Consider the following 56,337-nt stretch of genomic DNA (forward strand, 5'->3'; position numbering starts at 1 on the left):
AGAACAGCGCCATGCGCGTCAGGATTTCGCCCTTGCCGGGAATCGGCTCGCCCATGATCACGTCGAAGGCCGAGAGGCGGTCGCTCGCCACCATCAGGATGCGGTCGCTGCCGACCGCATAGTTGTCGCGCACCTTGCCGCGCGCCAGCAGGGGCAGCGAGGTGATGTTGGAGGTGTGGAGGGCGGTGGCCACTCAGTGCACGACCTGCGCCAGCTCGCCCTGGGCGTACTTCTTCGCCACGACCTGCAGGCTCTCGCCCTTGATCTTGCCGGCCTGGCCTTCGCAGCCGAACTCGATGTAGCGCTGCTTGCAGATCTGCTTCGCGGCCTCGCGCGCGGGCTTCATCCACTCGCGCATGTCGAACTTCTCGGGGTTCTCGGCCAGGAACTTGCGCACCGCGCCCGTCATCGCCAGGCGGATGTCGGTGTCGATGTTGATCTTGCGCACGCCGTGCTTGATCGCCTCCTGGATCTCCTCCACCGGCACGCCGTAGGTTTCCTTCATGTTGCCGCCGTACTGGCGGATCACGGCGAGCAGTTCCTGCGGCACCGAGGAGGAGCCGTGCATCACCAGGTGCGTGTTGGGGATGCGGCGGTGGATTTCCTTGATGCGGTCGATCGCCAGGATGTCGCCCGTGGGCTTGCGGGTGAACTTGTAGGCGCCGTGGCTGGTGCCGATGGCGATGGCCAGCGCGTCCAGCTGCGTCTTCTTGACGAAGTCCGCGGCCTGCTCCGGGTCGGTCAGCAGCTGGTCGCGCGTCATCGTCGCTTCCGTGCCGTGGCCGTCTTCCTTGTCGCCGCGCATGGTCTCCAGCGAGCCGAGGCAGCCCAGTTCGCCTTCGACGGTGACGCCCAGCTTGTGCGCCATGTCGACCACCTTGCGGGTGACGTCCACGTTGTAGTCGTAGCTGGCGATGGTCTTGCCGTCCGCTTCCAGCGAGCCGTCCATCATCACGGAGGAGAAGCCCAGGTCGATGGCGCCCTTGCAGACGTCGGGGCTCTGGCCGTGGTCCTGGTGCATCACCAGCGGAATCGACGGATAGGCCTCGATCGCGGCCTGGATCAGGTGCTTGATGAAGGACTCGCCGGCGTACTTGCGCGCCCCGGCGCTCGCCTGCAGGATCACCGGCGCGCCGGTCTCCCTGGCGGCCTCCATCACGGCCTGGACCTGTTCGAGGTTGTTGACGTTGAAGGCCGGGATGCCGTAGCCATTGGCGGCGGCATGGTCCAGCAGTTCGCGCATGGAAACGAGGGGCATGGCAGTTCCTCAGAAAGACAGAACAGCGGTCGACGTAACCGCGTGGTAACTGCGGGGGATTCTAGCGGCTGGGGCTGGGGAAAACGAAAGCGGGCTGCAGGACGCAAAGGTCGCGAAGGTTTCGCAAAAGTCGCAAAAGGAACCACCAACAAGGAAAAGGGATTTCTCCTCTTTTCAAGGCTGTTCTTTTGCGACTTTTGCGTACCCTCTGCGACCTTTGCGTCCGGCAGTCCGAATTCGACCCTACGCCGCCCGCACGACCTTCAGCATGTTCGTGCCGCCGGGCGCGCCCATCGGTTCGCCGCAGGTGATCGCGTAGATGTCGCCCGAGCTCACGATGCCCCGCTTCTTCAGGTGCGCTTCCGCCTCGGCCAGCGCCGTGTCGCGGTCGGCGCTCTGGTCCATCAGCAGCGGGCGCACGTTGCGGTACAGCGCCATGCGCCGCTGCGTCGCCAGGCGCGGCGTCAGGGCGTAGATCGGGATGTGGATGCGGTGCCGGCTCATCCACAGCGCCGTGGAACCGGAATCCGTGAGCGCCACGATGGCCTTGCAGCCGAGGTGGAAGGCCGTGAACAGCGCGCCCATGGCGATCGACTGGTCGATGCGCGAGAAGGCCTGGCCCGAGAAGTCGGCGTCCAGCCGCACGTCCTCGGCCATCTCGGCCTCGGCGCAGATCGCGGCCATCTGCTGCACCACTTCCACCGGGTACTTGCCGGTCGCGGTCTCGGCGCTGGTCATCACCGCATCCGTGCCGTCGAGCACGGCGTTGGCGACGTCGCTCACCTCGGCGCGCGTGGGCACCGGGTTGGCGATCATCGACTCCATCATCTGCGTGGCCGTGATCACCACCTTGTCGTGCTCGCGCGCGAGCCGGATCATGCGCTTCTGCAGCGCCGGCACGGCCGCGTTCCCGACTTCCACCGCGAGGTCGCCGCGCGCCACCATGATGGCGTCGCTCGCCTTGAGGATCTGCTCCAGGTTCGGGATCGCCTCGGCGCGCTCGATCTTGGCGATCAGCGCCGGCTTGTGGCGGAACTCCGCGGCCGCCACGTTGCACAACTGGCGCGCCATCTCCATGTCGGTGGCGTTCTTGGGGAAGCTCACGGCCACGTAGTCGGCCTGGAAGCTCATCGCCGTGCGGATGTCCTCCATGTCCTTGGCCGTCAGCGCCGGCGCCGTCAGGCCGCCGCCGTGCTTGTTGATGCCCTTGTTGTTGGACAGCACGCCGCCCAGGCGCACCGTGGTGCGGATCTGGTCGCCCTTCACGGAATCGACCGTCAGCACGATCAGGCCGTCGTTCAGCAGCAGCGAGTCGCCGGGGCGCACGTCGCGCGGCAGCTCCTTGTAGTCCAGGCCCACGCCGTTGATGTCGCCCGGCTCGGTGCGCGCCGCATCGAGCACGAACTTGGCGCCGACTTCCAGGTGCACCTTGCCCTCGGCGAACTTGCCCACGCGGATCTTGGGGCCCTGCAGGTCCGCCATGATCGCGACCTCGCGGCCGGCGGCCTGGCCGGCCTGGCGCACGAGGTTCGCCAGCGCGATGTGGTCCTCCGCCTTGCCGTGGCTGAAATTCAGCCGCACCACGTTGACTCCGGCCCGGATCATCTTCTCCAGGACCGCGGGGTCGCTGGACGCGGGGCCCAGGGTGACGACGATCTTCGTGGCGCGACGAGCCATGGACAGGTCTTTCAGCATGTAACTTAGTTTCGCATTCTCACACGCGAAGCGTGCGGGGGAGTTACCAAAGCGGTACGGTGTGGTCAGCCGGCCGCACGCTGCTCGAGGATCTCGAAGGCCGGCAGCTTCTTCCCCTCCAGCACCTCGAGGAAGGCGCCGCCGCCGGTGGAGATGTAGCCGATGTCCTGCTCGATGCCGTACTTGGCGATGGCGGCCAGCGTGTCGCCGCCGCCGGCGATGCTGAAGGCATCGGAAGCGGCGATCGCGCGGGCGACGGTTTCCGTGCCGTGGGCGAAGGCGTCGAACTCGAACACGCCCACGGGGCCGTTCCACACGATGGTGCCGGCCGCCTCGAGCTGCTGGGCCAGCTTCTTCGCCGTCTGCGGGCCGATGTCCAGGATCAGGTCGTCCACCGCCACGTCGCGCGCGGCCTTGACGGTGGCCGGCGCGTCGGCGGCGAAGGTCTTCGCGACCACCACGTCGGTCGGGATCGGCACTTCGGCGCCGCGCGCCTTCATCGCGTCCAGCACGGCACGCGCCTCGCCCACCAGGTCGGGCTCGGCCAGCGACTTGCCGATCGGCAGCCCCGCGGCCAGCATGAAGGTGTTGGCGATGCCGCCGCCCACGATCAGCTGGTCGACGTTCCTCGCGAGCGACTGCAGGATGGTCAGCTTGGTGGAGACCTTGGAGCCGGCGACGATCGCCACCAGCGGGCGCTTCGGGTTGGCGAGCGCGCGGGTGATCGCATCGATCTCGGCGGCCAGCAGCGGCCCGGCGCAGGCGACCTGGGCGTACTGCGCGATGCCGTAGGTGGTGGCCTCGGCGCGGTGCGCGGTGCCGAAGGCGTCGTTCACGTAGATGTCGCACAGCGCCGCCATCTTCCGCGCCAGCTCGGGGTTGTTCTTCTTCTCGCCCTTGTTCAGGCGGCAGTTCTCCAGCAGCACGACCTCGCCGGGCTGCACGTCGACGCCGTCGACCCAGTCGCGCTTCAGCGCCACGGGACGCCCGAGCAGCTCGGACAGGCGCTGCGCCACTGGCGCCAGCGAATCCTCGGGCTTGAACTCGCCCTCGGTCGGCCGGCCCAGGTGCGAGGTGACCATCACCGCGGCGCCGCCGGCCAGCGCCATCTGGATGCAGGGGACGGACGCGCGGATGCGCGTGTCCTCGGTGATGTGGCCGGCGTCGTCCTGCGGCACGTTCAGGTCGGCCCGGATGAAGACGCGGCGGCCGCGGGCGCGGCCCTCGTCGCACAGATCGGAAAAGCGCAGGACGTTCATGGTTCTTCTCGGGGTGATGCCAGACCCCCCGATTCTAGGAAGGCCTGCTGCTGCCGCGCTTACCAGCCCAGGATCAGGTGCAGTGGAAGGTACACCACCATGCCCGCCACCAGCGTCAGCAGCACGCTGCGGCTCGCGAAATACGCGAGCATCCCCGCGGCCGCGCCGAACAGGCGCGCGTCCTGCCAGGTGGCCACGAGCTGCCCGTGGCTCATCACCACCTCGGGCGCGATGACGCCCGCCATCGCGGCGATCGGCGCGTAGTGCAGCGCGCGCTGCGCCCAGGCGGGGAGCGTCCAGGGCCGGTCCAGGATGAAGAAGAAGCAGCGCGTGAGCAGCGTGACGCCGCCCAGCCCCACGATCACGAACAGCGTCCAGGCGTCCGTCGTCCCCGTCATGCGGTCCGCTCCTCGGGCGGCGCGGGCCGCCGCCCTTCGAGCCAGAAGCCCACCAGCACGGCCACGGCGATCGCCGCGACGATGTTCAGCTTGAGCGGCAGCGCGTAGGCGGCGACCGCCGCCACGGCCGCCACGGCGCCGGCGAGCACGCGCAGCCGCGTGGTCGCGAGCGTGCCCAGGATGCCGATCAGGCACAGCACGCCGGCGAAGCCGAGGCCCCAGGCATCGGGGATCAGGTTCGCGAGCACCACGCCGGCCAGGCTGGGGACGACCCAGGACAGCCAGGTGATGAAGTAGTTGCCGGCCAGGAAGGCCTCCTGCCCGAGCCGCCCTGCGTCGTCCTGCGCCGGATGCGGGAAGCGCGCGGTGAACACGGCGTAGCTCAGGTCCGCCGACAGGAAGCCGTTGACCAGCCGGCGCCAGCGCGGCAGGTGCATCAGGTAGCCGCGCAGGTGCAGGCTGAACACCACGAAGCGCAGGTTGACGCAGAACGCGGTGGCCCAGATCACCCAGGCCGGCGCGCCGGCGACGATCAGCGGGATGGCCGCGAGCTGCGCGCTGCCCGCGTACACCAGCAGCGTCATGGCGACGGCCTCGAACACGCTCATGCCCGACTGCACCATGGCCACGCCGGTCATCAGGGCCCAGGCGCCGAGGCCCGGCATGACCGACGCCGTCGCGAGCATGCCGTTCCGGAACTCCGCGTGCTCGCGGATGCTGCGCAGGAAGAACATCAGGAAGCGAAGCGCTGGCCGGCTTCGAGCGGGAAGCCGCGCAGGAACTCGGCGGCCGGCAGGCGCTTGCCGCCGGCGCGCTGCAGCTCGGTGATCTCCAGGCGCCCCTCGCCGCAGGCGACGCCGATGCCGTGCTGGTCGATCGCGACGATGGTGCCGGGCGCCGCGCTGCCGCGCCCCTGCATCACTGCGGCGGCGCGCCAGACCTTCACGGTCTCGCCGCCGACCTGCGCGGTCGCGCCGGGGAAGGGATCGAAGGCGCGGATGCGCCGCTCGATCGCGTCGGCCGGCTGCGCCCAGGCGATCGCCGCCTCGGCCTTCTCGATCTTGTGCGCGTAGCTCACGCCCTCGGCGGGCTGCGGCACCGGGCGCAGGCCACCGCAGGCGGCGAGCTCCAGGGCCTCGACGATCAGGCGGCCGCCCAGCGCCGCGAGCTTGTCGTGCAGCGCGGCGGTGGTGTCGTCGGGCGCGATCGGAATCCGCTCGGCCAGCAGCATCGCGCCGGTGTCCAGGCCCGCGTCCATCTGCATGATGGTGACGCCGGTCTCGCGGTCGCCGGCCTCGATGGCGCGGTGGATGGGCGCGGCGCCGCGCCAGCGTGGCAGGAGGGACGCGTGGATGTTCAGGCAGCCCAGGCGCGGCAGGTCCAGCACCCATTGCGGCAGGATCAGGCCATAGGCGGCCACCACCATCGCGTCGGGCCGCGCCTCCTGCAGCGCCGCGCGGGCGGCCCGCGCGTCCTCGGGGAACTTGCCATCCAGCCGCAGGCTGCGCGGCTGCGCCACGGGGATGCCGTGCTGCTGCGCGAACTGCTTCACCGGCGAGGGCTGCAGCTTCATGCCGCGGCCGGCCGGCCGGTCCGGCTGCGTCAGCACCAGGGGGATGGCGAAGCCGGCGGCGTGAAGGCGTTCCAGGGCGGTGCGGGCGAAGTCGGGCGTGCCGGCGAAGACGAGGCGCATCACTTGCGGTCGTTGGGCGCGTTCACGTGCTCGATGCCCGGATGCGCGCGCCGCACGACGCCCTGCGCGTCGAAGTAGACCCAGTAGAACATGTTGCCCTGGCCGGGCTTGTACCAGCGGTAGGTGTAGATCGGGCCGGGCCAGCTGGCCACGCCGTCGACCATGGCGGGCGGGCCGAATTCGCGTTCGACGTCGGCGCGGGTCCAGCGGTCCACCTCGATGCGGTTGAACTCCCGCGGCGTCAGCACCTGGCGCGCGCGCACCAGCCGGCCACTCGCGTCGAGGTCCGCCATGAAGGCGTACTGGCCGAAGGGCTGCAGCGTGTACTGCAGCCGCTGGCCGCCATCAGGCAACGGCAGCACGCGCACGGGCTGGCCGGCGCGGGCGATGACCTCGTCGCGCGGGGTGCCCGGCGCGAGGTCGACGACGTTCCAGGGGTGGGCACAGCCGGCCAGCAAGCCGGCGGCGAGCAGCAAGGCGCTCAGGCGCATGGTGGCTCCTTCAGACCCGCTCGGTGTCGCGGCGGGCCTTCAGCATCTTGGTCTTGATCCGGTTGCGCTTCAAGGGCGAGAGGTACTCGACGAAGACCTTGCCCATCAGGTGGTCCATCTCGTGCTGGATGCAGACCGCGAGGATGCCTTCAGCGCTGATCTCGCGCGATTGGCCCTCGCCGTCGAGCGCCCGCACCTTCACGGCGCTGGCGCGCTCCACGCCGTCGTAGATGCCGGGGACCGACAGGCAGCCTTCGTCGCCGACCTGCGTCTCCTCGCTGGCCCAGGTGATCTCGGGGTTGATCAGCACCAGGGGCTGGTTGCGCTCCTCCGAAGTGTCGATGACGATGAGCCGCTCGTGCACGTCGACCTGCGTGGCCGCCAGGCCGATGCCGTTGGCGTCGTACATGGTTTCCAGCATGTCTTTGACCAGCGCGCGGATGCGCGCGTCCACCGCCTGCACGGGCTTGGCGACCGTGTGCAGGCGCGGATCGGGATAGGTGAGGATCGAAAGGAGGGCCATGGACGACAGATGGAGGCGTTGTCGCTATTTTCGCCACTTTTGCCGTTGCGAGGCGCCTACATCGGCAATAAACATTGCCCAATCAATGACTTGACGCCAGAATCGCCAGCAACTTGTCAAGAGCGGACGAAAACGAGATGGCTCCAACCAAGGCAGCTTTTGGCCTGGCAACCCGCACGATGGCGGCCTGTGCCGTGCTCATCGTGGGAGGCGGGTTGGCGACGTCTGCGGCAGCGCAGGCCTTCCCCAACTATCCGATCACGCCTTCGCAGCGCGCCACGGCCGAACAGGTGGCCAGCGCCGGCGTCCCGCTCTCCGAACTGGCGCCCGACGCGCCCGACAGCTACACGGTCGTCCGTGGCGACACCCTCTGGGGCATTTCCGGCAAGTTCCTCAAGAGCCCGTGGCGCTGGCCCGAGCTGTGGGGAATGAACATGGACCAGATCCACAACCCCCACCTGATCTATCCCGGGCAGACGTTGTACCTGGAGAAGGTGGACGGCCTGGCGCGGCTGCGCCTCGGCCGGCCCGGCAGCGACGAGGGGGGCCTGCCCACGGTGCGCGTTTCGCCGCGCACGCGCATCTCGGGCGTGGACGACACCTCCATCCCGGTGCTGCCGCCGCACGTGATCGAGCCCTTCCTGAACGAGGCCATCATCCTCAACGAGGGTGAGATGGACGCGGCCCCGCGCATCGTCGGGGTGCCGGAAGACAAGGTGCTCCTGACCCGCGGCGACCGCGCCTATGCGCGCGGCCGCGAGGGCACGCCGCTGGTGGAGACCGACCCGCGCGGGCCGGTGAACCTGTTCCGCATCTACCGCAACCCGCGGCCACTGAAGCACCCGGTGACGGGCGCCGTGCTGGGCTACGAGGCGAGCTACCTCGGCAGCGCCGAGCTGGTGCGCAGCGAATCGATCCAGCCGGTGCTGGCCTCCAACGGCAGCATGCGCGACACCATCGTGCCGGCGAGCATCGACATCACCCGCGCCAAGGAGGAGATCCGCGTGGGTGACCGGCTGATGCCCGAGCCGCCGCGCGTCTTCACCAGCTACATCCCGCACGCGCCGGCGACGGCGGTGGACGGCAACATCGTGTCGGTCTACGGCGACGCGGTCTCGCTGGTGGGCCAGAACCAGGTGGTGGCGCTGAGCCTGGGCCGGGCCGACGGCATCGAGCCGGGCCACGTGCTGACGATCCTGCGGGCCGGGCGGCGCGTGGACGACCGCACCATCCCCGGCGAGCGCGCGCAGCTGAAGCTGCCCGACGAGCCGAGCGGCATGCTGATGGTGTTCCGCACCTTCGACCGCCTGTCCTATGCGCTGGTGCTCGAGATCACCGACACCGTGATGGTCGGCGACCGCGTGACCAACCCGCGCTAGGTTCCCCCATGGAGCGCGACGAGCTGGCCGGCTGGCTGCGCCTCGCGCTCACCCCCTCCCTGGGCTCCGGCGGCGCGCGCAAGCTGCTCGCCGCCTTCGGCCTGCCGTCCTCCATCCTCGCGCAGGATCTCGCCACGCTGGCGCAGGTGGTCGAACGCGGGCAGGCCGAGGCGCTCCAGCGCGAGCCGGAAGGCCTGGCGCCGCTGCTCGATGCGACGCTCGCCTGGCTGGCGCAGGACCCCGCGCGCCGGGAAGTGCTCACGCTGGGCGACCCGGGCTATCCCGAGGCGCTGCTCGCCATCGAGGACCCGCCCCTGATGCTGTATCGCATGGGGCGGCTGGAGCAGCCCCCGCAGCGCGCCGTCGCCATCGTCGGCAGCCGCAACCCCACGCCGCAAGGCCTGCTGAACGCGCGGGCCTTCGCGCGGGCGCTGGCCGAGGCCGGGGTCACCGTCGTCTCGGGCATGGCGTTGGGCATCGACGGCGCCGCCCACCAGGGCGCGCTGGAAGGCGCGCCCGCCGATGCGCTCGCGACGATCGCGGTGGTCGGCACCGGCCTCGATCGCGTCTACCCGAAGCGGCACCTGGAACTGGCGCACCGCATCGCCGAGCGCGGCATGGTGCTGAGCGAATATCCGCTCGGCACGCCGCCGCTGGCCGGCAACTTCCCGCGCCGCAACCGCCTGATCGCGGCGCTGGGCCAGGGCACGCTGGTGGTGGAGGCGGCGCTGGAATCGGGCTCGCTGATCACCGCGCGCCTGGCCGCGGAACAGGGGAAGGAAGTGTTCGCGATCCCGGGCTCCATCCACGCGCCGCAATCGCGCGGCTGCCACGCGCTGCTGCGCCAGGGCGCCAAGCTGGTGGAAAGCGCGCAGGACGTGCTGGAGGACCTGCGGTTCGTGCTGCCGGCGACGCCTTCGCCCGCGCCCGCGGAGGAAGCCGAAGGCGAGGATCCGCTGCTGCACGCGCTGGGATTCGACCCGGTCGGACTCGATGCCCTGATCGCGCGCACCGGCATCCCGGCGCCGCTGCTGCAGGCGCAACTGCTCGAACTCGAACTCGCGGGGCGGGTGGCGCGGCTGCCTGGGGGGCTCTTCCAGCGGATTGCGTCGGGGTGAGAGGAAGAACGCAGAGGACGCAAAGGTTACGCAGAGGACGCAGAGAATTCAAATGATCCGGGGGTCTTTTTTTTGACGGCTGTTCTTTTGCGTTCTCTGCGTGACCTCTGCGTCCTCTGCGTTCCATGTCCTGGATTCACAACAGCCTAAGCAGGAACCCTTGCGCGCCCGCCGTCCTTCCGGGCTATATTGGGGTTCATGTTTGAAGTGCTGGTGTTCGTCTACGAAAACTACTGGCGCGGCGACGCCTGCCCCGAGCCCCACCAGCTCGAACGCAAGCTGAGCGCCCACGGCTTCGAACCGGAGGAGATCCACCAGGCCCTGGCCTGGCTGGACGGCCTGAACGTCGCGGCGCAGAACATCTGCGTGCCGGCGGAATCCCAGCTGGAATGGACGCCCGAGCCGAGCGCGACGAGCATGCGCGTGTTCTCGGTCGCGGAGCAGGACCACCTGGGCGCCGAGTGCCTCGGCTTCCTCAGCTTCCTCGAAGGCGCGGGCGTGCTGCCCCCGGCCCTGCGCGAGATCGTCGTGGACCGCGCGATGGCCGTGCCCGGCGACCCGGTGCCGCTGGACGCGCTGAAGATCATCGTGCTGATGGTGTACTGGCGCTTCAGCATCGAGCCGGATGCGCTGGTGCTCGACGAGCTTTGCGACGACAGCGAGGATCGCGTCGCGCATTGAAGGTCATGGGGGATCGGTGGGGTTCGCTGCGCTCACCTTCCGCGGCCGCAGCCGCGCCACCCTACGGGGACCGATCTGCCTTGTATTCGTAGGGTGGCGGTGAGCGAAGCGAACCCCACCGCACCTGCCCTCAGGACAGCAGCCGCTCCGGATTCGCATCCAGCTTCGCCAGCGCGTCGCGCGTGGCGCGCACGGTGAGCGCTTCCTCTTCCGTCGGCACCAGCAGCGCCGCCTGCAGGTAGGAGGCCAGCCGGCGCAGCGGCAGCAGGTAGCAGTAGCCGTCGGCCGCCGCGAAGAGGTGCAGCTGGCGGCGGTCGCTGCACCAGGCGTACTGCACCTGCGCGACGCGGCCGTTGTGGTCCAGCGTGAACCAGTTGCCGATCTGCAGCTCGCGCGCCCAGGACATCATCGCGCCATTGGGCTGCGAGCCGCCGGCGCTGATCACCTCGATCATCGACGCGTCGATGCCCAGCATCATCTCGATGCTCTCCTGGTCCAGCGGCAGTTCGCCGGTGTCGTCGTCGGAGACGAAGTCTTCCAGGTTGGCCAGGCGGCGCGTCATCTCCTCGATGCGCGCATGCGGGATCGCCTCGGTCTTGGACAGGAAGGCGTCGGCCAGCGTGTCGCCGATCACCTTGATGTGGTTCTCCTGCTCGGCGCCCTCCAGGCCCAGCAGCGACATGCCGCGGCGCAGGCGCGCCAGCAGGTCGGGCAGGTCCTGGATCACCTTGGCGCGGTCGTGGCGGTTCGGCTTGGCGCTGGCGGCCCAGACCAGGTCGCTCGCGGACTTCTTCAGCGCCAGCGTCTCCTCGTGCTGCGGGCCGTTCTTCACGGCGGCCACGGCCAGCACCTCGGCCCAGACCTTGAACAGGAATTCGCGGATCTCCTCGCGCACCGGCACGTCGCTGAGCATCTTGCGCAGCTCGATGGTGTACTGGATCGCCATCGTCTCCTTCTGCTCCACCTGCTGCGCGACGCTCACCAGCTTCTGCGTCGGGCCCTTCTCGGTGAGGAAGCGCGAGAGGAAGCGCTGGAACTCGTCGTACACCAGCTGGAACACGCGCCGGCCGGTTTCCGGGTACTGCTCGATCACCTGCACGACGCGGCGAATCTCGGTCTCCAGCGCGCTACCGGAGATGGCCGTGGAATCGAAGCCGAGCACGCAGGAACCCATGCGGTCGATCAGCTGGCGCGCCGGGTGCTCCAGCGAGCCGAAGAACTCGGGCTCGGCCAGCGCGACGCGCAGCACCGGCATCTGCAGGCGCGCGAACCACACGCGCACGGCCGGCGGGATGCGCTCCTCGGCCAGGATGCTCTGGAACATCAGGGCCACGATCTCGATGGTGGCCTTCTCGCTGGAGGAGGAGGCCTTCTGCTTCAGCTCCTGCGAGCGGTGCCGCAGGTCCAGCGCCACCTGCTCCACGGCGTCGTCGTCGAAGATGACGATGTCGCCGACGGTCATGGCGTCGTTCACCCGCGTCTGCACCTGGGTCTGCACCTGCGTGGCGTGGTGCGTCACCGCGGCCACCAGCGAGGGCGAGGGCGGCGTCGGCGCGCCGCCTTCCTGCCCCTCGGGGCCGCCGACCTTGTCGCGCAGCAGGCGCTTCAGCTGGCCGATCACGCCCGTGGCCCGCGCTTTCGCGCGCGCGAGCGGCGTGCTGCCCGTGGCCTCGCCGCCCTGGCCGTTCATCACGGCGGCCGGCGAGAAGAAGGAGTCGCCCATGTCGGCGGCACCGCCGCCGCCAGCGGCACCCGCGGCACCTTGGGCCGCGCCACCGCCGCCTGCCGCCCCGGATCCGCCCCCGCCGCCGCCACCAGCGGAGCCGCCGCCTTCCGCCGTCGCGCGGCCGCCGCCCGCTGCGCCACCGCTGCCGCCGGAGCCACCCCCGCCAGGACCGCCGCCACCGGGTGCGCCCTGGCCGGCGCTTCCTGCGCCACCCCCGCCGGACGCGGGAGCGCCCGCGGGTCCGCCGGCGGCCGGCTCGCGTGCGGCCGGCGCCACGCCCGCCGGACGCTTGACGCGCGAGCGCAGGTCGATGTGCGGCAGCACGCCGCTCTCGACCAGGAATTCGTTGGCGGCCCGGTAGCCGTCGAGCGCGCGCGGCACGATGAACTGCTGGATCACGTCCTTGACCACCACCCAGCTCTCGCGCGGCAGCTTCACGGCCGTCCACTGCTCCACCAGCACCTGGGCCAGCGCCTCGGGCCGCAGCACGTCCTCGCTGGCGAGCTCCTCGCCGCCTTCCAGGTGCGTGATGCGCAGCTTCAGGTCGTTCAGGTCCCAGACCGCCTTTTCCTGCACCGCCATCGCCAGGCGGGAGGACAGGATCTTGTTCTCGACGACGTCGTCGCCGATCAGCTCCAGGCTGGCGAGCTCCATGCGCACGCGGGAGGTGGCCGTGGCCGGCACGATCGCGCGGCGCCAGCCGCGCGCCACCGCGTCCACCCACTTCGACGCCGCCTGCTCGAATTCCACCAGTGCATCGCGCCGCTGCTGCATGTCGCGGCTGCTCTGCGACTGGTTCATCTGCTCGGTGAACACGTTGCGGACCGCCTCGGCCAGCTCCGGCAGCACGCCGTTCATGTGCGCCACGAAACGCTCACGCGCCTGGCGCGCCAGGGGCGCGGTGGCGGGAGCGAGCGTGGAAGACATCGCGCCGCCCTTCTTCGTCAGACGGTGGCGCCCGCGTTGGGATCGTTCGGGTCGCTTTCCCGCTTGCCCCCGCCCTTGACCAGGTCCTCGCGCTTGACGCCCAGCCACATCGCGATGGCCGCGGCCACGAAGACCGAGGAATAGATGCCGAACAGGATGCCGATGGTCAGCGCCATCGCGAAGTAGTGCAGCGTCGGGCCGCCGAACAGCAGCATCGACAGCACCATCACCTGGGTGGAACCGTGGGTGATGATGGTGCGGCTGATGGTGGAGGTGATCGCGTGGTCGATCGTCTGCACCGTCGACATCTTGCGGTAGCGCCGGAACGCCTCGCGGATCCGGTCGAAGATGATCACCGACTCGTTGACCGAGTAGCCCAGCACCGCCAGCACGGCGGCCAGCACCGCCAGCGAGAACTCCCACTGGAAGAAGGCGAAGAAGCCCAGGATGATGATCACGTCGTGCAGGTTGGCGATGATCGCCGCCACGGCGAACTTCCACTCGAAGCGGATCGCCAGGTAGATCATGATGCCGGCCACGACCATGCCCAGGGCCTTCAGGCCGTTGGAGACCAGCTCTTCGCCGACCTGCGGCCCCACGAATTCGACGCGCCGCAGCGACACGCCCGGGTCGGCCGCCTTGAGGGCGGTGAGCGTGCGCTCGCTTTGTTGCGCGGAACTGACGCCCTTCTGCGCCGGCAGGCGGATCAGGACGTCGCGCGAGGTGCCGAAGTTCTGCACCTGCACGTCCTGGTAGCCGAGGTCGGCGACGGCGCGCCGCACCTGCTCGATGTCCGCCGGCTGCGAATAGGCGACCTCCATCACCGTGCCGCCGGTGAATTCCACCGAGAGGTGCAGCCCCCGGTGGAAGAGGAAGAACACCGCGGCGACGAACGTGACCACCGAGATCACGTTGAACACCAGCGCGTTCTCCATGAAGGGGATGTCCCGCCGGATCTTGAAAAACTCCACTGCGCTTCCTTTGGGGGCGCCGCCGGCGCCCAGAACTCTTTTTCTACTCGGCCTTGGTTATAGCGCCATCGGCGTCCGGCCGCCATACCGTCCCGATGGATACCGACTTCAGCTTCTTCTTGCGGCCGTACCACGCGTTCACCAGGCCGCGCGAGAAGAACACGGCGGAGAACATGGACGTCAGGATGCCGATGCAGTGCACCACGGCGAAGCCGCGCACCGGCCCCGAGCCGAAGGCCAGCAGCGCCAGGCCCGCCAGCAGCGAGGTGACGTTGGAGTCCAGGATGGTGGCCCAGGCCCTGTCGTAGCCGGCATGGATGGCCGCCTGCGGCGAGGCGCCGGCGCGCAGTTCCTCCCGCACCCGCTCGTTGATCAGCACGTTCGAGTCGATCGCCATGCCCAGCGTCAGGGCCATGGCGGCCATGCCCGGCAGCGTCAGCGTCGCCTGCAGCATCGACAGCACGGCCACCAGCAGCAGCAGGTTGACCGCCAGCGAGATGCCGGAGATCACGCCGAACATCATGTAGTAGATGCCCATGAACGCGACGATGGCGACGAAGCCCCAGGTCACGCTGTGGAAGCCCTTGGTGATGTTCTCGGCGCCCAGGCTCGGGCCGATGGTCATTTCCTCGACGATCTCCATCGGCGCGGCCAGCGAGCCGGCGCGCAGCAGCAGGGCCGTGTCGTTCGCCTCGACCGTCGTCATGCGGCCGGAGATCTGCACCCGGCCGCCGCCGATCTCACTGCGGATCACCGGGGCCGTCACGACCTCGCCCTTGCCCTTCTCGAACAGCAGGATGGCCATGCGCTTGCCGACGTTCTCGCGCGTCACGTCGCGGAAGATGCGGGCGCCCTTGGCGTCCAGCGTCAGGTGCACGGCCGGTTCCTGCGTCTGGCCGTCGAAGCCGGCCTGCGCGTCCGTGAGGTTCTCGCCGGTCAGGATGACCTGCTTCTTCACGATCACCGGGCGGCCTTCGCGGTCCAGGTAGCGCTCGTCGCCGAAGGGCACCGGGCCGCTGCCCGCCTCGGCGGCGCGGCCTTCGGCGCTCTCGTCCACCATGCGCACCTCCAGCGTCGCCGTGCGGCCCAGGATGTCCTTGGCGCGCGAGGTGTCCTGCACGCCGGGCAGCTGCACGATGATGCGGTCGGCGCCCTGCTGCTGGATCACCGGCTCGGCCACGCCCAGCTCGTTGATCCGGTTGTGCAGCGTGACCATGTTCTGCTTGAGCGCCTGGTCCTGCACCCTGCGCGCGGCCTCGGGCTTGAGCGTGGCCACCAGCCGGGTCGTGTCGCCCTGCGCCGATTCGGCGACCTGCAGGTCGGGGAACTGGTCGGCGATCAGGTTGCGCGCGGCCTGCAGCGCCGCCGCGTCGCGGAAGTTGATCTCGACCGCCTGGCCGTTGCGGCTGATGCCGGCGTGGCGGATGTTCTTCTCGCGCAGCGTGCTGCGCAGGTCGCCGGCGTACGACTCGGCCTTCTTGGTGAGCGCCGCCTGCATGTCGACCTGCAGCATGAAGTGCACGCCGCCGCGCAGGTCCAGGCCCAGGTACATCGGCCGCGCGTTGATCGCGGTCATCCAGTCGGGCGTCTTGGACAGCAGGTTCAGCGCCACCACGTAGCCGGAGTCGTCCGGGTTCGGCGCCAGCGCGTGCTGGATGACGTCGCGCGCCTTCAGCTGGACGTCGGTGCTGTCGAAGCGGACCTTGATCGAGGTGGCGTCACGGCTGATGGCGAGCGGCTTGATCCCCGCCTGGGCCAGCGCCTGCTCGATGCGCGCCTGCGCCGCGGCGTCCACCTGCACGCTGCTGCGCGCGGCGGACACCTGGACGGCCGGATCCTCGCCGAAGAAATTCGGCAGGGTGTAGAGCACCCCGACGACCAGCGCGACCAGGATGATCGCGTACTTCCACAGGGGGTAGCGGTTCACGGCTTACTTGATCGAGCCCTTCGGCAGCACCTGGACGACGGCCGAGCGCTGCACCTGCACTTCCACGCCGGGGGCGATCTCCACGCCCAGGTAGGCGTCGCCCAGCTTCGTGACCTTGCCGAGCAGGCCGCCGGCGGTGGCGACCTCGTCGCCCTTGGCCAGGGCCTCGACCATGGCGCGATGTTCCTTCTGCCGTTTCATCTGCGGGCGGATCATCACGAAGTAGAGGACCACGAACATGAGCACCAGCGGCAGCAGGCTCATGAACGAGGACTGCATGTCGCCGCCGGCGGCGGCCGGCGCCGTCTGGGCGTAGGCGGAAGAAATCAACACGGTGTCTCCAGGAGCGAAAACCGGCAAGGGAAAGGCGCGGCCGCACGGGCCGCGCAAGGAGACACGATTGTATGCGGGGCGGCTTTCAGGCCACGCGGCGCTCGGCCGGGTCCCCGCGCCACTGCTGCAGCAGGCGCTGCCATTCGGGCCGCACGGCCGCCAGGTTGCGCTCCTTCACGTGGCCGTAGCCGCGGATCTTCTCGGGCAGGGCGGCGATCTCCACGGCCAGGGCATGGTTGCCCGGCTGCAGGCCGGCCACGAGCTCCTGCACGGTCTGGCGGTACTCCTCGATGAGCGCGCGCTCGGTGCGGCGCTCCTCGGTGCGGCCGAAGACGTCCAGGGCCGTGCCGCGCAGGCCGCGCAGCTTCGCCAGCACCCGGAACAGCTGGTAGGTGGCCGGGCCGAACTTGCGCTTGACCAGCTCGCCCTTCTCGTTGCGCTTCGCCAGCAGCGGCGGGGCGAGGTGGTAGTTCACCTTGTAGTCGCCCTCGAACTGCTCGGCGATCTTCTCGCGGAAACCGGTCTCGGTGTGCAGGCGCGCGACCTCGTATTCGTCCTTGTAGGCCATCAGCTTGAACAGCCCCTTGGCCACCGTCTCGGCCAGCAGGGACTTGCCCAGCGGCGCCTCGGCGGCGCGCACCTGTTCCACCACTTCGCGGTAGCGCGCGGCATAGGCGGCGTCCTGGTAGGCCGTGAGGAACTCCACGCGGCGCGCGACGAGGGTGTCCAGGCTCTCGCGCTTCTTGAACTCGATCACCTGGGCGCTCGGCGCCAGCAGCGCCGCGACCGCCGCCGGGTCGTGGGCGGCACGGCGGCCCCACTCGAAGGCGGCCTTGTTGTTCTCCACCGCCACGCCATTGAGCTCGATCGCGCGCAGCAGCGCCTCGCGGCCCAGCGGCACCCAGCCCTTCTGCCAGGCGTAGCCGAGCATCAGCGGGTTGGTGTAGATGCTGTCGCCCAGCACGCGCGACGCCAGCGCCTCGGCGTTGAACGCGGACAGGTTGTCGGCGCCCACGGCCTTGGCGATCTCGTCGGCGCAGGCGTCGGAGGGGTTCTGCCAGGCGGCGTTCTTCACGAAGGCGGCCGTCGGCGTGCCGTGGCCGTTGAGCGCCACGCGGGTGCGGCCGGGGCGCATGCGCAGCACCGTTTCCTTGCCGCCGGTGACGATCGGGTCGCAGCCGATCACGAGGTCGGCCGCGGCCATGCTCACGCGCGTGGTGCGGATCGCTTCCTGGCGGTCGGCGATCAGCACGTGGCTCCAGGTGGCGCCGCCCTTCTGCGCAAGGCCGGCGGCGTCCTGCGTGACGATGCCCTTGCCTTCGATGTGGGCGGCCATGCCCAGCAGCTGGCCGATGGTGATGACGCCCGTGCCGCCGACGCCGGCGACGACGATGCCGTAGGTCTCCGCGGTCGCGGGCAGGGCCGGCTCGGGCAGCTCGGGACCTTCGTAGGGCGAGGGGAGGGCGTCGGCCGCTTTCGCCTTGCGCTTCAACTGGCCGCCTTCCACGGTGACGAAGCTGGGGCAGAAACCCTTGAGGCAGCTGGTGTCCTTGTTGCAGGTGCTCTGGTTGATCGTGCGCTTGCGGCCGAACTCCGTCTCCAGCGGCTCGACCGACAGGCAGTTGGACTGCACGCTGCAGTCGCCGCAGCCCTCGCAGACCAGGTCGTTGATCATCACGCGCACGGCCGGGTCCACCATGGTCCCGCGCTTGCGGCGGCGGCGCTTCTCGGTGGCGCAGGTCTGGTCGTACAGCAGCGCCGTGGTGCCCGGGATCGCGCGCAGCTCGCGCTGGATCCTGTCGAGTTCGTCGCGGTGGTGCACGGTGACGCCCGGGGGCAGGCCCGCGCCCTCGTATTTCTCGGGCTGGTCGGTCACCACCACAGTCTTCACCACGCCTTCGGCCGCCAGGCTGTGGGCGATCTGCAGCGGCGTGTGGCCCTCGGGGCGCTCGCCCACGGGCTGGCCGCCGGTCATGGCGACCGCGTCGTTGTAGAGGACCTTGTAGGTGATGTTGACGCCGGCGGCGATCGCCTGGCGGATCGCCAGCAGGCCGCTGTGGAAGTAGGTGCCGTCGCCCAGGTTGGCGAAGATGTGCTGGTCGTGGCTGAAAGGCTGCTGGCCCACCCACGGCACGCCCTCGCCGCCCATCTGCGTGAAGCCCACGGTGGCGCGGTCCATCCAGGTCGCCATGAAGTGGCAGCCGATGCCGGCCATGGCGCGCGAGCCTTCCGGCACGACGGTGGAGGTGTTGTGCGGGCAGCCGGAGCAGAACCAGGGCAGGCGGTCGCCCTTGACCTCCACCACCTGCATCGAACGTTCCTTGGCCTCCAGGATCGCGAGCTGCGCGTCGATGCGCGCCTGCACGTCGGCGTCCAGCCCCAGCTTGGCGAGGCGGCGGGCGATCGCGCGCGCGATCAGCGCCGGCGACAGGTCCGCGTTGGCGCGCAGCAGCGTGTGCGCCGTGGGGTTGGGCTGCGACCATTCGCCGCCGGAGTAGTCGCCGTCGCCCTCGAACTTGCCCAGCACGTGCGGCCGCACGTCGGGCCGCCAGTTGTAGAGCTCTTCCTTGATCTGGTATTCGATGACCTGGCGCTTCTCCTCCACGACCAGGATCTCGCGCAGGCCTTCGGCGAATTCGCGCGTGCCCTGCGCCTCCAGCGGCCAGACCACGGCGACCTTGTGCACGCGGATGCCCAGCCGGCGGCAGGTGTCGTCGTCCAGGCCCAGGTCCAGCAGGGCCTGGCGCATGTCGTTGTAGGCCTTGCCGCTGGCGATGATGCCGAAGCGGTCGTTGGGGCCCGACACGACGTTGTGGTTCAGGCGGTTGGCGCGGATGTACGCCAGCGCCGCATACCACTTGTAGTCGAACAGGCGCGCTTCCTGGTCCAGCGCCGCGTCGGGCCAGCGGATGTGGACGCCGCCGGGCGGCATCTGGAAGTCGGTGGGCAGCTGGATCCGCACGCGCTCGGGGTCGATGACCGCGGTGGCGCTGGATTCCACGATCTCCTGGATGGTCTTCATGCCGGCCCAGACGCCCGAATAGCGGCTCATGGCGAAGGCGTGCAGGCCCAGGTCCAGGATCTCCTGCACCGTCGCCGGGAAGAACACCGGCAGGCCGCAGGCCTTGAAGATGTGGTCGCTCTGGTGCGCCGCCGTGGAGCTCTTGGCCACGTGGTCGTCGCCGGCCACGGCGATCACGCCGCCCCAGGGCGTGGTGCCGGCCATGTTGGCGTGCTTGAACACGTCGGAGCAGCGGTCCACGCCGGGGCCCTTGCCGTACCAGATGCCGAAGACGCCGTCGAACTTGTTGCTGCCCGGGGGCGCGAAGCCCAGTTGCTGCGTGCCCCACAGCGCGGTGGCGGCGAGTTCCTCGTTCACGCCCGGCTGGAACACGATGTTCTGCGCCGCGAGGTACTTCTTGGCCTTCCACAGCGCCTGGTCGTAGCCGCCCAGGGGCGAGCCGCGATAGCCGCTGATGAAGCCGGCAGTGTTCTTGCCGGCCAGCGCATCGCGCTGGCGCTGCAGCATCGGCAGCTTCACGAGCGCCTGCACGCCGCTCATGAAGGCGCGGCCGGTGTCGAGCGAATACTTGTCGTCGAGCGTGACCGTCTCGAGCGCCTTGCGGATGTGTTCGGGCAGCGGTGCGTTCATGGCGCCGAGTGTAGGGCTGCACGCCCGATAAGTCTTTGCTTTCTGTGCCCGCGATCCCTTAGGATGAGAAAGAATCTTGCTGACAAGGGCGCGAAATGGAAAGACTCGACAAATACGACATCCAAATCCTTAACGAGCTCCAGGCCGACGCGCGCCTGACCAACGCGGAGCTCGCCCAGCGCGTGGGCCTGTCGGCCGCGCCCTGCTGGCGGCGGGTGCGGGCGCTGGAGGAGGCCGGGTACATCAAGGGCTACCACGCCGAGATCGACCGCCACCGCATCGGCCTGGGCGTGCTGGCCTTCGTGCGCCTGGACGCGGACCGCAACACCGGCGAGCGCACGCGCGAGATGGAGGACGCGATCCGCAAGATCCCGGAGATCGTCTCCTGCCACTACATCAGCGGCGCGGGGACCTTCGAGCTGCAGGTGGTGTCGCGCGACCTGGACACCTTCTCGCAGTTCGCGCGCAAGGTCCTGATCAACCTGCCGAACGTGAAGGACATCCACACCAGCTTCTCGCTGGGGGAGGTGAAGGCGAGTTCGAGCTGGCCGTTGGCGCATCTGAAAGCTGGGGGGTGAGCCTGGCAGTTAGAACGCAGAGTGCGCAGAGGTCACGCAGAGGACGCAGAGAAAATCCATGAAGTTTTCTGCGTTCTCTGCGAAACCTCTGCGTCCTCTGCGTTCCTATCTTGGCCAGAGCACCCACAAAGCCAGCGGCTGCTTCAAGCGTCCCGCGATCTCGCCCGCCTCCGGCCCCCAGCCGACGAAGTAGTCCGCCCGCACCGCGCCGACGATCGCGCTGCCCGTGTCCTGCGCGAATACGAGGCGGTCGAGCGCCAGCAAGGGGCCGGGCGAGGACAGCCAGACCGGCGTGCCGTAGGGGATGCTGTCCTTGTCCACCGCGATCGAGCGGCCCGGCGTCAGCGGAACGCCCTGCGCGCCGCGCGGGCCGAAGGCGGCGTCGAGGTCCGAGAGCGGCTCCTCGCGGAAGAACACCACCCGCGGATTGCTCCACAGCATCTCCTGCACGCGCTGGGGATGGGCGCGCGCCCAGGCCTTGATGCCGGGCCACGAGGCGTCGCGGATCGCGCCCTGCTGCAGCAACCAGCTGCCGACGCTGCGATAGGGCTGCTCGTTGCTGCCGGCGAACGCCAGCCGCACGGTGCTCACGCGGCCGTCGGGCTCCGTGATGCGCACGCGCCCCGAGCCCTGGATCTGCAGCGCCAGCGCGTCCAGCGGATCGGCCACGTAGGCGATCTCGCGCCCGCGCAGCGCGGCGCGCGCCGCCGGCAAGGTGTCGATCTCCTCGCGCGTGTACCAGGGGCGGCGACTCGCGAGGCCCTCGGGCGGGCGGTACAGCGGCACCTGCTGCGTCGCGCTGGGCAGGCGCGAGGCGTCCAGCAGGGGCTCGTAGTAGCCGGTCAGCAGCGGCTCGGGCCCGGGCTGCAGCGGCTCCACGCGGTACGGCTGCAGGCGCTGCCGCATCCAGGCGCGCTGCTCCTCGCCGCTCGCGATCGACAGGCGCCGCACCTCCGGGCAGAGCGCCGCGAAGGGCGGCTGCGGCCGCTCGCAGCTGCGGATCCAGGCGTTCCACGCCTCGTGCAGGGCGTCGTCGGCGAAACCCGGCAGCTGCTCCCAGCGCACCGGCTGCCAGCGCGCCTTGCCGTGCACCAGCGCGCCGGGCACGGGCGCCACCTCGTCCGGCGGGGGCAGCGCGGGCGCGGGCGCGATCACCGCCGGCGCCGGCGCGGGCGGCTCCAGCGGCGGCAGCGGGACGGAAGCGCAGGCGGCCAGCATTCCTACAATGGCGGCACAAGTCAGGACCCGGAACATGTGGATCATTCTCGCGGAAGCGCTGCTGGCGCTGGTGCTGCTCGTGGGCATCGTCTGGTGGACGATGTTCTCCGGCCGCAAGGGCGGCGAGCCGCCGGACGACGAGGCAAGGGACGACTGAACACGGGGTCGGGATCGGGTACCGGACGCAAAAGTCGCCAAGGTTTCGCAAAAGTCGCGAAAGAAAATCCGTATTGGATGTTCATCCTTCAAAGGCTGTTCTTTTGCCGACCTTTGCGTAACCTTTGCGACCTCTGCGTCCGGATGTCCGCTTCCCCTCACGCATCCCGCAGCAGGTTCGCCAGCTCCACCGCCGACTTCACGTCCATCTTGTCGAACACCCGCGCGCGGTGCACTTCCACCGTGCGCACGCTGATCGCGAGCTGGTCGGCGATCAGCTTGTTCGGCAGCCCCTTGGCCACCAGGCGCATGACGTCGCGCTCGCGCTCGGTCAGCTCGTGCAGCCGGCTCTGCAGCGCGCCCTTCTCCCGCTGCGCCGCGAGCACCTCGGCCGAGCGGCGCAGCGCCTCCTCGATGCGGTCGACCAGCGCGTTGTCGGAAAAGGGCTTCTCGCAGAAGTCGAAGGCGCCGCGCTTGACCATGTCCACCGCCGTCGGCACGTCCGCATGGCCGGTGAGGAAGATCACGGGCATCGCCTGCGCCAGGCCGCGCGCGACGATCTGCTCGAACAGCGCCAGCCCGCTCATGCCGGGCATGCGCACGTCCAGCAGCAGGCAGCAGGCCTGCGCCGGGCGGAAGTCCTCCCGCAGCATGGCCTCGAACGCCTCGGCGCTCGCGTAGGCGGCCGACACCAGGCCGCGCGTGCGCAGCAGCCAGGCGAGCGCGTCGCGCACGCCCGCATCGTCGTCGACGATGTACACGGTGGCGTCGGTGGCGGGCTGCATGGCTTCAGGCTTGGGCGGGCAGGGTGAAGCGGAAGATCGTACCCTGCGGCCGGTTGGCGTCGAACACGAGCTGGCCCCCGTGCTGCTCCACGACGGTGCGGCACAGGCTCAGGCCCAGGCCCATGCCCTCGGCCTTGGTGGTGAAGAAGGGCGTGAACAGCTGCTGGCGCACCACGTCGGGAATCCCGGGGCCGCAGTCCGCGACCGAGAACTCGAGCCAGCGCTTGGCGCCGTCCGGGCCGGGCACCAGCCGCACCTGCAACACCAGCGAGGGCTGCGCGACGTGCGCCTCGTCCATCGCCTGCATGGCGTTGCGCGCGAGGTTCAGCAGCACCTGTTCCACCATGGTGCGGTCGCACAGCACCCGCGGCAGGCCTTCGGGGATGCGGCTGTCGACGCGCACGCCCAGCTTGCGCGCCTGCAGGTTCACCAGCGGGAGCACGGCCTCCACGAGCTCCTGCGGCGCGACCGGCTCGCGCGTCTGGGTGCGCCGCCGCACGAAGTCGTGCACGCTCTTGATCACGCGGCCGGCGCGGTCCGCCTGCTCCGCGATGCGCTGCATGGCCGTGTGCAGGTCGGCGGCCGCCGCCGTCGCGGCGGGCTGCTGCAGCAGGTTGATCGAGCCGTTGGCGTAGCTGGCGATCGCCGCCAGCGGCTGGTTGAGTTCGTGGCTCAGGAGGGAGGCCATCTCGCCGACGGTGGCGAGGCGCGCGGTGGCCTGCAGCCGTTCCTGGCTGGCGCGCGAGAGCTCCTCCACGCGCCGCTGTTCGCTGATGTCCAGCACCGCGCTCATCCAGCCGGTCTGCAGGCCCTGCGCGTTGATCAGGGGCGCCTCGATGATCAGCACGGGAAAGCGCGTGCCGTCCTTGCGCATGAACACCGACTCGAAGCCCTCGCGCGGCGGCTGGTGGCCGCCGGTGAGGCGCACCGCCTGCCGCGCGCCGTATTCCTCGGCGCGTTCGGGCGGCCAGTAGGGCGCCGGCGCGCCGCGCCCCAGCAGATCCTCCTGCGTGAAGCCGACCATCTCGCAGAACGCCGGGTTCACGTAGGTCGTGCGGCCCTGCAGGTCGCGCGCCCGCAGCCCCGTCACCAGCGAATCCTCCATCGCCTTGCGGAAGGCGAGCGCGTCGGCGAGGTCCTCCTCCGCCCGCAGGCGGCGCCGGGTGTCGTGGCCCAGCATGATCAGCACGGTCACGAGCGCGATCGACATCACCGTGACGAGCGCCGTCAGCACGTTGGGGAACAGGTCCGGCTCCGAGCGCCGCCAGCTGTCCATGCGCAGCACCATGGTGTTGCCCGGCAGGTCCAGCAGCTGGTGCGCCGTGAAGACGCGCGTGCCGCGGCGCGCGAGACCGTGCATTGCCAGGCGCGTGCCGTCGGCCTCGGTGAAGGAGATCTCCTGGCTGCGGCCCATCTGCGGGCCGATCTGGGTCGCGAGCAGGTCCGCCAGCGAATAGGTCGCCACGATGAAGCCCGTGAGCATGCCCGCGTCCACCTGCGGCAGGCACAGCTCCATCAGCTCCAGCCCCAGGCCGTCGGGCTGCGGCACGAAGTGGCTGCGCGCGTACGACGGGCCGCTCAGGCGGCGCGCCGTCAGGCAGGCCTGCTGGATCTCCGGCAAGGACTGCGCGCGCCCCAGCCGGGCGAACACCGGCGCGCGGAAGGGCGAGTCGGCGGACACCAGCAGCTGCAGGCCGGGGCCGCGCCACTCGATGCGCACCAGTTCGCGCCGCTGGCGCAGCAGCGCGTCGGCCTCCGCGCGCCAGGTCGGGCGGTTCGGGTGGCCCGCGTGCAGGGCCTGCAGTTCCTGCAGGTTGCGCGCGAGCGCCGAGCGGATGTCGCTCAGCGCGTCGGCCGCGTCGCGCTCGACGTCCGCCTGCGCGACGCTCGCCTCGTAGCGCGCCGCCAGGTAGACCAGCGTGACGAGCATCCCGACCACCAGCACCCCCAGCAGCACCCACAGCGACCAGCGCCGCCACGAGGACAGCCGCCGCAGTCCCGGCGGGATGACGACCGCGACGGTGTTCACAGCACCCGGTGTTCCAGCGCCGGCAGCTGCCTGCGCACCTCGGCGAGCCGGCCGGCGGTGATTTCCGCCAGCACCACGCCGGGGCCTTCCTCGGCGCGCTGCGCCAGCACGCCGCCCCAGGGATCCACCACCATCGAGTGGCCCCAGGTGCGCCGGCCGTTCTCGTGCCGGCCGCCCTGCGCGGGCGCGCAGACGTAGGCGAGGTTTTCCACGGCGCGGGCGCGCAGCAGCAGTTCCCAGTGCGCCTCGCCCGTCACGTACGTGAAGGCGCTCGGCACCAGCAGCAGGTCGGCGCCGAGGCCGCGATACAGTTCGGGGAAGCGCAGGTCGTAGCAGACCGACAGGCCCACGCGCCAGGCGTGGCCGTCGCGCGAGGGCAGGGTGAAGCACTGGGGCGCGGCGCCGGCCTCGATCACCCGCGCTTCGTCGTACTGCTCGCGCCCGTTGTCGAAGCGGAACAGGTGGATCTTGTCGTAGCGCGCGACGCACTCGCCCTGCGGCGAGTAGGCCAGGCTCGTGTTGCGCACGTGCTCGGCGCTGTCGGCCGCGAGCGGCAGCGTGCCGCCGACGATCCACAGGCCCAGCTCGCGCGCGCTCGCGGCCAGGAAGTCCTGCACCGGACCGCTGCCGAGGCTTTCACGCACCGCCAGCTTGTCGCGGTCGCGCTGCCCCATGAGGCAGAAGTATTCGGGCAGCACCGCCAGCTCGGCCCCGGCGCGCGCGGCCTCGGCCAGCAGCGCGCGGGCGCGCTCCAGGTTGGCGGCAACGTGGGTGCCTGAAACGGTCTGCAGGGCGGCGATCTTCATGGTGTCCTCCGGTGTCAGCGCGTGTCGGCCTCGGCCGGCGCCGGCGGCGCGCCGCTGGCTTCGGGCGCGCCCGAGCGCGGCACCCGCGTCACGCGCGGGTCGGTCCAGGTCCCGTCCACGTGGAACTCCTGCGTGGCCGCGCGCATCAGCGGCTGCCGCAGGAACATCTGCGCGAGGAAGGAGCCGAGCCCGATCGCGGGGTTGATCACGCTGGCGACGAGAGAGGCGGTGCCCGCGTTGATCTCGGGCACCACCACCACCTTGAGGTCCTGCGTCTCGCGCGCGATGTCGGCCTGCCCCTCCATCAGCACCGCGGCGTTCACGCCCTTCATCTGCAGGTTGTTGGTGGCGGCGATGCCCTGCGCGATGGCGACGTCGCCGCGCACGAAGTCGAAGGCGAAGCCCTCGCTGAAGACGTCGCGGAAATCGAGTGTCAGCCGCCGCGGCAGCGACTGCAGGCTCAGCACGCCCAGCAGCTTGGCCAGGCCCGGCTCCGCCTTCAGGAACTGGCCGCGCGCCAGGTCCACGTGGAAGCTGCCGGTGAGGGTGGGATAGTCGAGCGCCATCGGCGAGCCCATCCAGGACACGGTGCCTTCCATCTGGCCGCTGCCGCGCCGCACGACGTCCTTCATGCCGAAGCGCGCCAGCAGCTGGCCGGCGTCGGCGATGTCCAGGCGGAACTTCATGGAGGTGCGCCGGCGCTCGCCCGGGGGCACGACGGGCCGCGGACCGCCGGGCGCCGCCGCCTGCGCGCCGAGCGCGGCCCAGTTGCCGGCGGCCGAGAAGCTCGCCTCCGGCATCGTGAGGCTCAGCTTGTTGAGGCGCCACTCGCGGATGCCGCCCTCGCGCGCCACCGTGCCGGGGCCGCGGTTGACGGCGTCGATCTCCAGACGTCCGAGCTTGCGCCCCTTCAGCTCGAACTCGTCGACGACGACGTCCAGCGCCGGGATGTTGGCCGGCTGCTGCTCCAGCAGGCTCTCGACGTCGCTGGCGGCCGAGGCGGCCATGTTCAGCCGCGCGAGCCGCGCATGGAGCCGGCCGGCCCCCGCGTTCTGCGGCTGCCGGTATTCCAGGTAGCCATTGAGCTCCGCGGCGTCCACGTTGGCGCGCCACACGCGGCCGTCGCGCGAGCCGCCGGCCACCACGTCGTGCAGCGTGCGGCCCTCCACGCTCAGCGCGCGGGCGCGCAGCGCCAGCACCGTCGGCAGGTAGGCCATGCCGCTGCCGGCCTCGGAACGGTCCGGGCTCGCGCCGGCGGAAGCCTGCGTGCCCATCACGCGCGCCAGCGCCTCGTCCCAGGCGTCCACGTTGAAGGCGCCCAGCTGCACGTTCGCCATGACGCCGTCCTCCGGCATCGCCACGCTCTCGCCCGGCGCCAGGCCCACGCCGATGCTGCCGCGCAGGACTTGCGGCACGCTGCCGGAGAGGTCGCGCAGGTAGCGCACGTTCGCCACCCGCGCCAGGTCCAGCGACAGGAGCTCGCGCACCGGGGCGCCGGCGGCCAGCGACTCGCGCGTCAGCGCCGTCTCGAAGCGCAGCGGCAGCGCCGTTTCGGCCGGCTTGTTCAGCGGCGCCGGCAGCTGGATCGCCAGGCCTTGCAGGCTGCTGGTGAGCAGCACCTCGGGCGTGCCGCGCCGGAAGGCGAGCGCCAGCTGGTAGCCGGTGCTGCCCGAGAAGTCGCGCGCCAGCCGCGACAGGAAGCCGAGCTCGTGCGCCTGCCGCAGGCCTTCGGCCGTCGCCGTGCCCTGGGCGCGCAGCTGCACGACGGTGGCCGGCTCGCCGGCCGCGCCGGCCCGGGTGCCGCCTTCCAGCCGCACGTCCCCGCCCAGCGCGCGCGCCTGCACGCCCGCGAGCTGGAAGCCCTTTTCCGAGAACTGCACGGCGCCGCGGGCGCGCGTGAGCAGCGGGCTGTCGGCGCTGACCTGCACGTCGTTGCCGGCGAGCGTGACCGTGCCCTGCACCTGCGAGTGCGCGAGGTCGTGCAGCGGCAGCGCCAGGCGCAGGCCCACGTCGGCCGGGCCGCTGCCGCTCGCGTGCGCCAGGGCCTGGTTCGTCATGCCGGCGACCGGCGAGGTGTCGACCACGGTGAGCGCGTCGCCCAGCGGGCCCTGCACCCGGCCCTGCACCAGCACCTGCGGATGGTGGAAGTCCGGGATCTGCGCATCCGCCTGCACCTGCAGCCGCGGCAGCCCCTGCACGCGGCCGGTGGCGCCTTGCACGCGCATGCCCTGGCCCTGGAACACCAGCTCGCCGGCCAGCGCGTCGAGCGCCGGCCACTGCGCCGGGCCGGGCTGCAGGCCGCGCGGCACGTAGGCATAGCGCACGTCGCGCACCTGCGTGGTGATCAGGAACTCGCCGCCCTTGCGGTCGGCGAAGGGGAACTGCTTCAGGTCGCCCTTGACCCGGAATTTCGTGCCGGTGGCCACGCCGGCCTGCACCGCCTGGTGCACGTAGTCGCGCGCCGCCTTGGGCACCGAGAGGGGCAGGTAGCGCCACACGCGCGTGCCGTCCGCACGGCCGAGGCTGCCCTGCAGGTCCAGCGTGCCGGGGAAGCGCGCGCCGCCCGCCTTGCGCGGGTCGCCGGTGCGCCAGCTGCCCTGCGCCTCGCCCTGCGCGTCCGCGTTGGCGAACTTCAGGTTGTCGACCTTCAGCGCCAGCTGCTGCCCCTTCACCTGCCACTGCAGGTCGGCGGCCAGCGTGTCCAGCGGCAGCAGCGGCTCCTCGAACACGCCGGGGAATTCCAGCGCGCCGTCGGCGATGGCGAGCTTCGCCTGGCCGCCGGCCTGGGTCAGGTCGAAGTCCAGGCTGGCGCCGCGCACGCCCGGCGTGCCCACCTTGCCTTCCTCGTAGCGGCCCGCGATCTCCAGGCCGCTCGCGCGCCCGTGCGCCTCGTAGGTTTGCAGGCCATCGAGCGGCCCCTGCCAGCGGACCTGGATGCGATCGACGAGGCCGCGCGGCGCATAGGCCTCCAGGGCCGCATGCGTCGCCGTTCCGAGCGGCAGGCGCGCCGCCAGCTGGCTGAGCGCGCCCAGGTCCAGCCGGTCGGCCCGCAGCTCGCCGCGCGCGGGCGCCTGGCCCTCGGGGCCGGTCCAGGTCACGGCGACGTTGCCGCCCGGCCAGCGCTGGCCGTCCTGCGCCAGGAACTGCAGGTCCTGCGTCTGGAAGGAGAAGCCGCCGGCCAGCCGCTTGCCGCCCAGGCGGCCCGAGAGCGACTGCAGCGCCAGCGGCGGCAGCTCGGGGCCGAGGCTCGCGATCACGTCGGAGAGCACCACGTCCGCCGTGCCCCCCACCACATGCCCCTTCTCCACGTCGGCCCAGGCGCGCAGGCGCCCGTGGCCCTGCGCGATGTCCACTCCCAGCGTCGCGTGGCGGCGCAGCTGCGACAGGTCCACGGCGGCGAAGTCGGCGTGCAGCTCGCCGGCCCACTGCTGCCAGCGGCCCGGGTGCCGGGACAGCAGCGGCTGGCGGAACACGCCCTGCAGCGTGAAGCGCCGGCCCCATTCCGGCGGCGGCGTCGCGTCCAGGCGCAGCAGGTGGCGCAGGGCGTGGTTGCGCGAGACGAAGTCCACCTGCGTCAGCACCAGGGGCGGGGCGCCGCGCTGTTCGTCCGTCCACTGCACCCAGCCGCCGCGGATCACGAACTCGGTCTGGCGGAAGAACCAGTCGGCGGCGCGCCCTTCGCTGTCGCTGGTGCGCGAGAAGTCCAGGCCGGCCACGAAGATGCGGCCGTCGGGCGCGCGGCGGATGTCCAGCCGCGGCTGCTCGATCAGCAGCTGCTCGAAGCCCAGGTTCCAGAGCGACCGGGGCGACAGCGCCCCTTGGACGACCGGCAGGGCGAGCGCCTCGCGCCCCTGCGGATCCAGCAGCACCACGTCGTGCAGGGTGAAGGAGGGGAACAGTCCCTCGCTGCGGGCGCTGATGGCGCCGATGCGCACCGGTACCCCCAGGATCCGGCTGGCCCGGGATTCCAGCGCAGGGCGCAGCTCGCCGATTCGCGGCACAATGAATCCATGGAGCGCACCCCACGCGAGGACCAGCAGCAAGGACGCGGCCAGCAGCAGCCACAGGGACCACTTGGCCGCTGCTGCAAACAACCTCAGCGTGCGTGAGGGATTCGGCGGCGTCGCATTCATGAAAACATCGGACTGGCGGGAATTATGACCGTGGGCGCTGCGACCGGTTCCGGCGCGGACGGTGCCGCAACCTCCGACAACGGGGGCCTGGCCACCACGGAGGACGCCGCCACCGGACATATTCCACTGTCCGGGCAGTCGCGCTTCGTCCAGCGCCTGCGGCGCCGCTATGCCGGCGAGCTCGCGCTGCTGCCGGCCGGAGCGCCGGATCCGGCCGGGATGGCCGCCGCCTACGAGGCGCTGCGCGCGCGCGGCCACCCCGTCGGCGCCGCCCTGCGCATCCTGCGGCAGCTGGTGATGGAGCGGCTGGTCACGCTCGATTGCGACCGGCAGGCGCCGCTCGCGACGGTCACCGGCGCCGTCACCTGCCTGGCGGAATTCGCGCTGGACGTCGCCTGCACCGAGGCCTTCCGCGAACTCGACGCCGTGCACGGCGCCCCGCGCACGGCCGAAGGCGCCCGCGCCGAGCTCTGGGTCGTGGGCATGGGCAAGCTGGGCGCGCGCGAGCTCAATGTCTCGAGCGACATCGACCTGATCTACGTGTACGACCAGGACGGCGAGACGGCCGGCACGCCCGACGGCCGCGGGCGCATCAGCAACCACGAGTACTTCGCCAAGGCGGTCAAGGGCATCTACGGCCTGGTCGGCGAGGTGACCGAGCACGGCTTCGTGTTCCGCGTCGACCTGGCGCTGCGTCCGAACGGCAACTCCGGCCCGTCGGCGGTGTCGCTCGGCGCGCTGGAGGACTACCTGCAGGTGCAGGGGCGCGAATGGGAACGCTTCGCGTGGCTCAAGAGCCGCGTGGTGGCGCCGCGCCGCTGCGTGGAGCAAGGCTCGGCGCAGGCGCTGCGCGGCGTCGTGCTGCCCTTCGTGTTCCGCCGCTACCTCGATTACGCCGTCTTCGACGCGCTGCGCAGCCTGCACCGGCAGATCCGCGAGCACGCCGCGCGCCGCGCCGCGGGCCGGCCCGAGCGCGCCAACGACGTCAAGCTGTCGCGCGGCGGCATCCGCGAGGTGGAGTTCACCGTGCAGCTGCTGCAGGTGGTGCGCGGCGGCCAGTTCCCCGAGCTGCGGACGCGCCCGACGCTGCAGGCGCTCGAGCGCCTGGCCGCGGCCGGCCTCATGTCGCGGGAGACCGCCGCCTCGCTCGCTTCGGCCTACACCTTCCTGCGCCAGGTCGAACACCGCATCCAGTACCTCGACGACCAGCAGACGCACGTGCTGCCCATGGGCTGCCGCGACGACGACGACGGCTCCGACCTGGCGTGGATCGCCAGGACCATGGGCTACGCGGACTGCTGCCCCTTCCTGCACGAGCTGGACCGGCACCGCGAGTTCGTCGCCGAGGAATTCGACAAGCTCCTGGGCGGCGCCCAGGAATGCCGCGGCTGCAACGGCCCCAGGGGCACGAAGCCGCCGCCGGAGCTGGACACCATCCTCGAAGAGTTGCCGCCCCAGCTGCAGCAGCGCATCCACGCCTGGTGCAAGCAGCCGCGCGTGATGGCGCTGCGCGACGACGCGCGGCATCGGCTGTCGCGCCTCATCGCGCGCACCGGCGTGTGGCTGCAGGAGGGCCGCGTCAGCGAGGAGGCGGCGATCCGCATGGCCGACTGGATCGAGCCGCTGCTGCGCCGCGAGAGCTACCTCGCCCTGCTGTGGGAGCGCCCCGCCGTGCACGAACGCCTGCTGCGCCTGCTGGGCGCCGCCCGCTGGCCGGCACGCTACCTGATGCAGCACCCGGGCGTGATCGACGAACTCGCGAGCGACGGCCTGCTGAAGGAGCGCTTCGCCGCCGAGGACTTCCAGCGCGAGCTGGAACACCGGAAGCGCTCGCTGCAGATCACCGGCGAGGACGACGACGAGACCCTGCTGAACCTGCTGCGCCGGGCCCACCACGCGGAGCTTTTCCGCACCTTGGCGCGCGACGTCGAGGGCGTGCTGACGGTGGAGCAGGTCGCCGACGAACTGAGCGCGCTCGCCGACGCCACCCTGGCGATCACGGCGCGCTGGTGCTGGGAGCGCCTGAAGCAGCGGCACCGCGACACGCCGCTGTTCGCCATCCTCGGCTACGGCAAGCTCGGCGGCAAGGAGCTGGGCTACGGCAGCGACCTGGACATCGTGTTCGTCTACGAGGACGAGGACGAGCGGGCGCCGGACGCCTACGCGGCCTACGTGCGCAAGATCATCACCTGGCTGTCGACCAAGACGGCCGAGGGCGACCTGTTCGAGATCGACACGGCGCTGCGCCCCAACGGCAGCTCCGGCCTGCTGGTCACGACCTTCCGGGCCTACGACGACTACCAGCAGCGCCGCGGCAGCAACACCGCCTGGACCTGGGAACACCAGGCCATGACGCGCGCCCGCTTCGTGGTCGGCCTGGAGTCGCTGCGCCCCCGCTTCGATGCCGTGCGGCAGGCGGTGATCACGGCGCCGCGCGACGTGGCCGCGCTGCAGCGCGAAATTGTTTCCATGCGCGACAAGGTGCGTGGCGCGCATCCGGTGAAGGCGGGCCGCTTCGACCTGAAGCACAGCCCGGGCGGCATGGTGGACGCGGAGTTCGCCGTGCAGTTCCTGGTGCTGTCGCAGTCGGCGCGGCATCCGGAACTGATCCCCAACGTGGGCAACATCGCGCTGCTGCAGCGCGCCGAGGCGGCCGGGCTGCTGCCGGCGGGCGTGGGGCAGGCGGCGGCCGGCGCCTACCGCGAACTGCGCCGCCACCAGCACCAGGCGCGGCTGAACGAGCAGGCGACGCAGGTGCCGCAGGAGCAGCTCGCGACCGAGCGCGACGCCATCCTGGCGCTCTGGCGACACGTCTTCGCCTGAGCCCGGCACCGCGGCCGTGCGGCCGGTGGTAGGCTGGCAGGCTTTCCGCTGAACAGGCATGAAGCTCCTGCGCCCCCTTGCGGCGGCGGCCTGGCTGTTGTTGTCGCTGGCTGGCTGCGCCCTGCCCCGTCCTCCCGCATCGGTCCCCGACCCGGCGCCGCCGCGCTGGTACGCGCCGCTGCCGCACGACGGCACGCTGGCCGACCTGCACAAGTGGTGGCAGCAGTTCAACGACCCCCTGCTGGTGGAGCTGGTCGACGCCGCGCAGGACGCGAGCCCCGACGTGGCGAGCGCCGGCACGCGGATCGCCGAGGCCCGCTCGACGCGCGTGGCGGCGCGGGCGGCGGAGCTGCCCACGGTCGACGCGACGCTGTCGGCGACGCGCGGCAATGCGCAGGCCGGCGTTCCGCTGTCCACCATCGTGCAGTCCGGCGTGCAGGTGGCCTGGGAAGCCGACCTGTTCGGCGGGCTCGCGGCCCGCTCCGACGCGGCACGCGAGCGGCTCGCCGGCGCCGAGGCCGGCTGGCACGCGGCCCGCGTCGCCGTCGCCGCCGAAACGGCGCTCACCTACGTCGACCTGCGCACCTGCGAGCGGCTGCTGGCCGTCACGCGCAACGACGCGCGCTCGCGCGCCGAGTCGGCGCGCCTCACCGGCCTGAGCGCCGAAGCCGGCTTCACGGCGCCCGCGGTGGCGGCGCAGGCGCGCGCCAGCGCCGCCGAAGGCGCGGGCCGCGCGAAGCAGCAGCAGGCCCAGTGCGACCTGGACGTGAAGGCGCTGGTGGCGCTCACCGGCATGGCGGAGCCGGAACTGCGGCGCAAGCTCGATGCGCGCTGGACCGAGCCCGACGGCTTCGCCCTGCTGAAGGTCGCCTCGGTGCCGGCGGCGCTGCTGGCGCAGCGGCCCGACGTCTACCAGGCCGAACGGGCGGTGGCGGCGGCGAGCGCGGACGTCGGCGCCGCCCGCGCGGACCTGTTCCCGCGCCTCACGCTCAGCGGCCAGATCGCCAACGGCATCGTCCACGTGGCCGGCGAGAACACCCGCGTGCAGACCTGGCAGATCGGCCCGGTCGCGCTCAGCCTGCCGCTGTTCGACGCCGGCCGGCGCGCCGCGGCGCAGGACGCCGCCGTCGCCCGCTACGACGAGGCGGTGGCGCAGTACCGCGCCGCCGTGCGCCAGGCCGTGCGCGAAGTGGAGGAGGCGCTGGTGCGGCTGGAGAGCGCGCGCGAGCGCAGCGCCGACGCCCGCGCGGCCGTCGAGGGCTACCGCGCGTCCTTCGCCGCCACCGAGGCGCTGTACCGCAGCGGCCTGGGCAGCCTGATCGAGCTGGAGGACCAGCGGCGCGTGGCGCTCGCGGCCGAGACCAACCTGGTGTCGCTGCAGCGCGAACGCATCGCCGCCTGGATCCAGCTCTATCGCGCGCTGGGCGGCGGCTGGGAGCGACCCGGCGCCGACGTGGCCGGACAGCCCTGAACTCACGACAGAAGAAGAAGGAAAGACGAACGTGATGCCCGCAGTGAAAGCCGCCACCGCCGTCCTGGCCCTCGCGGCGCTGCTCGCCGCCTGCGGCGACAAGGAAGAAAAGAAGGAAGCCCCCCGGCCCGCACTGACGGTCGAGGTCGTGACGCCGCAGCAGACGATGCTGCCGGTCACGCTCGCGGCCAACGGCAACCTCGCCGCCTGGCAGGAAGCGAGCGTCGGCGCGGAAGCGAGCGGCCTGCGCATCAGCGAGGTGCTGGTCAACGTGGGCGACCGCGTGCGCCGCGGCCAGGTGCTGGCGCGCTTCGCCGCCGACACGGTGCGCGCCGACGCGGCGCAGGCGCAGGCGGCGCTCGCGGAGGCCGAGGCCGCCGCGGCCGACGCCGCCAACAACGCGGCGCGGGCGCGCACGCTGCAGCAGACCGGCGCGATGAGCGCCTCGCAGATCAACCAGTACCTCACGGCGGAGAAGACGGCGCAGGCGCGGGTGGAAGCAGCGCGCGCGCAGCTGCAGGCGCAGCGGGTGCGGCTGAACCAGACGCAGGTGCACGCGCCGGACGACGGCGTGATCTCGGCGCGCACGGCGACCGTCGGCGCCGTGGTCGGCAACGGCACCGAGCTGTTCCGCCTGATCCGCAAGGGCCGGCTGGAATGGCGCGCGGAGGTGACGTCCTCCGAGTTGCCCAAGCTCACGGTCGGCACGCACGCGATCGTCACCGCCCCCAGCGGCGCCCGGCTGGAGGGCCGCGTGCGCACGATCGGCCCGACCGTGGACCCGCAGACGCGCATCGCCATCGTCTACGTGGACGTGCGGCCGCTGCCCGGGCCCGAGGCCGGCAGCGCCCGCGCCGGGATGTACGCCCGCGGCGAGTTCGACCTGGGCGCGCAGCCGGCGCTCACCGTCCCGCAGCAGGCGCTGGTGGTGCGCGAGGGCTTCAACTACGTGCTGCGCGTGCTGCCCGACAACCGGGTGGCCCAGGTCAAGGTGCAGATCGGCCGCATCGAGGGCGACCGGGTGCAGATCCTGTCGGGGCTCACGCCGGACATGCGCATCGTGGCGAGCGGCGGCGGCTTCCTGAACGAGGGCGACCTCGTGCGCGTGGCCGGCGCTGCCGCGGGAACGCCGGCACCGGCGGCCAGCGCCGCGAGCGCGCCGGCATCGGCCGCTTCGGCGGCGGCATCGGCGGCGTCCGCCGCGGCATCGGCCGCATCGGCCGCGGCTTCCGCCGCCTCCGCGACCCGCTGAGGAAGTCCCCATGGTCAACTTCTCGGCCTGGTCGATCCGCAACCCGATCCCCTCGGTGATGCTGTTCGTGCTGCTCACGTTCGGCGGCCTGCTGTCCTTCCACGCGATGAAGGTGCAGAACTTCCCGGACATCGACCTGCCGACCGTCACGGTCACGGCGGCGCTGCCCGGCGCCTCGCCGGCGCAGCTGGAAACCGACGTCGCGCGCAAGATCGAGAACGCGATCGCCACCATCCAGGGCCTGAAGCACATCACCACCAAGGTGCAGGACGGCGTGGTCACGCTGATCGTCGAGTTCCGCCTGGAGAAGCCCGTGCAGGAGGCGGTGGATGACGTGCGTTCGGCGGTGGCGCGGGTGCGCTCCGACCTGCCGGCGGACGTGCGCGACCCGATCGTCAACAAGCTGGACCTCGCCACCCAGCCGATGCTCGCCTTCACCATCGCCTCGCCGCGCATGGACGCCGAGGCGCTGTCCTGGTTCGTGGACAACGACCTCTCGCGCAAGCTGCTGGCCGTGCCGGGGGTGGGCGCCGTCAACCGCGTGGGCGGCGTCACCCGCGAGATCCGGGTGGCGCTCGACCCGCTGCGGATCGAGGCGCTGGGCACCACGGCCGCGGAGATCTCGCGGCAGCTGCGCCAGGTGCAGACCGAGAGCGCCGGCGGCCGGGCGGACGTGGGCAGCGGCGAGCAGCCGGTGCGCACGCTCGCCACCGTGCAGACGGCGCGCGAGATCGCGCAGCTGCAGCTGTCGCTGGGCAACGGCCGCACGATCCGGCTGTCCGACGTCGCCGAGGTGCGCGACACGATCGCCGAGCCGCGCTCGGCGGCGCTGCTCGACGGCAAGCCGGTGGTGGGCTTCGAGGTCTCGCGCAGCCGCGGCGAGAGCGAGCTGGAGGTGGGCGCCGCCGTCCACCGCGCGCTGGCGGAGCTGAAGGCGCAGCACCCCGACCTCCAGCTGACGCAGGCCTTCGACTTCGTCACGCCCGTCGAGGAGGAGTACGAGGGCTCGCTGCACCTGCTGTACGAGGGCGCCATCCTGGCCGTCGTGGTGGTGTGGCTGTTCCTGCGCGACTGGCGCGCCACCTTCGTCTCGGCCGTCGCGCTGCCGATGTCGGTGATCCCGGCCTTCATCGGCATGCACCTGCTCGGCTTCACCATCAACATCGTCACGCTGCTGGCGCTGTCGCTGGTGATCGGCATCCTGGTGGACGACGCGATCGTGGAGGTGGAGAACATCGTGCGCCACCTGCGCATGGGCAAGACGCCCTACCAGGCGGCGATGGAGGCGGCCGACGAGATCGGGCTGGCGGTGATCGCGACCACCTTCACGCTGATCGCGGTGTTCCTGCCCACGGCCTTCATGAGCGGCATCGCCGGCAAGTTCTTCAAGCAGTTCGGCTGGACCGCCTCGCTCGCCGTGTTCGCGTCGCTGGTGGTCGCGCGCATGCTGACGCCGATGATGGCCGCCTACCTGCTCAAGCCTTCGGCGGCGGCGCACGAGGACCCGGCCTGGATGCGCTGGTACATGCGCCGGGTGGACTGGAGCATGCGCAACCGCTGGAAGACGCTGGGCCTGGCGACGCTGTTCTTCTTCGCCTCCGTGGCGATGATCCCGCTGCTGCCCACCGGCTTCATCCCGCCCGACGACAACTCGCAGACGCAGGTCTACCTGGAGCTGCCGCCCGGCTCGACGCTGGAGCAGACGCGCGCGGCGGCGGAGCAGGCGCGCCAGGCGGTCATGCGCGTGAAGCACGTGCAGAGCGTCTACACCACCATCGGCGGCGGCAGCGCCGGCGGCGATCCCTTCGCCAGCACCGGCGCCGCCGAGACGCGCAAGGCGACGCTCACCATCCTGCTGGAAGACCGCGGCGAGCGTCCGCGCAAGCAGCTGATCGAGGACCGGATCCGCGAGGTGCTGGTGCCGCTGCCCGGGCTGCGCAGCAAGGTGGGCCTGGGCGGCTCGGGGGAGAAGTACATCCTGGTGCTGACGGGCGAGGACCCGAAGACCCTCGCGGCCGCCGCCGTGGCCGTGGAGAAGGACCTGCGCACCATCCCCGGCCTGGGGCAGATCGCGTCCACCGCCAGCCTGATCCGGCCCGAGGTCGTCGTGCGGCCCGACTTCGCGCGGGCGGCCGACCTGGGCGTGACCAGCCAGGCGATCGGCGACACGCTGCGCATCGCCACCACCGGCGACTACGACGTGGCGCTGCCGAAGCTGAACCTCGCGCAGCGGCAGGTGCCCATCGTCGTGCGCCTGAACGACGATGCGCGCAAGAACCTGCGCACGCTGGAGCGCCTCTCGGTGCCGGGCAGCCGCGGCCCCGTGATGCTGGGCCAGGTCGCGACGGTGGAACTCACCGGCGGTCCCGCGGTGATCGACCGCTACGACCGCCTGCGCAACATCAACTTCGAGATCGAGCTCTCGGGCCAGCCGCTGGGCGAGGTGGCCGAGGCGGTGCAGAACCTGCCCTCCATCCGCAACCTGCCGGCGGGCGTGAAGGTGGTGCAGGTGGGCGACGCCGAGATGATGGGCGAGCTGTTCGCCAGCTTCGGCCTGGCGATGCTCACGGGCGTGCTGTGCATCTACATCGTGCTGGTGCTGCTGTTCAAGGACTTCCTGCACCCCGTCACGATCCTGAGCGCGCTGCCGCTGGCGCTGGGCGGCGCCTTCATCGGCCTGCTGCTGGCGCACAAGAGCTTCTCGATGCCCTCGCTGATCGGCCTGATCATGCTGATGGGGATCGCGACCAAGAACTCCATCCTGCTGGTGGAGTACGCGATCGTCGCCCGCCGCGACCACGGCCTCGGGCGCTTCGAGGCCCTGCTGGACGCCTGCCACAAGCGGGCCCGGCCGATCATCATGACGACCATCGCCATGGGCGCCGGCATGATGCCGATCGCGATCGGCCTGGGCGCCGCCGACCCGAGCTTCCGCTCGCCGATGGCGATCGCCGTCATCGGCGGGCTGTTCACGTCCACGGTGCTGAGCCTGCTGGTGGTCCCGGTCGTGTTCGAGTTCATCGACGACACGGAAGGCTTCGTGCGGCGGCGGGTGGCGCGCTGGCGCAAGACCGGCCACGACCGTGCGCGCGCCGCCTGACGATTCGCGCTTGGCCGGCGGGCCGGACGCGGGTATACCGGCGCGCATGCCCCGCGATCCCCGCCTGCCGCTGCGCTTCGCGGCCTACCTCGCCGCGTTCTGCGCGCTGGGGCTCGCGCACTGGCTGCGCGACGCCTTCGGCGACGTCACCATGGAGCAGGCGCTCTGGCACGTGCGCTATGCCGACCAGGCCGCCTTCGTGCTCGGCCAGGTCTTCTTCGTGGAATGCGCGGTGCAGGTGCTGCTGGTGCCGTCCGTGCTGGCGGCCGTGGCCACGCTGCTGCATTCCTGGGCGGCGCCGCGCCTGGACGGCTGGTGGCGCAGGGCGCTTCGCGCCGTCCCGGCGGCGCTGGGCGCCGGCGCGCTGGTCGCGCTGGCGGCGCAGTTTTCGCTCGCCAGCTACGCGGCCGCCTACCTGGAGCCGGACCGCTTCGCGCAGCAGTACGTCGAGCCCGCGTCGGTGGCGCTCGTGCAGCAGCAGCGCCGCAACCTCGTGCTGATCTACGCCGAGAGCCTGGAAGCGACCTACGGCGACAGCGGCGTGTTCGGCCGCGACCTGCTCGCGCCGCTGCGGCAGGCCGGCGGCCAGCCCCTGGGCCGCTACCGGCCCGCGGCCGGCGCGACCTGGACAATCGCCGGCATGGTCGCCACGCAGTGCGGCGTGCCGCTGAAGGTCTATGCGCAGGTGGACATCCGCGACCAGGGGCCGGGCAAGGCCTTCCTCGCGGGCGCCACCTGCCTGGGCGACGTGCTCCAGGCGCACGGCTACCGCAACGTGTTCCTGGGCGGGGCGCCCTTGTCGTTCGCAGGCAAGGGGCGCTTCCTGCAGGACCACGGCTACGCGGAGACCTGGGGCCGCGAAGAGTGGGAGCGGGCCGGCGTGAAGCGCGGCGAACTGAACGCCTGGGGCCTCTACGACGACGCCCTGTTCGCGCGGGCCCGCAAGCGCCTGGAGGAACTGCACGCCGCGGGCCACCCGTTCAACCTGACGGTGCTCACGCTGGACACGCACAATCCCTCCGGCCTGCTGTCGCCCGGCTGCCGCGCGCGCGGCGCGACCCGTTTCGAGGGCATCGTGTCCTGCGCCGCCAGCCAGATCGCGGAATTCATCGCCTTCGCCCGCGAGCGCGGCTACCTCGCCGACACCGCGATCGTGGTGGTGGGCGACCATCTCGCCGTGCCCAATCCCGTGTGGCCGCAGCTGCAGCAGGCCGGCGACCGGCGCAGTATCTTCAACCTGTTCGTCGGCGAGGACCTGCCGCAGCCGAACACCGCCGAATTCCTGCCCTTCGACCTCTTCCCGACGCTGCTGGAGGTGGCCGGGATCCGGGTGCCGGGCGACCGGCTCGCGCTCGGGACCTCGGCCGTGGGCGCGCCGGATGCGCAGCGGCCCGACGCAACGCTGCAGGACTGGTCGCTGGCCGTCGTCCGGGGCTCGCCGCGCTACGACCGGCTCTGGGAGCCGGCCGGCCACTGAGCGCTCAGCCCGCGGACCGGATGCGCCGCACCAGCGCCGTCGTCGAATAGCCGTCGACGAAGGGAATCGCCAGCGCCCGGCCGCCCCAGCCTTCCACCAGCGCCGTCTCGGCGAGCTGGCGCATGTCGTAGTCGCCGCCCTTCACGTAGACCTGCGGCTTCAGTTCCGCGAGCAGCTCCACCGGCGTGTCCTCGTCGAACCAGGTGACCAGGCTCACCGACTCCAGCGCCGCGATCACGATGGCGCGGTCGTGCTCCGCGTTCAGCGGCCGGTCCGGCCCCTTGCCCAGGCGCCGCGCCGAGGCATCGGTGTTGAGCGCGACCACCAGGCTGCCCCCCAGGGCGCGGGCCTGCGCCAGGTAGGTGACGTGGCCGCGGTGCAGCACGTCGAACACGCCGTTGGTGAAGACGACCGGCCCGGGCAGGCCGGCCATGCGGAGCGCCGCGTCGCGGCGGGAGACGATCTTGTCCAGGAAGGCCGGGCCGCTCACGCGGTGGCCGGCGCGGCGCCGCCGCCCAGGCTGGCCTGCAGTTCCTTGCGGTAGCGATTGAGCTCCTGCACGCTCTTGAAGCTGCGGTCCATCAGCAGGCTCATGTTGTGCAGGATGCGCTCCACCACCTTGCTTTCCCAGACGGCGTCGAAGGCGATCTGCTTGTCCAGCCAGTGCTCCAGCCACTCCGGGTCGGGCACGCGCGACTGGATGGTGTCGCGCGGGAACAGCGCCTTGTTCACGTGCAGGTTGGTCGGGTGCAGCGCCTGCGCCGTGCGGCGCGCACTGGCCATGAGCACGCCCACCTTGGCGAAGGCCGCCTTGGCCTCGACGCCGAAGTTGTTGATCGCCCGCTTCATGTAGCGCAGGTAGGCGCCGCCGTGGCGGGCCTCGTCCTGGCTCAGCGTCTGGTAGATGTGCTTGATGACCGGTTCGGTATGCCATTCCGAGGCGCGCCGGTACCAGTGGTTCAGGCGGATCTCGCCGCAGAAGTGCAGCATCAGGGTCTCGAGCGCCGGCGCCGGGTCGAACTCGAAGCGGACCTCGTGGAGTTCCTGCTCCGTCGGCGCCAGGTCGGGGCGGAAGCGCTTCAGGTACTCCATCAGCACCAGCGAGTGCTTCTGCTCCTCGAAGAACCAGATCGACATGAAGGCGGAGAAGTCGCTGTCGTCGCGGTTGTCGCGCAGGAACATCTCGGTGGCCGGCAGGGCCGACCACTCGGTGATGGCGTTCATCTTGATCGTCTGCGCCTGCTCCTCGGACAGGAGGGAGGCGTCGAAGCGATCCCAGGGGATGTCCTTGTCCATGTCCCAGCGGACGGACTCGAGTTGCTTGAACAGTTCCGGATACAGCATGGCAGCGTGGTTTCGTGAACCCCCGATTTTAGGATGCGGAAGCGCGGACTGCCGGGCGGCTCCCGACCACCGGCTGTCGCGCAAGGACAATCCCCCGCCGCGGGCGGCGAGCGGCCATGATTCGCCGATGAACGCGCCCGCTTCCCTGCTGATGGCCGCCCTGCTCGCGCTGGCGGCCCCGCTGCCCGCCGCGGCCGCCGGCGCCGCCGCCTGCCCGGCCTTGCTGCAGCACACCTTCCCGCGGCTGCAGGACGAGAAGCCCCAGCCCCTGTGCCAGTACGCCGGCCGCGTGCTGCTGGTGGTCAACACCGCCAGCTACTGCGGCTTCACGCCCCAGTACAAGGGCCTGGAGGAGCTGTACGCGCGCTACCGCGAGCGCGGCCTGGTGGTCCTGGGCTTTCCCTCCAACGACTTCGCGCAGGAGACCGGCAGCAACAAGGAGATCGCGGACTTCTGCGAGAACACCTTCGGGGTGAAGTTCCCCATGTTCGGCAAGAGCGCCGTGCGCGGCAGCGACGCGAACCCGCTGTTCCGCGAGCTGGCGGCCGCCACCGGCCGCGCGCCGCTGTGGAATTTCCACAAGTACCTGGTCGGGCGCGACGGCAAGGTGGTCGCGCAATACAGCAGCCTCACGCGCCCGGACGACCCGGACCTGGTGAAGGCGCTGGAGCAGCAGCTGGCCGCGCACTGAGCGGTTCACAAAAATTTACGGCCCCGAGCGGAACCCGGGGCGCTGCGGACGAGTCCATCCCCCAGAGGCAGGATTCCCGGTTTCACTTTTGCTTGCTGCGAAGCCGTCCGGACCGGATCCGGATGCAATCCCGAGGCGACTCTTCTCCTCCTCCCTCCCTCCCTCCTTCGTCACGGGGCGCTTCGCAGCAATTTTTATTCGGAACGAAAAACGCGCCCTCGGGCGCGTTTTTCATGAGGGCTGCGGGCGCCTCAGGCCGGCACGCTTTCGGCGAAGCTCGAACGCTGCATCAGCTTGTCCTGCAGGCGGCCGAGGTTGGGGTAGGAGGCGCGCCAGTTGATCTCGGGGAAGCGGAAATCAAGGTAGCCCAGGGCGCAGCCGACGGCGATGTCGGCCAGGCTCAGGTAGATGCCGGCGCAGAAGGGCTTGTCGCCCAGGCCCTGGCTCATCGCCTTGAGGCTCGCCTGCGTCTTGCCAAGCTGGCGCTCGATCCACGCGTCGCAGCGCTGCGCCTTCGGGCGGCCCGACCAGTGCGCTTCCAGGCGCGCGAGCACCAGCGCGTCGAGCACGCCGTCGGCGAGCGCTTCCCAGGTCTTCACTTCGGCGCGCTCGCGGCCCACGGCGGGGATGAGCTTGCCCACCGGCGACAGCGTGTCCAGGTACTCCACGATCACGCGCGAGTCGAACAGCGCCTCGCCGCCTTCCATGACCAGGCAGGGCACCTTGCCCAGCGGGTTGGACTGCATGATGCCCGTGTCGGCCGCCCACACGTCTTCCTCGACAAACTGGTAGTCCAGCTTCTTTTCGGCCATCACGACGCGAACCTTCCGCACGTAAGGGCTGCTGAGGGATCCGATCAACTTCATGGGCGCTGCCTGCCGTGTTCGAGTTATGGGGAGGGAGGGGGACGGAATCATTCTAGGGGAACGGATCTTGACCGCTGTCGTGCACCTGCGACAGCCTGCACGGGGAAAGCCCCCTCGTCGCGCCGCCTACAATTCGGGCATGGCCCTCTCCCCGATTTCCGCGCTGTCGCCGCTGGACGGCCGCTACGCCGCGCGGCTCGCCGCCCTGCGCCCGCTGATGAGCGAGCAGGGCTACATGCACAAGCGCGTGCAGGTGGAGGTGTGCTGGTTCATCGCCCTCTCGGACGCCGGGTTCGCCGAGTTCAAGCCCCTCACGCCGGGTGCGCGCACCTACCTGCTCGGGCTGGTGAAGAACTTCTCCGAGGCGGACGCCGCCGCGATCAAGGAGATCGAGAAGACCACCAACCACGACGTGAAGGCGGTCGAGTACTGGATCAAGTCGAAGTTCGAGGCCCGGCCCGAGCTGCGCGCCGCCAGCGAGTTCGTCCACTTCGCCTGCACCAGCGAGGACATCAACAACACCAGCCACGCGCTGCAGCTGAAGGGCGCGCGCGAGCACGTGCTGCTGCCGGCGCTGGACGGGCTGGTCGACAAGCTGCGCGAGATGGCGCACGCGCACGCGGCCGTTCCGATGCTGAGCCGCACGCACGGCCAGACCGCCAGCCCGACCACCGTGGGCAAGGAGATCGCCAACGTGGTCGTGCGCCTGGCCGCGGCGCGCGAGCAGGTCGCGGCGGTGAAGCTCAAGGCCAAGATGAACGGGGCGGTCGGCAACTACAACGCCCACCTCGCCGCCTGGCCCGACTTCGACTGGGAAGCCTTCGCGCGCAAGGTGGTGGAAACGCCCGAGCCGCTGGGCCTCGGTCTCACCTTCCAGCCCTACAGCATCCAGATCGAGCCGCACGACTACATGGCGGAGCTGTTCGACGCGGTCGCGCGCACCAACACGGTGCTGATCGACTGGTGCCGCGACGCCTGGGGCTACATCAGCCTCGGCTACTTCAAGCAGCGGCTGCGCGAAGGCGAGATCGGTTCGTCGACGATGCCGCACAAGGTCAACCCCATCGACTTCGAGAACGCCGAAGGCAACCTGGGGCTGTCGAACGCGCTGCTGAAGCACCTGGCGGAGAAGCTGCCGGTCTCGCGCTGGCAGCGGGACCTCACCGATTCGACGGTGCTGCGCAACATGGGCGTGGCGCTGGGCTATGCGGTCCTGGGCTGGCATTCGCTGGGCATCGGCCTGGGCAAGCTGGAGCTGAACGAGGAAGCGCTGCAGGCTGACCTCGACGCCTCCTGGGAAGTGCTGGCCGAGCCGATCCAGACCGTCATGCGGCGCTACGGCGTGCACGGCGCCTACGAGAAGCTGAAGGAAGTGACGCGCGGCAAGACCGTCGCGGCGGCCGACCTGCATGCGCTGGTGCGCTCGCTCGACATCCCGCAGGCCGAGAAGGACCGGTTGCTGGCCATGACCCCCGCCAGCTACATCGGCAAGGCCGCCGAACTCGCGCGGCGCTGCTGACCTTGGCCCTCAAGTCCACCGTCTTCAAGGCGCAGCTCGCCGTCGCCGACATCGACCACGGCTACTACGCCGACCACGCGCTGACGCTGGCGCGCCATCCGAGCGAGACCGACGAACGCATGATGGTGCGGCTGGCCGCGCTCGCCCTGCACGCGCACGAACTGCAGACCACCTGCGGCGGCGACGGCACGCTCGCCTTCGGCAAGGGCTTGTCGGACCCGGACGAGCCGGACGCCTGGCTGCGCGACTTCACCGGCGCCACGCGCCTGTGGATCGAGGTCGGCCAGCCCGACGACGTGGCGCTGGCCAAGGCCTGCCGGCAATCGGAGCAGGTCGCCGTCTACGCCTTCCACCACGCGGCCGAAGTGTGGTGGCGCGGGATCGAGAACAAGCTCACGCGGCTTTCCAACCTGTCGGTGTGGCGCATCCCGGCGGACGCGGCGCAGGCGCTCGCGCAGCTCGCCGAACGCTCGATGCAGTTGCAGGCGACGGTGCAGGAGGGGGCGTTGATGCTGGGGAACGGGCAGCGGCATGTCGATCTCGAGCCGGTGCGGTGGAAGTAGTTGCGGTGGGGTTCGCTGCGCTCACCGCCACCCTACGGGCGGCGGCGTCACTGTCCCCGTAGGGTGGCGGTGAGCCGCAGGCGAACCCCACCGCGGATTCACGGCATCGCGCGCCCGCAGTTCCAGCACGACTCGAACCCGCCCTCCACCAGTTCGCCGCAGGCGCAGCGCCAGCGCCGCTGCGGCAGGCTCAGCAATTCATCGAGCAGCGCGGTCGCCGCGGCGAATTGCTCCTCGTGCAGGACCCAGACTTCCGGCAGGCACTGGTCCGGCGGCAGTTCGCCGGCGGCGCTGGAGAGGAACTGCCGCTGCACGCTGGCGGCGATGCCGGCCTCGCGCAGCACGTCGGCCCAGAGGGTCGCGATAGCGAGGTTCGGCGCCTGCCGCACGCGGCGCACGGTCAGGTCTGCCGGTCCGCCGCGGCGGGGCCGGCCCGTTCGGCGGCGCGCTCGGCGTAGCGGTTGAAGCGCCACGCGTCGCCCTGCAGCGTGATGCGGCGCCAGGCCTGGCGCTTCTGCGCCGGCGTCATCTCGGTCCAGCGCTGCACCTCCTCGAAGCTGCGGCCGCAGCCCTTGCACTCGGCGTCGCCCTGGCTGGTGGAGCAGATGGCGATGCAGGGGGTGTCGGGCTGCGTGTCGAACCAGGCCTTCCAGGCGGCGTAGGCCGCGGCCGGGAAGCTCGCCTCGTCGGCCTCGTCCTCGCGGTAGTACACCATCAGCGCGTACACCTCGGCCAGGGCCCGCAGCTCCGGGGCGAGCGTCACGCCGTCGGGCGAGGGCTTGCGGGCGCGCCAGTGGTTGATGGCGGCTTCGATGTCGGTGATGTGGATGCCGGCCATGGCTCAGGCAAGGGTACTGCGGCGGGGGAGCGGTTGGGCATGATAGCCGCGCCGGGCTGCGCATCGGGCAGCCTTGTGTTCTAATCCTGCACAGCGAAGGGGAGTAGCTCCCATTTCGGCCCGTCGTCAATACGAAGCCTCGGCTTCCGGCGGGCCGGGCGCGGCGCCAGCCGCGCCGAGCAAGACCTTCGATCGGGCCCGGTGCGGCCCGGATCGAAGCCCCCTGCCGCTTTCCTGCCGCAAAGCTCCGATCCGTCGCGCCGGGCGCAACCCAGTCCGAACGGAGCTATTGCATGGAATTCCTCTCTGCCGCCTGGTGGTCCGCGCTGGCGGCCATCATCCTCATCGACCTGGTGCTCGCCGGCGACAACGCGATCGTGATCGCGCTGGCCGCGCGCAACCTGCCCCCCAACCTGCAACGCAAGGCCATCGTCTGGGGCACCGTCGGCGCCATCGCCGTGCGCTCGCTGATGACGATCGGCGTGGTCTGGCTGCTGAAGATCCCCGGCCTCATGGCGCTGGGCGGCGCCGGCCTGCTGTGGATCGCCTACCGCCTGATCGCCGAGGACGGCGGCAACGACGAGCACGGCCCCGTCGCCAGCACCTTCTGGGGCGCGATGCGGACCATCGTCGTGGCCGACGCGCTGATGGGCGTGGACAACGTGCTGGGCGTGGCGGGCGCCGCGCACGGCGCCATCGACCTGGTGGTGCTGGGCCTGCTGATCAGCGTGCCCATCGTCGTGTTCGGCAGCAGCATCGTGCTGAAGCTGGTGGAGCGCTTCCCCATCATCATCCAGCTGGGCGCCGCCGTGCTGGCCTTCACGGCCGCCAAGATGATCATCGGCGAGCCGCTGCTCGATGCCGTGTTCGACCCCCATGCAATCGCGCGCTGGAGCACGTATGCTGTGTGCATCGCCGGCGTGCTCGGCGCGGGCTGGCTGGCCAGCCGCGCGGCGCGCCGCACCGACGCCCGCTGACGCGGGCGAGCAGGAGGCCCCATGGAGAAGGTGATCGTGTACCTGGACGATCCCGCCTACGCCCGGCAGCGCATGCCGGGCGTGGCCGCGGGCCCCACCCACTGGGTGCTGGTCGCCTGCGCGCCGCGCATGACCCACCGCATCAGCAAGTGGGTGAGCCACTCGGCGCGCGAGAACTGGCGCGCCAAGTGGGCGGACAAGCTGTTCGACCAGGTGGTCCCCTCGCTGCGCGCGCGCGGCGACGCCGTGACGCCGGTGCTGGCGCGCGGGCCGCTGCCGGAGCTGACGCGCACGCTGATGGCCGAACACGGCGCCGTGCGCGTGCTGGACGTGCGCCGGCCCAAGCAGGAAGGCGCCGATGGCCGCTCCTGGTCGGCCGCCGCGATCGTGGGCCTCGGCACGCTGCTGCTGTTCTCCTTCGACTGACCGGCGGCGCAGGCGCGGATGCTATGCTCCGCGCCCATGCTGAAGCTGATCGCCCGGTGGCTGCTGAGCGCGTCCGCGCTGCTGTTCGTCGCCTACATCTACAGCGGGGTGCAGGTCACCAGCTTCCTGGCCGCGATGGGCGCGGCGCTGATCCTGGGGCTGCTGAACGCCGTGGTGCGGCCGGTGCTGGTGGTGCTCACGCTGCCGGTGACCGTGCTGACGCTGGGCCTGTTCCTCTTCGTCATCAACGCGCTCCTGTTCTGGGCCGCGGCGGGGCTGCTGGAAGGCTTCGGCGTGCGCAACTTCCTGGCCGCCCTGGTGGGCTCGCTGCTCTACACGGCGATCGGCGTGGTGATCGACTCAGCGCTCGAGCGCCTGTTCACGAAGAAGTGATTCGACCTGGCGGGCCCGGGTGTCGATGATCGACGCCTCGATGTGGTCGCCGCCGCCCGCGCCCTTGCGCACCAGTTCCTGCGCCGCCTTGAAGCGGTCGAGCGCCGCCGCGTAATCGAGCTGCGCCACCCGCGCCTCCGCTTCCGCGCGCACCGCGCGCAAGGACTGGCCCTGCGCCTGGTAGGCCGCGGACAGCAGCTGCCACGCGGCGGCGTCGCGCGGCTCGGTGGCCACGCGCGTCTGCAGGCGGGAAGCGGCCGCCGCGGCCTGGCCGGACTGGATCTGCGCCTGCGCCCCCAGCAGCAGCTCGGGGCGCGCCTTGCTCGCGAGGTCCAGCGACTTCAGCGCGCGCGCCGCATCGCCCTGGCCCAGGGCCAGTTCGGCCGCGAGCAGGCGCGCGAGGCGCTGCGCGGCGGCGTCGCCCGCCACCACGGTGTCGAGACGGGCGAGCAGGCGCGCGCTCGCGGCCGGGTCGCGCAGGCGCGCCGCCGCCAGCGCGGCCGCGTAGAGCACGCGCGCCTGCTGGGTGCGCGGCTGCGCCGCGAGGCCCGGCGCCTCGGCTTCGGCGACGGCGGCACGCAGCGCATCGACGGCGGAGTGCGACAGCACGCGCGCGCGCCCGGCCACCATCGCGTGCTCCAGCGTCGGCTGCACCGGCGCGTGCTCCGCCAGCTGCTGGCGCGATTGCATGTCCGCCGCCCGCTCGGTGGTCATCGGGTGGGTGCGCAGGTAGGGGAAGGCGCCGTTGTCGTTCAGGCGGGCGGCCTGCTGCAGCTTCTCGAACATGGTCACGAAGCCCTGCGGCGAGAAACCGGCGGCGGTCATCACGCCCAAGCCGATGCGGTCGGCCTCGCGTTCCATGTCGCGCGAGAAGTTCAGCTGCTGCTGCATGGCCAGGGCCGTGGTCCCGGAGACCACGGCGCCGGCCGCCTGCGGGTTCTTGCTGGCGGCGGCCACGCCGAGGATCATCGCGGCGATCATCCAGGGCGCCTGCTGCTTCTGCTGCGTCATCAGTCGCGAGATGTGCCGCTGCGTGACGTGGCTCAGTTCGTGCGCCAGCACCGAGGCGAGCTCGTCGCGGTTGGCCGTGACGCTGACCAGCCCGAGGTGCAGGCCCAGCCAGCCGCCCGGCAGGGCGAAGGCGTTGACCGTGCGGTCCTTGCCCAGCAGCACCTGCCAGGCGAAGCGGTCCTCGATCTCGGGCACCAGCTCGCCGCGCGCGCGGGCCGCGGCCAGCAGCGGCTGCCAGATGCCCTGCACGTATTCGACCAGCACCGGGTCGTCGATGTAGTCCGGGTCGCGGTACAGCTCGCGTGCGATGCGTTCGCCGAGCGCGCGCTCGGCGCTGCTGCTCATCTCGCTGCCGTCACCGAGCTGGGGCAGCTGCGCGCGCGCGGGCGCGACCGCCAGCGACAGCGCGAGGAAGGCGGCCCCGAGGGCCCGGCCCAGCGGCGGGAGGAACGACTTCAAAACGAATCCAGCGGGAGGTACCCGATCACTTCTGCCGTCGACGCGTCCAGCAGCACGGTCCAGGCCGTGGCCTTGCGCGCCAGCAAGGGCAAGTATGCCGCGCCCGCGGCCTCGTGGCCGCTCTGCCGCAGGACGGCGTCGATCTCTTCGGCCCGCTGCGGGAACCTCTTCTTCAGCTCCGTCACCGGCTTCGCGGCGCGCAACACCTCGGCCCGGCCGGCCTCGTAGCTTTGCCAGAGCTCCGGCCGCACCGACAGCGACAGGCCGCGCAGCGCGTCCAGCGTGTAGTCGCGCTGTTCGTCCGCGTTGCGGAAGGGACGCAGCGACAGCAGCGTGGGGCCGGTGAGCGGCGCGACCGCCAGGCCGGGGGGCGCCTTCGCCAGCAGCTCCGGCACCAGGTCGACCTTGTGGATGACGCGAAAGCGGTCGTACTCGAACACCATGTGCACGGGCCGCGCCTCCTGCACCGTCCACAGCCCGTAGGACAGGCCCGCGAGCTGCAGCAGCACCACCACCGCCAGGTCGCGCCGCAGTTCGGCGCGCGGCTTGGCGCGGTTGAAGATGGCGAAGGTGAGCAGCGGGCCGAGCACGATGTCCACGCTCACCACCAGCTGGAACAGCTCGCGGCCGCCCGAGATCTCGCGGTACGGCCACGGGTACCACACCGCGAACACCAGCAGCGCCGCACTGGCGGCGACCAGCACGCTCAGGCCCAGGTGGATGCCGGCGGCGCGCAGGCGGGTGCGCCAGGCGAAGCCGGTCGTATGATGGTCGAGGGAAACGGAAGGTTGTTGCATGAGTGGATTGACTCACTTCGACGGACAGGGCCAGGCCCACATGGTCGACGTCGCCGCCAAGGCGGCGACGCACCGCGTGGCCGTTGCGAGCGGCCGGATCCAGATGCTAGCGGACACCTTCGCGATCATCCAGAGCGGATCCGTGAAGAAGGGCGACGTGCTGGGGATTGCGCGCATCGCCGGCATCCAGGCCGCGAAGAAGACCAGCGACCTGATCCCCTTGTGCCATCCCCTCGCGCTCACGCGCGTCGCCGTGGACTTCGAGCTGCAGCCGGCGCAGGGCGCGGCCGCGGCGGCGGTCGTCTGCACGGCCGCCGTGGAGACCGTGGGCCCCACGGGCGTGGAGATGGAGGCCCTCACGGCCGTCAACGTCGCCTTGCTCACGATCTATGACATGTGCAAGGCCGTCGACCGCGGCATGACGATCACCGACGTGAAGCTGCGCGAGAAGCACGGGGGCAAGTCGGGCAGCTACGTCGCAGGCTAGCGCGCCGGCAGCGGCCGTTTCTGCGCCCGCCGCCAGGCATCGTAGTCGGCCGGGAAGGCGGCGCGGTAGCGGGCCAGCAGCAGAACCGCTTCGTCGTCGCGCCCCAGCAGCACCGCGCTTTCGATCGCGCGCTCGATGACGCGCGGCTCGGGCGAGTAGTGCAGGCTCGCGAGCGCCTGCGCGTGCATCCATGGCGCATTGGCGCGCGAGGGCGTGGCCAGCGTCAGCTCGGCGAAGCGGGCGGGGCCGGCGAAGAGCCAGGAGCGTTCGACGTGCTGCAAGGTGTCCTGCGCCCAGGCGGGCCGGCGCTGCTCCGGCGGCAGGTAGATCTGGCTCACGCGCGCGTAGTCCCAGGCGGCGTAGCCGGCGGCCGCGAGCAGCACGGCGGCGAAGCCGTAGACCGTGACGCGCTCGCGCGCCTGCGCAGGCGCGGAGGGTGCGGCGAGCCAGCCGAGCGTCGCGCCCAGCGCGATCTGGAAGGGGCCGTACCAGAGCGGATATTCCAGCAGCGAGTGCAGCACGACGAGCGCCAGCACGGCCCACGCGAGCTGGCGCTGCGCGTCGCTTTCACGCCAGGGCCGGCGCCGCAGCGCCCACGCCAGCGCGCCCGCGCACACCAGCACCGCGGCCGGCACCCCGAGCTCCACCGCGAGGTGCAGCGGCAGGCTGTGCGCGTTGTCCAGGATGTCGCAGAAGCGGGCGCCGTCGTACAGCGTCGCGAAGTGCGCGTAATCGAGCTCGCCCCAGCCCCAGCCCGCCAGCGGCTTCTGCGCGATGAGGTGCAGCACGTTGGACCAGAGCACCAGCCGGCTGCTGCACGGCGCGCCGCCGCCCATGCGTCCCCACAGCGTGCGCGCCGGCATGGCGCCGGTCGCGGCGTCGAGCAGCACGGGCAGCAGCACGGTGGCCGCGAAGTAGGCGAGCGCCGCGACGGCGCACAATGCCAGCCGTTCGCGCCGGCGTGGCCCGGCCCACGAAGCCGCCAGCAGCGTGAGCACGAAGCCTTGCAGCAGGCCCGTGCGCGAGACCGAGGCCGCGCTGCCGGCCGCGAGCAGCACCAGCAGGGCCGCGGCCGCCCAGCGGGGCAGGCGCAGGCCGCCGAACAGGAGCACCGCGGCGCCGATCCAGCAGAGCGTGGCGTACTGGTTCGGCTGGCGCAGGTTGGCGTAGGCCTCGCCGGCCTCGGCCCCGTTCACCCAGGGCGCGAACCAGGCCGAAATGCCGAAGTACTGGGCCAGGCCCATGAGGGCGCTGAGGGCCGCGGCCAGCAGCCAGCCCGCCTGCAGCGCCCGCGCGATGCCCTCATCGTGCGCGAGCCCGGCGCCGACCAGCACCAGCGCGAGGCCGCCGGCCAGCATCACCGTCTCCGGGCGCAGCGGCAGGTGCGACAGCGCGGCCCAGGCCACCAGCGCGACGCAGGACCAGAGCAGGCCGCGCGGCGGCACCGCGCGTTGCGGGCCCGCCGCGGCCGCGAGCCACAGCGCGAGCGCGCAGGCAGCGCTCACCAGCCAGGGCGTGACCGAGGGCGAGGGGCCGCGCGTGATCGGGTTGAGCCAGGGCAGCGCGGCGAGCAGGAGCGCGGGCAGGGCGCGCCAGGGGCCGGCGTTCGCGTTCACGGACCGGTCAGGCCTGCAGTGCCCGCGATGGCGCTTCCAGGCCCTCGGCCAGGCCCAGCGCCGCCTCGACGGAAGAGGGGTCTCGCCGCCACGCGGCCCATGCCCCTTCCAGCACGCGGCGGAAAGCCTGCTGGAACACCGGCTCGTCGAAGCGCTCGGCCCAGCGGCGGCAGTCGTGCGGATCGATGGCCGCGCCGTCGAAGGCTTCGACCGCGGCCTGCAAACTGGCCGGCGTCTGCTCGTCGAAGAGCAGGCCGGTGGGCCGCGTCTCGCTGCGCACGTCGCGCACGGTCTCGCGCGAGCCGCCCACGCCATAGGCGATGACCGGTGTGCCGCAGGCCTGGGCTTCCACCGGCGAGATGCCGAAGTCCTCGTGCGCGGCGAACAGGAAGGCGCGGGCGCTGCCCAGGTACTGCTGCACGGCCTCGTGCGGCTGGTATCCCAGCAGCTTGACGTTGGGCGGGCACACGGACCGCAGCCGCGCCGCCTCGGGACCGTCGCCGATCACCACCAGGCTGCGCGAAGGCATCGCGCGGAAGGCCTCCAGCATCAGGTCGATCCTCTTGTACGAGACCAGGCGCGACACGGTGACGTAGTGGTCGCCCTTGCGCTCCTCGAACGCGAACCGCCCGATCGCGACCGGCGGGTGCATCACCACCGAAGGGCGGCGATAGGCGCGCCAGATGCGCCTCTGCACGTGGCGCGAGTTGGCCAGGAACAGGTCGACGTTGTTCGCCGTCTGGCGGTCCCACTGGCGCAGGCGATGGAAGATGTAGCGGGCCAGCCCCCCCTTCGCGCCGCGATCCAGGCGGTAGTCCGCCAGGTAGTCGTGGTGCAGGTCCCAGGCATAGCGCATGGGCGAGTGGACGTAGCTCACGTGCAGCTGCTCGCCGGTGGTGAGCACGCCCTTGGCGAAGGCGTGGGAGCTGGAGACGATGACGTCGGCGCCGCGCAGGTCGTGCGTTTCGACGGCCAGCGGGGTCAGCGGCAGGTAGTTCCAGAATCGCGTTCGCGCTCCGGGCAGCCGCTGCAGGAAGGTCGTGTGGATCGGCACCCCGCCGAACCGGGCGCGGTGGTCGGGGGCGAGGAAGTCGATCGTGGCATGCAGCGCCTCGCCCGGGACGGCGCGCAGCATGGAGCAGGTCACGTCCTCGGAACCTCCCCAGTCGGTGAGCCACTCGTGCACGTAGTGGATCCGGGGATCCGCGAGCCCTGCTTGCGCCATCGGGGCCGATCGTATCAGCGGCACGGGAGCGAAGCTACACTGCGCGCGGTGCAGCCGCCCATCTTCTTCGACTCGCGCTGGAACGGGCCCCACGGCATCGGCCGCTTCGCGGAGGAGGTTCAACGGGGCGTCCCGGGCATCGTTCCGCTGCCCATCGCCGGGCCCAAGCTCTCGCCCTACGACCCGCTGGCCTGCACCCTGGCGCTGGCCCGGCTGCGCGAAGGCTGCTTCCTCTCCCCGGGCTTCAATCCGCCGCTGCGCAGCCCGATCCCCTTCGCATTCACCATCCACGACCTGGTGCACCTGCGCGTGCCGGCGGAGTCCTCGCCGCTGCGGCGCGCCTACTACGCCGGCGTGGTGCGGCCGGCCACGCGACGCGCGTGGCGCATCCTGACGGTGTCGGAGTACTCGCGGCGCGACATCGCCGAATGGTCCGGGATCGACCTCGCGCGGATCCACGTCGTGGGCAACGGCGTGTCCTCCGTCTTCCGGCCCGGGCCCGGGCGCGCCTCGCGCGATCGCTTCTTCCTGCACGTGGGCCGCCGCGCCGGCCACAAGAACATCCGCGGCCTGCTGCAGGCCTTCGCCCTCTCCGGCCTGGCCGGCGACTTCCGCATGGTGTTCACGGGCACGGCGGATGCGCCGACGCTGCGGCATGCGCGCGATGCGGGCGTCCTGGACCACGTCCGCTTCTCGGGCCCGGTCGACGACGGGGCGCTGCTGGACCTGTACCACCGCGGCACCGCCCTGGTGTTCCCGTCCGTGCACGAGGGCTTCGGCCTGCCGGTGGTGGAAGCGATGGCGACCGGCACGCCGGTGGTGACGTCCACCACCACGTCGCTGCCGGAGATCGCCGGCGCCGGCAACGCGCTGCTCGCCGATCCGTCGGACCCGGAGCAGATCGCCCAGGCGATGCGGCGGCTCGCCGGGGATGCGGAGCTCTGGTCCACGCTGGCGGCCCGCGGCCTCGCGCGGGCGCGGGAATTCACGTGGGAGCGGGTCTGCGCGCGGGTGGGGCGTGCGCTGGAGCTGCCGGGGCGCTGAAGGCGCCCTCTCGCCATCGGATCATCGGTCGATGGGGCCCGCAACTGACGGATGGTGCAGCCGTGCCGGCATTCGGCGCAGGCTGGCGACAGGGGCTCACTAGAATCGAATTCGTCCCCGCATCCGGATTCCCACGTGCGTGCGCGGCGCGGGAGCTTCCTCCCACTGCCCATGACCACGCTCGCCGACGCCGCCCTGGCCACACCGCTCCGGCCCGCAGCCGCGAACCGCGCGGCCGAGGGAATCCATCCGGCCTACCGTGCCGACATCGACGGACTGCGCGCCCTCGCGGTGGTGTCGGTCATCGTCTTCCACTTCTTCCCGTCGGCGCTGCCGGGCGGATTCGTCGGCGTCGACATCTTCTTCGTGATCTCGGGTTACCTGATCTCGCAGATCATCATCGGCGGCCTGGAGACCCACGCCTTCAGCGTGGCGGGCTTCTACACGCGGCGCGTGCGGCGCCTGTTCCCCGCACTGGTCCTTGTGCTCGCTGCATCGCTGGCGTTTGGATGGACGACCCTGTTCCGGGCCGAGTACGAGCAGCTCGGCGAGCACGCAGCCGCCGGGGCGGCCTTCCTCGCCAATTTCGCCTTCTGGAGGGAAAGCGGCTACTTCGACCAGGCGGCGATCGCCAAGCCCTTGCTGCACCTCTGGTCGCTGGGCGTCGAGGAACAGTTCTACATCTTCTGGCCCGTGGTGCTGGCGCTGGCCTGGCGGATGCGATGGAACCTGCTGCTCGTTGCCGCCGCGATCGCACTCGTGTCCTTCGGCGCCAATGTGTTCGCGAGCGCCACGGCGCCCCCGGCGGCGTTCTACTCGCCCTGGACGCGGTTCTGGGAGCTGATGATCGGCGCCACGCTGGCGTGCCGCGCGCCGCGTCTTCCCGCAAGCGCGGCGCGCCCTGCATGGCATGCGGCGGAGCGCCCGCGGCTCGCCTCGGCCGTGTCGATGGCCGGGATCGTGCTGGTCCTGCTGGGCATCGTGTTCGCGCGGGAGAAGGGGTTTCCCGGCTGGCAGGCGTTGCTGCCCACGGGCGGCGCCGCGCTCCTGATCGCGGCGGGGCCCGGCGCCGCGGTGAACCGCATGCTGCTGTCACGCCGGATCCTGGTCGCCATCGGCCTGATCAGCTATCCGTTGTACCTGTGGCATTGGCCGCTGCTCTCGTTCCCCAGGATCGTCCATGGCGAGCTCGGCCCGGGTCTGCGGGCGGTGCTGCTCGTGCTGGCCGTGATCCTCGCGGCGCTGACCCATGTCCTCGTCGAACGCCCGGTCAAGGCCGCGCGCAACCGAGGCGCGCAGGCCGCTGTGCTCGTGGCGCTGATGGCGGCGGTGGGGGGCTTCGGCTTGCTCGTGGCGGCGCAACGGGGGCTGGAGGAGCGAGCCGTGGTCCAGGCCAACGTCTCTCTCGATACGGCCCGCGCAGCCGGCTTCCCGCCGTTCGCGGTCGCCTGTCCCTTCGTGCCGTCGTCATCGAAGAACCTGTTCCAGTGCTTTGTGGATCGACGTGAGCCGCCTCGCTTCGCCTTGCTCGGCGACAGCAAGGCCGGGGCCCTGTTCGCCGGCGTCTTCCGCACCTCCGCGCCGGGGGGATACTGGATGATGATCGCATCGGGAGACAGTGGCCCGCTGGTGCCGGTCTTGAGCGACAGCCCGGTCTACGCGTACGTGAACGGGAATGCGGTGGATACGGCGGTGCGCACGCTGGAAGCCGCGAACTCGGTGGAGACCGTGGTCATCGCCACCGCCGCGCGCGCGCTGTTCCACCTGGGGAGCGACCACTCCATCGCCGACCTGCCCGCGAGCCGCAACGGCAAGGTGGCGCTGGACGGCCTCGATGCGACCGTGTCGCGGCTCGTCGCGGCAGGCAAGCAGGTGGTGCTGGTGGTCGACAACCCCACGCTGCCGCATCCCGAAGACTGCGTCGAGCGCAAGACGGCCTCGGCGCTCGTCGACGCGTTGCTGGCTGCGCCGCCCAATCCGGCCTGCTCGATCGCCGTGGCAAAGCACCTGGAGCTCTCGCGGCCTTATCGGGAACTGCTGGAGGAGGTGCGGAGGCGCCACCCCGGCCGGGTCGCATTGTTCGACACGCTCCCGGACCTCTGCGACCAGTCCACACAGACCTGCGCGGCCACCCTGGACGGACAGTTCCTGTACGGCGTGACCGACCATGTGTCCGCGGCCGCCGCGCGCAAGCTCGGGATAGCTCTCAACCGGCAGTTGCG

47 protein-coding genes (2 of these 47 cut by a window edge) are annotated in these 56,337 nt (G+C 71.3%); 19 read left to right on the top strand and 28 right to left on the bottom strand.

All coding sequences use genetic code 11. The features are described from left to right. The 9 genes from ACY0MJ_RS03045 to def all read right to left on the bottom strand — a co-directional run. Window positions 1-193, bottom strand: partial view of a phosphoribosylaminoimidazolesuccinocarboxamide synthase gene (locus tag ACY0MJ_RS03045; protein ID WP_462636802.1) — the 5' portion only. 716 nt of this gene lie to the left of the window's left edge; 193 of the gene's 909 nt are visible here — the first part of the coding sequence; the start codon lies at window positions 191-193; its stop codon lies off the left edge, out of view. Next, a complete protein-coding gene (gene fba, locus ACY0MJ_RS03050; protein ID WP_462636803.1) occupies window positions 194-1,258 on the bottom strand; it encodes a class II fructose-bisphosphate aldolase in 1,065 nt (354 codons plus the stop codon). It lies immediately after the preceding gene. Between the two features lie 243 nt (window positions 1,259-1,501). Continuing rightward, window positions 1,502-2,935, bottom strand: coding sequence for a pyruvate kinase (pyk, locus tag ACY0MJ_RS03055; RefSeq protein WP_462637090.1), 1,434 nt, complete (start codon window positions 2,933-2,935; stop codon window positions 1,502-1,504). A gap of 83 nt (window positions 2,936-3,018) precedes the next feature. Then, the gene (locus tag ACY0MJ_RS03060) at window positions 3,019-4,212 is read right to left on the bottom strand and encodes a phosphoglycerate kinase (protein WP_462636804.1); all 1,194 of its coding nucleotides are present in this window, start codon (window positions 4,210-4,212) and stop codon (window positions 3,019-3,021) included. A 59-nt stretch (window positions 4,213-4,271) separates the two neighbouring features. Next, window positions 4,272-4,610 (bottom strand): AzlD domain-containing protein, encoded by a 339-nt coding sequence (locus ACY0MJ_RS03065; protein ID WP_462636805.1) that lies wholly within the window; start codon window positions 4,608-4,610, stop codon window positions 4,272-4,274. Then, window positions 4,607-5,344 carry an AzlC family ABC transporter permease gene (locus ACY0MJ_RS03070; protein WP_462636806.1) on the bottom strand — a complete coding sequence of 246 codons (738 nt, stop codon included), beginning with the start codon at window positions 5,342-5,344 and terminating at the stop codon, window positions 4,607-4,609. The genes ACY0MJ_RS03065 and ACY0MJ_RS03070 overlap by 4 nt, the downstream gene beginning before the upstream one ends. Further along, window positions 5,344-6,303, bottom strand: coding sequence for a methionyl-tRNA formyltransferase (gene fmt / locus ACY0MJ_RS03075; RefSeq protein WP_462636807.1), 960 nt, complete (start codon window positions 6,301-6,303; stop codon window positions 5,344-5,346). Before fmt ends, ACY0MJ_RS03070 begins: the two co-directional genes overlap by 1 nt. Then, complete coding sequence (locus ACY0MJ_RS03080; protein WP_462636808.1) at window positions 6,303-6,794, bottom strand: hypothetical protein; 492 nt, start codon at window positions 6,792-6,794, stop codon at window positions 6,303-6,305. Before ACY0MJ_RS03080 ends, fmt begins: the two co-directional genes overlap by 1 nt. Window positions 6,795-6,804: 10 nt before the next feature. Then, window positions 6,805-7,317, bottom strand: coding sequence for a peptide deformylase (def, locus tag ACY0MJ_RS03085; protein WP_462636809.1), 513 nt, complete (start codon window positions 7,315-7,317; stop codon window positions 6,805-6,807). Between the two features lie 137 nt (window positions 7,318-7,454). Between def and ACY0MJ_RS03090 the strand changes: the two genes are divergently transcribed. The 3 genes from ACY0MJ_RS03090 (at window position 7,455) to ACY0MJ_RS03100 (ending at window position 10,495) form a co-directional block, all read left to right on the top strand. Further along, a complete protein-coding gene (locus ACY0MJ_RS03090; RefSeq protein WP_462636810.1) occupies window positions 7,455-8,696 on the top strand; it encodes a LysM peptidoglycan-binding domain-containing protein in 1,242 nt (413 codons plus the stop codon). A gap of 8 nt (window positions 8,697-8,704) precedes the next feature. After that, window positions 8,705-9,814, top strand: a complete 1,110-nt coding sequence (gene dprA, locus ACY0MJ_RS03095) for a DNA-processing protein DprA (protein ID WP_462636811.1) — start codon at window positions 8,705-8,707, stop codon at window positions 9,812-9,814. Between the two features lie 198 nt (window positions 9,815-10,012). Continuing rightward, on the top strand, window positions 10,013-10,495 hold the full coding sequence (locus tag ACY0MJ_RS03100; protein WP_462636812.1) for a Smg family protein: 483 nt from the start codon (window positions 10,013-10,015) through the stop codon (window positions 10,493-10,495). A gap of 130 nt (window positions 10,496-10,625) precedes the next feature. On the opposite strand, the gene ACY0MJ_RS03105 is transcribed toward ACY0MJ_RS03100, so the two are convergent. The 5 genes from ACY0MJ_RS03105 to ACY0MJ_RS03125 form a co-directional block, all read right to left on the bottom strand. Then, window positions 10,626-13,148 (bottom strand): DUF1631 family protein, encoded by a 2,523-nt coding sequence (locus ACY0MJ_RS03105; protein WP_462636813.1) that lies wholly within the window; start codon window positions 13,146-13,148, stop codon window positions 10,626-10,628. A gap of 17 nt (window positions 13,149-13,165) precedes the next feature. After that, window positions 13,166-14,119 (bottom strand): protein translocase subunit SecF, encoded by a 954-nt coding sequence (gene secF / locus ACY0MJ_RS03110; protein ID WP_462636814.1) that lies wholly within the window; start codon window positions 14,117-14,119, stop codon window positions 13,166-13,168. Window positions 14,120-14,162: 43 nt separating this feature from the next. Beyond that, a complete protein-coding gene (secD, locus tag ACY0MJ_RS03115) occupies window positions 14,163-16,046 on the bottom strand; it encodes a protein translocase subunit SecD (RefSeq protein WP_462636815.1) in 1,884 nt (627 codons plus the stop codon). Window positions 16,047-16,049: 3 nt separating this feature from the next. Continuing rightward, the gene (gene yajC, locus ACY0MJ_RS03120) at window positions 16,050-16,379 is read right to left on the bottom strand and encodes a preprotein translocase subunit YajC (protein ID WP_462636816.1); all 330 of its coding nucleotides are present in this window, start codon (window positions 16,377-16,379) and stop codon (window positions 16,050-16,052) included. Between the two features lie 85 nt (window positions 16,380-16,464). After that, entirely contained in the window at window positions 16,465-20,031 is a 3,567-nt protein-coding gene (locus ACY0MJ_RS03125) for an indolepyruvate ferredoxin oxidoreductase family protein (RefSeq protein WP_462636817.1), read from the bottom strand. A gap of 95 nt (window positions 20,032-20,126) precedes the next feature. On the opposite strand from ACY0MJ_RS03125, the gene ACY0MJ_RS03130 reads away from it, so the two are divergent. Then, window positions 20,127-20,609 carry an Lrp/AsnC family transcriptional regulator gene (locus ACY0MJ_RS03130; protein WP_462636819.1) on the top strand — a complete coding sequence of 161 codons (483 nt, stop codon included), beginning with the start codon at window positions 20,127-20,129 and terminating at the stop codon, window positions 20,607-20,609. A 105-nt stretch (window positions 20,610-20,714) separates the two neighbouring features. On the opposite strand, the gene mltA is transcribed toward ACY0MJ_RS03130, so the two are convergent. Beyond that, window positions 20,715-21,872, bottom strand: a complete 1,158-nt coding sequence (mltA, locus tag ACY0MJ_RS03135; protein WP_462636820.1) for a murein transglycosylase A — start codon at window positions 21,870-21,872, stop codon at window positions 20,715-20,717. On the opposite strand from mltA, the gene ACY0MJ_RS03140 reads away from it, so the two are divergent. Next, window positions 21,862-21,984 (top strand): hypothetical protein, encoded by a 123-nt coding sequence (locus tag ACY0MJ_RS03140; RefSeq protein ID WP_462636821.1) that lies wholly within the window; start codon window positions 21,862-21,864, stop codon window positions 21,982-21,984. The genes mltA and ACY0MJ_RS03140 overlap by 11 nt on opposite strands. 157 nt (window positions 21,985-22,141) lie before the next feature. Here the strand turns inward: ACY0MJ_RS03140 and ACY0MJ_RS03145 are convergent, their stop codons facing one another. The 4 genes from ACY0MJ_RS03145 to ACY0MJ_RS03160 are packed head-to-tail and all read right to left on the bottom strand — an operon-like array spanning window position 22,142 to window position 29,736. Beyond that, a complete protein-coding gene (locus ACY0MJ_RS03145) occupies window positions 22,142-22,768 on the bottom strand; it encodes a response regulator transcription factor (RefSeq protein ID WP_462636822.1) in 627 nt (208 codons plus the stop codon). A 4-nt stretch (window positions 22,769-22,772) separates the two neighbouring features. Next, on the bottom strand, window positions 22,773-24,797 hold the full coding sequence (locus ACY0MJ_RS03150; protein WP_462636823.1) for a PAS domain S-box protein: 2,025 nt from the start codon (window positions 24,795-24,797) through the stop codon (window positions 22,773-22,775). Beyond that, a complete protein-coding gene (locus ACY0MJ_RS03155) occupies window positions 24,794-25,603 on the bottom strand; it encodes a carbon-nitrogen hydrolase family protein (protein WP_462636824.1) in 810 nt (269 codons plus the stop codon). The genes ACY0MJ_RS03150 and ACY0MJ_RS03155 overlap by 4 nt, the downstream gene beginning before the upstream one ends. 14 nt (window positions 25,604-25,617) lie before the next feature. Beyond that, the gene (locus tag ACY0MJ_RS03160) at window positions 25,618-29,736 is read right to left on the bottom strand and encodes a YhdP family protein (RefSeq protein ID WP_462636825.1); all 4,119 of its coding nucleotides are present in this window, start codon (window positions 29,734-29,736) and stop codon (window positions 25,618-25,620) included. An 87-nt stretch (window positions 29,737-29,823) separates the two neighbouring features. Here ACY0MJ_RS03160 and glnE point away from each other — a divergent pair, with 87 nt between their 5' ends. Genes glnE through ACY0MJ_RS03185 form a run of 5 tightly spaced genes read left to right on the top strand, consistent with a single transcriptional unit; the run spans window position 29,824 to window position 39,859 of the window. Beyond that, the gene (glnE, locus tag ACY0MJ_RS03165; protein WP_462637091.1) at window positions 29,824-32,559 is read left to right on the top strand and encodes a bifunctional [glutamate--ammonia ligase]-adenylyl-L-tyrosine phosphorylase/[glutamate--ammonia-ligase] adenylyltransferase; all 2,736 of its coding nucleotides are present in this window, start codon (window positions 29,824-29,826) and stop codon (window positions 32,557-32,559) included. A 58-nt stretch (window positions 32,560-32,617) separates the two neighbouring features. After that, a complete protein-coding gene (locus tag ACY0MJ_RS03170) occupies window positions 32,618-34,030 on the top strand; it encodes an efflux transporter outer membrane subunit (RefSeq protein ID WP_462636826.1) in 1,413 nt (470 codons plus the stop codon). A 34-nt stretch (window positions 34,031-34,064) separates the two neighbouring features. Then, a complete protein-coding gene (locus ACY0MJ_RS03175; RefSeq protein ID WP_462636827.1) occupies window positions 34,065-35,282 on the top strand; it encodes an efflux RND transporter periplasmic adaptor subunit in 1,218 nt (405 codons plus the stop codon). A gap of 10 nt (window positions 35,283-35,292) precedes the next feature. After that, window positions 35,293-38,382 carry an efflux RND transporter permease subunit gene (locus ACY0MJ_RS03180; protein WP_462636828.1) on the top strand — a complete coding sequence of 1,030 codons (3,090 nt, stop codon included), beginning with the start codon at window positions 35,293-35,295 and terminating at the stop codon, window positions 38,380-38,382. 46 nt (window positions 38,383-38,428) lie between these two features. Continuing rightward, window positions 38,429-39,859, top strand: a complete 1,431-nt coding sequence (locus tag ACY0MJ_RS03185; RefSeq protein WP_462636829.1) for a sulfatase-like hydrolase/transferase — start codon at window positions 38,429-38,431, stop codon at window positions 39,857-39,859. Window positions 39,860-39,863: 4 nt separating this feature from the next. Here the strand turns inward: ACY0MJ_RS03185 and rfaE2 are convergent, their stop codons facing one another. Next, window positions 39,864-40,292: a D-glycero-beta-D-manno-heptose 1-phosphate adenylyltransferase gene (gene rfaE2, locus ACY0MJ_RS03190; RefSeq protein ID WP_462637092.1), complete on the bottom strand. Its 429-nt coding sequence runs from the start codon at window positions 40,290-40,292 to the stop codon at window positions 39,864-39,866. A 53-nt stretch (window positions 40,293-40,345) separates the two neighbouring features. Further along, window positions 40,346-41,203: a ferritin-like domain-containing protein gene (locus tag ACY0MJ_RS03195; protein WP_462636830.1), complete on the bottom strand. Its 858-nt coding sequence runs from the start codon at window positions 41,201-41,203 to the stop codon at window positions 40,346-40,348. Between the two features lie 127 nt (window positions 41,204-41,330). Here ACY0MJ_RS03195 and ACY0MJ_RS03200 point away from each other — a divergent pair, with 127 nt between their 5' ends. Continuing rightward, window positions 41,331-41,894, top strand: coding sequence for a glutathione peroxidase (locus ACY0MJ_RS03200; RefSeq protein WP_462636831.1), 564 nt, complete (start codon window positions 41,331-41,333; stop codon window positions 41,892-41,894). Between the two features lie 251 nt (window positions 41,895-42,145). Here the strand turns inward: ACY0MJ_RS03200 and ACY0MJ_RS03205 are convergent, their stop codons facing one another. Beyond that, entirely contained in the window at window positions 42,146-42,760 is a 615-nt protein-coding gene (locus tag ACY0MJ_RS03205; RefSeq protein WP_462636832.1) for a glutathione S-transferase N-terminal domain-containing protein, read from the bottom strand. 139 nt (window positions 42,761-42,899) lie between these two features. Here ACY0MJ_RS03205 and purB point away from each other — a divergent pair, with 139 nt between their 5' ends. Further along, window positions 42,900-44,279: an adenylosuccinate lyase gene (purB, locus tag ACY0MJ_RS03210; protein WP_462636833.1), complete on the top strand. Its 1,380-nt coding sequence runs from the start codon at window positions 42,900-42,902 to the stop codon at window positions 44,277-44,279. Between the two features lie 2 nt (window positions 44,280-44,281). After that, window positions 44,282-44,842 (top strand): YaeQ family protein, encoded by a 561-nt coding sequence (locus ACY0MJ_RS03215; RefSeq protein WP_462636834.1) that lies wholly within the window; start codon window positions 44,282-44,284, stop codon window positions 44,840-44,842. Window positions 44,843-44,940: 98 nt separating this feature from the next. On the opposite strand, the gene ACY0MJ_RS03220 is transcribed toward ACY0MJ_RS03215, so the two are convergent. Together ACY0MJ_RS03220 and ACY0MJ_RS03225 are read right to left on the bottom strand one after the other, a co-directional pair. Further along, window positions 44,941-45,240 (bottom strand): putative signal transducing protein, encoded by a 300-nt coding sequence (locus tag ACY0MJ_RS03220; RefSeq protein WP_462636835.1) that lies wholly within the window; start codon window positions 45,238-45,240, stop codon window positions 44,941-44,943. Window positions 45,241-45,242: 2 nt separating this feature from the next. Further along, entirely contained in the window at window positions 45,243-45,680 is a 438-nt protein-coding gene (locus ACY0MJ_RS03225) for a DUF3717 domain-containing protein (RefSeq protein WP_462636836.1), read from the bottom strand. 293 nt (window positions 45,681-45,973) lie between these two features. Between ACY0MJ_RS03225 and ACY0MJ_RS03230 the strand changes: the two genes are divergently transcribed. The 3 genes from ACY0MJ_RS03230 to ACY0MJ_RS03240 are packed head-to-tail and all read left to right on the top strand — an operon-like array spanning window position 45,974 to window position 47,476. After that, window positions 45,974-46,657 carry a TerC family protein gene (locus ACY0MJ_RS03230; RefSeq protein WP_462636837.1) on the top strand — a complete coding sequence of 228 codons (684 nt, stop codon included), beginning with the start codon at window positions 45,974-45,976 and terminating at the stop codon, window positions 46,655-46,657. A gap of 21 nt (window positions 46,658-46,678) precedes the next feature. After that, complete coding sequence (locus tag ACY0MJ_RS03235; RefSeq protein WP_462636838.1) at window positions 46,679-47,083, top strand: hypothetical protein; 405 nt, start codon at window positions 46,679-46,681, stop codon at window positions 47,081-47,083. A 36-nt stretch (window positions 47,084-47,119) separates the two neighbouring features. Then, window positions 47,120-47,476, top strand: coding sequence for a phage holin family protein (locus ACY0MJ_RS03240; protein WP_462636839.1), 357 nt, complete (start codon window positions 47,120-47,122; stop codon window positions 47,474-47,476). Here ACY0MJ_RS03240 and ACY0MJ_RS03245 read toward each other — a convergent pair. Further along, entirely contained in the window at window positions 47,444-48,946 is a 1,503-nt protein-coding gene (locus ACY0MJ_RS03245; RefSeq protein ID WP_462636840.1) for a M48 family metalloprotease, read from the bottom strand. The genes ACY0MJ_RS03240 and ACY0MJ_RS03245 overlap by 33 nt on opposite strands. After that, a complete protein-coding gene (gene tfpZ / locus ACY0MJ_RS03250) occupies window positions 48,943-49,743 on the bottom strand; it encodes a TfpX/TfpZ family type IV pilin accessory protein (protein WP_462636841.1) in 801 nt (266 codons plus the stop codon). The genes ACY0MJ_RS03245 and tfpZ overlap by 4 nt, the downstream gene beginning before the upstream one ends. Between tfpZ and moaC the strand changes: the two genes are divergently transcribed. Next, window positions 49,742-50,230 (top strand): cyclic pyranopterin monophosphate synthase MoaC, encoded by a 489-nt coding sequence (gene moaC, locus ACY0MJ_RS03255; protein WP_462636842.1) that lies wholly within the window; start codon window positions 49,742-49,744, stop codon window positions 50,228-50,230. The two genes, tfpZ and moaC, sit on opposite strands and share 2 nt — an antisense overlap. Here moaC and ACY0MJ_RS03260 read toward each other — a convergent pair. Both ACY0MJ_RS03260 and ACY0MJ_RS03265 read right to left on the bottom strand, forming a co-directional pair. Then, complete coding sequence (locus tag ACY0MJ_RS03260) at window positions 50,227-51,846, bottom strand: PglL family O-oligosaccharyltransferase (protein WP_462636843.1); 1,620 nt, start codon at window positions 51,844-51,846, stop codon at window positions 50,227-50,229. The genes moaC and ACY0MJ_RS03260 overlap by 4 nt on opposite strands. A 7-nt stretch (window positions 51,847-51,853) precedes the next feature. Continuing rightward, entirely contained in the window at window positions 51,854-53,071 is a 1,218-nt protein-coding gene (locus ACY0MJ_RS03265) for a glycosyltransferase (RefSeq protein WP_462636844.1), read from the bottom strand. 48 nt (window positions 53,072-53,119) lie between these two features. On the opposite strand from ACY0MJ_RS03265, the gene ACY0MJ_RS03270 reads away from it, so the two are divergent. Both ACY0MJ_RS03270 and ACY0MJ_RS03275 read left to right on the top strand, forming a co-directional pair. Continuing rightward, window positions 53,120-54,115 (top strand): glycosyltransferase family 4 protein, encoded by a 996-nt coding sequence (locus ACY0MJ_RS03270; protein ID WP_462636845.1) that lies wholly within the window; start codon window positions 53,120-53,122, stop codon window positions 54,113-54,115. 171 nt (window positions 54,116-54,286) lie between these two features. Then, window positions 54,287-56,337, top strand: partial view of an acyltransferase family protein gene (locus tag ACY0MJ_RS03275; RefSeq protein ID WP_462636846.1) — the 5' portion only. Its footprint extends 46 nt past the window's final position; only the first 2,051 of its 2,097 coding nucleotides appear in the window; its start codon is at window positions 54,287-54,289; its stop codon lies beyond the right edge, outside the window.

This window comes from Ramlibacter sp. bp-362 (assembly GCF_054956735.1).

What these genes read in the sequence shown, in the direction of transcription:
- ACY0MJ_RS03240 (WP_462636839.1), top strand. Translation starts at nt 47,120, where the DNA reads ATGCTGAAGCTGATCGCCCGGTGGCTGCTGAGCGCGTCCGCGCTGCTG.
- ACY0MJ_RS03145 (WP_462636822.1), bottom strand. Translation starts at nt 22,768, where the DNA reads ATGCAGCCCGCCACCGACGCCACCGTGTACATCGTCGACGACGATGCG.
- ACY0MJ_RS03265 (WP_462636844.1), bottom strand. Translation starts at nt 53,071, where the DNA reads ATGGCGCAAGCAGGGCTCGCGGATCCCCGGATCCACTACGTGCACGAG.
- ACY0MJ_RS03180 (WP_462636828.1), top strand. Translation starts at nt 35,293, where the DNA reads ATGGTCAACTTCTCGGCCTGGTCGATCCGCAACCCGATCCCCTCGGTG.
- ACY0MJ_RS03125 (WP_462636817.1), bottom strand. Translation starts at nt 20,031, where the DNA reads ATGAACGCACCGCTGCCCGAACACATCCGCAAGGCGCTCGAGACGGTC.
- def (WP_462636809.1), bottom strand. Translation starts at nt 7,317, where the DNA reads ATGGCCCTCCTTTCGATCCTCACCTATCCCGATCCGCGCCTGCACACG.
- ACY0MJ_RS03230 (WP_462636837.1), top strand. Translation starts at nt 45,974, where the DNA reads ATGGAATTCCTCTCTGCCGCCTGGTGGTCCGCGCTGGCGGCCATCATC.
- ACY0MJ_RS03205 (WP_462636832.1), bottom strand. Translation starts at nt 42,760, where the DNA reads ATGAAGTTGATCGGATCCCTCAGCAGCCCTTACGTGCGGAAGGTTCGC.
- mltA (WP_462636820.1), bottom strand. Translation starts at nt 21,872, where the DNA reads ATGATCCACATGTTCCGGGTCCTGACTTGTGCCGCCATTGTAGGAATG.
- dprA (WP_462636811.1), top strand. Translation starts at nt 8,705, where the DNA reads ATGGAGCGCGACGAGCTGGCCGGCTGGCTGCGCCTCGCGCTCACCCCC.
- ACY0MJ_RS03235 (WP_462636838.1), top strand. Translation starts at nt 46,679, where the DNA reads ATGGAGAAGGTGATCGTGTACCTGGACGATCCCGCCTACGCCCGGCAG.
- pyk (WP_462637090.1), bottom strand. Translation starts at nt 2,935, where the DNA reads ATGGCTCGTCGCGCCACGAAGATCGTCGTCACCCTGGGCCCCGCGTCC.
- ACY0MJ_RS03100 (WP_462636812.1), top strand. Translation starts at nt 10,013, where the DNA reads ATGTTTGAAGTGCTGGTGTTCGTCTACGAAAACTACTGGCGCGGCGAC.
- ACY0MJ_RS03080 (WP_462636808.1), bottom strand. Translation starts at nt 6,794, where the DNA reads ATGCGCCTGAGCGCCTTGCTGCTCGCCGCCGGCTTGCTGGCCGGCTGT.
- ACY0MJ_RS03200 (WP_462636831.1), top strand. Translation starts at nt 41,331, where the DNA reads ATGAACGCGCCCGCTTCCCTGCTGATGGCCGCCCTGCTCGCGCTGGCG.
- moaC (WP_462636842.1), top strand. Translation starts at nt 49,742, where the DNA reads ATGAGTGGATTGACTCACTTCGACGGACAGGGCCAGGCCCACATGGTC.
- ACY0MJ_RS03130 (WP_462636819.1), top strand. Translation starts at nt 20,127, where the DNA reads ATGGAAAGACTCGACAAATACGACATCCAAATCCTTAACGAGCTCCAG.
- ACY0MJ_RS03105 (WP_462636813.1), bottom strand. Translation starts at nt 13,148, where the DNA reads ATGTCTTCCACGCTCGCTCCCGCCACCGCGCCCCTGGCGCGCCAGGCG.
- ACY0MJ_RS03175 (WP_462636827.1), top strand. Translation starts at nt 34,065, where the DNA reads ATGCCCGCAGTGAAAGCCGCCACCGCCGTCCTGGCCCTCGCGGCGCTG.
- purB (WP_462636833.1), top strand. Translation starts at nt 42,900, where the DNA reads ATGGCCCTCTCCCCGATTTCCGCGCTGTCGCCGCTGGACGGCCGCTAC.
- ACY0MJ_RS03155 (WP_462636824.1), bottom strand. Translation starts at nt 25,603, where the DNA reads ATGAAGATCGCCGCCCTGCAGACCGTTTCAGGCACCCACGTTGCCGCC.
- ACY0MJ_RS03140 (WP_462636821.1), top strand. Translation starts at nt 21,862, where the DNA reads ATGTGGATCATTCTCGCGGAAGCGCTGCTGGCGCTGGTGCTGCTCGTG.
- ACY0MJ_RS03160 (WP_462636825.1), bottom strand. Translation starts at nt 29,736, where the DNA reads ATGAATGCGACGCCGCCGAATCCCTCACGCACGCTGAGGTTGTTTGCA.
- tfpZ (WP_462636841.1), bottom strand. Translation starts at nt 49,743, where the DNA reads ATGCAACAACCTTCCGTTTCCCTCGACCATCATACGACCGGCTTCGCC.
- ACY0MJ_RS03070 (WP_462636806.1), bottom strand. Translation starts at nt 5,344, where the DNA reads ATGTTCTTCCTGCGCAGCATCCGCGAGCACGCGGAGTTCCGGAACGGC.
- ACY0MJ_RS03185 (WP_462636829.1), top strand. Translation starts at nt 38,429, where the DNA reads ATGCCCCGCGATCCCCGCCTGCCGCTGCGCTTCGCGGCCTACCTCGCC.
- ACY0MJ_RS03065 (WP_462636805.1), bottom strand. Translation starts at nt 4,610, where the DNA reads ATGACGGGGACGACGGACGCCTGGACGCTGTTCGTGATCGTGGGGCTG.
- ACY0MJ_RS03170 (WP_462636826.1), top strand. Translation starts at nt 32,618, where the DNA reads ATGAAGCTCCTGCGCCCCCTTGCGGCGGCGGCCTGGCTGTTGTTGTCG.
- ACY0MJ_RS03195 (WP_462636830.1), bottom strand. Translation starts at nt 41,203, where the DNA reads ATGCTGTATCCGGAACTGTTCAAGCAACTCGAGTCCGTCCGCTGGGAC.
- ACY0MJ_RS03090 (WP_462636810.1), top strand. Translation starts at nt 7,455, where the DNA reads ATGGCTCCAACCAAGGCAGCTTTTGGCCTGGCAACCCGCACGATGGCG.
- fba (WP_462636803.1), bottom strand. Translation starts at nt 1,258, where the DNA reads ATGCCCCTCGTTTCCATGCGCGAACTGCTGGACCATGCCGCCGCCAAT.
- ACY0MJ_RS03060 (WP_462636804.1), bottom strand. Translation starts at nt 4,212, where the DNA reads ATGAACGTCCTGCGCTTTTCCGATCTGTGCGACGAGGGCCGCGCCCGC.
- ACY0MJ_RS03225 (WP_462636836.1), bottom strand. Translation starts at nt 45,680, where the DNA reads ATGGCCGGCATCCACATCACCGACATCGAAGCCGCCATCAACCACTGG.
- fmt (WP_462636807.1), bottom strand. Translation starts at nt 6,303, where the DNA reads ATGCGCCTCGTCTTCGCCGGCACGCCCGACTTCGCCCGCACCGCCCTG.
- rfaE2 (WP_462637092.1), bottom strand. Translation starts at nt 40,292, where the DNA reads ATGGCCGGCCTGCCCGGGCCGGTCGTCTTCACCAACGGCGTGTTCGAC.